This window comes from Methylobacterium oryzae, from assembly GCF_036441375.1.
Lineage (GTDB): Bacteria > Pseudomonadota > Alphaproteobacteria > Rhizobiales > Beijerinckiaceae > Methylobacterium > Methylobacterium oryzae_A.
Genome location: NZ_MLCA01000014.1, coordinates 344,457 through 401,607 on the forward strand (window position 1 = coordinate 344,457; position 57,151 = coordinate 401,607).

Annotated in this window: 41 protein-coding genes and 9 pseudogenes (2 of these 50 only partly in view); 23 read left to right on the plus strand and 27 right to left on the minus strand. The window is 72.2% G+C overall.

What is annotated here, in order from left to right; genetic code table 11:
- Together MOTC310_RS25290 and MOTC310_RS25295 are read right to left on the minus strand one after the other, a co-directional pair.
- On the minus strand, positions 1–213 hold the 5' portion of the coding sequence (locus tag MOTC310_RS25290) for an FAD-dependent oxidoreductase (protein ID WP_331303750.1). Its footprint begins 1,362 nt before the window's first position; 213 of the gene's 1,575 nt are visible here — the first part of the coding sequence; its start codon is at positions 211–213; its stop codon lies beyond the left edge, outside the window.
- A gap of 112 nt (positions 214–325) precedes the next feature.
- Positions 326–1,234: a DMT family transporter gene (locus MOTC310_RS25295; protein ID WP_331289227.1), complete on the minus strand. Its 909-nt coding sequence runs from the start codon at positions 1,232–1,234 to the stop codon at positions 326–328.
- A 218-nt stretch (positions 1,235–1,452) separates the two neighbouring features.
- On the opposite strand from MOTC310_RS25295, the gene MOTC310_RS25300 reads away from it, so the two are divergent.
- Complete coding sequence (locus tag MOTC310_RS25300; RefSeq protein ID WP_331289228.1) at positions 1,453–2,355, plus strand: YihY/virulence factor BrkB family protein; 903 nt, start codon at positions 1,453–1,455, stop codon at positions 2,353–2,355.
- Between the two features lie 45 nt (positions 2,356–2,400).
- Here the strand turns inward: MOTC310_RS25300 and MOTC310_RS25305 are convergent, their stop codons facing one another.
- Both MOTC310_RS25305 and MOTC310_RS25310 read right to left on the minus strand, forming a co-directional pair.
- Positions 2,401–4,176 (minus strand): glucan ABC transporter ATP-binding protein/ permease, encoded by a 1,776-nt coding sequence (locus tag MOTC310_RS25305; RefSeq protein ID WP_331289229.1) that lies wholly within the window; start codon positions 4,174–4,176, stop codon positions 2,401–2,403.
- 648 nt (positions 4,177–4,824) lie between these two features.
- On the minus strand, positions 4,825–5,304 hold the full coding sequence (locus MOTC310_RS25310; RefSeq protein WP_331289230.1) for a CAP domain-containing protein: 480 nt from the start codon (positions 5,302–5,304) through the stop codon (positions 4,825–4,827).
- A 375-nt stretch (positions 5,305–5,679) separates the two neighbouring features.
- On the opposite strand from MOTC310_RS25310, the pseudogene MOTC310_RS25315 reads away from it, so the two are divergent.
- A pseudogene (locus tag MOTC310_RS25315) lies at positions 5,680–6,165 on the plus strand (GGDEF domain-containing protein); the annotation flags it as partial.
- Positions 6,166–6,288: 123 nt separating this feature from the next.
- Here MOTC310_RS25315 and MOTC310_RS32990 read toward each other — a convergent pair.
- Both MOTC310_RS32990 and MOTC310_RS25320 read right to left on the minus strand, forming a co-directional pair.
- The gene (locus MOTC310_RS32990) at positions 6,289–6,615 is read right to left on the minus strand and encodes a Clp protease N-terminal domain-containing protein (RefSeq protein WP_473753951.1); all 327 of its coding nucleotides are present in this window, start codon (positions 6,613–6,615) and stop codon (positions 6,289–6,291) included.
- A 96-nt stretch (positions 6,616–6,711) separates the two neighbouring features.
- Positions 6,712–9,390: pseudogene (locus MOTC310_RS25320) on the minus strand (DUF3772 domain-containing protein); the annotation flags it as partial.
- A 508-nt stretch (positions 9,391–9,898) separates the two neighbouring features.
- Here MOTC310_RS25320 and MOTC310_RS25325 point away from each other — a divergent pair.
- Positions 9,899–10,447: an HNH endonuclease gene (locus tag MOTC310_RS25325; protein ID WP_091782538.1), complete on the plus strand. Its 549-nt coding sequence runs from the start codon at positions 9,899–9,901 to the stop codon at positions 10,445–10,447.
- Between the two features lie 16 nt (positions 10,448–10,463).
- Here the strand turns inward: MOTC310_RS25325 and MOTC310_RS25330 are convergent, their stop codons facing one another.
- The 3 genes from MOTC310_RS25330 to MOTC310_RS25340 all read right to left on the minus strand — a co-directional run bounded on the left by MOTC310_RS25330 (position 10,464) and on the right by MOTC310_RS25340 (position 12,951).
- Complete coding sequence (locus MOTC310_RS25330) at positions 10,464–10,706, minus strand: hypothetical protein (RefSeq protein WP_331303752.1); 243 nt, start codon at positions 10,704–10,706, stop codon at positions 10,464–10,466.
- Between the two features lie 31 nt (positions 10,707–10,737).
- Complete coding sequence (locus tag MOTC310_RS25335) at positions 10,738–11,682, minus strand: outer membrane protein (protein WP_331303753.1); 945 nt, start codon at positions 11,680–11,682, stop codon at positions 10,738–10,740.
- 276 nt (positions 11,683–11,958) lie between these two features.
- Positions 11,959–12,951 (minus strand): outer membrane protein, encoded by a 993-nt coding sequence (locus MOTC310_RS25340; protein ID WP_331289234.1) that lies wholly within the window; start codon positions 12,949–12,951, stop codon positions 11,959–11,961.
- Positions 12,952–13,227: 276 nt separating this feature from the next.
- On the opposite strand from MOTC310_RS25340, the gene MOTC310_RS25345 reads away from it, so the two are divergent.
- Positions 13,228–13,569 carry an MmcQ/YjbR family DNA-binding protein gene (locus tag MOTC310_RS25345; RefSeq protein ID WP_331289235.1) on the plus strand — a complete coding sequence of 114 codons (342 nt, stop codon included), beginning with the start codon at positions 13,228–13,230 and terminating at the stop codon, positions 13,567–13,569.
- A gap of 88 nt (positions 13,570–13,657) precedes the next feature.
- On the opposite strand, the gene glmM is transcribed toward MOTC310_RS25345, so the two are convergent.
- The 6 genes and pseudogenes from glmM to pal form a co-directional block, all read right to left on the minus strand.
- Positions 13,658–14,998: a phosphoglucosamine mutase gene (gene glmM / locus MOTC310_RS25350; RefSeq protein WP_331289540.1), complete on the minus strand. Its 1,341-nt coding sequence runs from the start codon at positions 14,996–14,998 to the stop codon at positions 13,658–13,660.
- Positions 14,999–15,066: 68 nt separating this feature from the next.
- Positions 15,067–15,879, minus strand: a complete 813-nt coding sequence (locus tag MOTC310_RS25355) for a sulfite exporter TauE/SafE family protein (RefSeq protein ID WP_331303754.1) — start codon at positions 15,877–15,879, stop codon at positions 15,067–15,069.
- 387 nt (positions 15,880–16,266) lie between these two features.
- Complete coding sequence (gene ftsH, locus MOTC310_RS25360; protein ID WP_331289237.1) at positions 16,267–18,189, minus strand: ATP-dependent zinc metalloprotease FtsH; 1,923 nt, start codon at positions 18,187–18,189, stop codon at positions 16,267–16,269.
- Positions 18,190–18,192: 3 nt separating this feature from the next.
- A pseudogene (gene tilS / locus MOTC310_RS25365) lies at positions 18,193–19,141 on the minus strand (tRNA lysidine(34) synthetase TilS).
- Positions 19,142–19,212: 71 nt separating this feature from the next.
- A complete protein-coding gene (ybgF, locus tag MOTC310_RS25370; RefSeq protein WP_331303755.1) occupies positions 19,213–20,202 on the minus strand; it encodes a tol-pal system protein YbgF in 990 nt (329 codons plus the stop codon).
- Between the two features lie 145 nt (positions 20,203–20,347).
- Positions 20,348–20,842, minus strand: a complete 495-nt coding sequence (pal, locus tag MOTC310_RS25375) for a peptidoglycan-associated lipoprotein Pal (protein ID WP_043346359.1) — start codon at positions 20,840–20,842, stop codon at positions 20,348–20,350.
- A 349-nt stretch (positions 20,843–21,191) separates the two neighbouring features.
- On the opposite strand from pal, the gene MOTC310_RS25380 reads away from it, so the two are divergent.
- Positions 21,192–21,596, plus strand: a complete 405-nt coding sequence (locus tag MOTC310_RS25380; RefSeq protein WP_331303756.1) for a response regulator — start codon at positions 21,192–21,194, stop codon at positions 21,594–21,596.
- A 16-nt stretch (positions 21,597–21,612) separates the two neighbouring features.
- Here the strand turns inward: MOTC310_RS25380 and MOTC310_RS25385 are convergent, their stop codons facing one another.
- On the minus strand, positions 21,613–22,662 hold the full coding sequence (locus MOTC310_RS25385) for a WcbI family polysaccharide biosynthesis putative acetyltransferase (protein WP_331303757.1): 1,050 nt from the start codon (positions 22,660–22,662) through the stop codon (positions 21,613–21,615).
- 74 nt (positions 22,663–22,736) lie between these two features.
- Here MOTC310_RS25385 and MOTC310_RS25390 point away from each other — a divergent pair, with 74 nt between their 5' ends.
- The 3 genes from MOTC310_RS25390 (at position 22,737) to MOTC310_RS25400 (ending at position 25,434) form a co-directional block, all read left to right on the plus strand.
- Positions 22,737–23,804 (plus strand): GSCFA domain-containing protein, encoded by a 1,068-nt coding sequence (locus tag MOTC310_RS25390; RefSeq protein WP_331303758.1) that lies wholly within the window; start codon positions 22,737–22,739, stop codon positions 23,802–23,804.
- Between the two features lie 80 nt (positions 23,805–23,884).
- Positions 23,885–24,484 (plus strand): nitroreductase family protein, encoded by a 600-nt coding sequence (locus tag MOTC310_RS25395; RefSeq protein ID WP_331303759.1) that lies wholly within the window; start codon positions 23,885–23,887, stop codon positions 24,482–24,484.
- Between the two features lie 155 nt (positions 24,485–24,639).
- Positions 24,640–25,434, plus strand: coding sequence for an SHOCT domain-containing protein (locus MOTC310_RS25400; RefSeq protein ID WP_331303760.1), 795 nt, complete (start codon positions 24,640–24,642; stop codon positions 25,432–25,434).
- A 112-nt stretch (positions 25,435–25,546) separates the two neighbouring features.
- On the opposite strand, the gene MOTC310_RS25405 is transcribed toward MOTC310_RS25400, so the two are convergent.
- Positions 25,547–26,572 (minus strand): KpsF/GutQ family sugar-phosphate isomerase, encoded by a 1,026-nt coding sequence (locus tag MOTC310_RS25405; protein ID WP_331289244.1) that lies wholly within the window; start codon positions 26,570–26,572, stop codon positions 25,547–25,549.
- A 218-nt stretch (positions 26,573–26,790) separates the two neighbouring features.
- Here MOTC310_RS25405 and MOTC310_RS25410 point away from each other — a divergent pair, with 218 nt between their 5' ends.
- Positions 26,791–28,224 (plus strand): FAD-linked oxidase C-terminal domain-containing protein, encoded by a 1,434-nt coding sequence (locus MOTC310_RS25410; protein ID WP_331289245.1) that lies wholly within the window; start codon positions 26,791–26,793, stop codon positions 28,222–28,224.
- A 77-nt stretch (positions 28,225–28,301) separates the two neighbouring features.
- Here the strand turns inward: MOTC310_RS25410 and MOTC310_RS25415 are convergent.
- The 4 genes and pseudogenes from MOTC310_RS25415 to MOTC310_RS25430 all read right to left on the minus strand — a co-directional run.
- Positions 28,302–28,811: pseudogene (locus MOTC310_RS25415) on the minus strand (Ros/MucR family transcriptional regulator); the annotation flags it as partial.
- A 393-nt stretch (positions 28,812–29,204) separates the two neighbouring features.
- Complete coding sequence (locus MOTC310_RS25420) at positions 29,205–30,377, minus strand: ABC transporter permease (protein WP_331304111.1); 1,173 nt, start codon at positions 30,375–30,377, stop codon at positions 29,205–29,207.
- Between the two features lie 101 nt (positions 30,378–30,478).
- The gene (locus MOTC310_RS25425; protein ID WP_331289246.1) at positions 30,479–30,973 is read right to left on the minus strand and encodes a DUF4112 domain-containing protein; all 495 of its coding nucleotides are present in this window, start codon (positions 30,971–30,973) and stop codon (positions 30,479–30,481) included.
- Positions 30,974–31,126: 153 nt separating this feature from the next.
- The gene (locus MOTC310_RS25430) at positions 31,127–32,296 is read right to left on the minus strand and encodes an aminotransferase (protein WP_331304112.1); all 1,170 of its coding nucleotides are present in this window, start codon (positions 32,294–32,296) and stop codon (positions 31,127–31,129) included.
- Between the two features lie 353 nt (positions 32,297–32,649).
- Between MOTC310_RS25430 and MOTC310_RS25435 the strand changes: the two genes are divergently transcribed.
- The 5 genes and pseudogenes from MOTC310_RS25435 to MOTC310_RS25460 all read left to right on the plus strand — a co-directional run bounded on the left by MOTC310_RS25435 (position 32,650) and on the right by MOTC310_RS25460 (position 43,117).
- Entirely contained in the window at positions 32,650–32,826 is a 177-nt protein-coding gene (locus MOTC310_RS25435; protein ID WP_331303761.1) for a hypothetical protein, read from the plus strand.
- A gap of 287 nt (positions 32,827–33,113) precedes the next feature.
- Positions 33,114–34,511, plus strand: a complete 1,398-nt coding sequence (locus tag MOTC310_RS25440; RefSeq protein ID WP_331303762.1) for an MdtA/MuxA family multidrug efflux RND transporter periplasmic adaptor subunit — start codon at positions 33,114–33,116, stop codon at positions 34,509–34,511.
- A gap of 298 nt (positions 34,512–34,809) precedes the next feature.
- Positions 34,810–37,935 (plus strand): MdtB/MuxB family multidrug efflux RND transporter permease subunit, encoded by a 3,126-nt coding sequence (locus tag MOTC310_RS25445; RefSeq protein ID WP_331303763.1) that lies wholly within the window; start codon positions 34,810–34,812, stop codon positions 37,933–37,935.
- Positions 37,932–41,414: pseudogene (locus MOTC310_RS25450) on the plus strand (efflux RND transporter permease subunit). The gene MOTC310_RS25445 and the pseudogene MOTC310_RS25450 overlap by 4 nt, the downstream one beginning before the upstream one ends.
- A gap of 167 nt (positions 41,415–41,581) precedes the next feature.
- Positions 41,582–43,117, plus strand: a complete 1,536-nt coding sequence (locus tag MOTC310_RS25460; protein WP_331303765.1) for an efflux transporter outer membrane subunit — start codon at positions 41,582–41,584, stop codon at positions 43,115–43,117.
- A 232-nt stretch (positions 43,118–43,349) separates the two neighbouring features.
- On the opposite strand, the gene dmeF is transcribed toward MOTC310_RS25460, so the two are convergent.
- Positions 43,350–44,303, minus strand: a complete 954-nt coding sequence (dmeF, locus tag MOTC310_RS25465; protein WP_331303766.1) for a CDF family Co(II)/Ni(II) efflux transporter DmeF — start codon at positions 44,301–44,303, stop codon at positions 43,350–43,352.
- 116 nt (positions 44,304–44,419) lie between these two features.
- Here dmeF and zwf point away from each other — a divergent pair, with 116 nt between their 5' ends.
- Positions 44,420–45,946 carry a glucose-6-phosphate dehydrogenase gene (zwf, locus tag MOTC310_RS25470; protein ID WP_331303767.1) on the plus strand — a complete coding sequence of 509 codons (1,527 nt, stop codon included), beginning with the start codon at positions 44,420–44,422 and terminating at the stop codon, positions 45,944–45,946.
- Positions 45,947–46,392: 446 nt separating this feature from the next.
- Here zwf and MOTC310_RS25475 read toward each other — a convergent pair whose 3' ends face one another.
- The 3 genes from MOTC310_RS25475 to MOTC310_RS25485 all read right to left on the minus strand — a co-directional run bounded on the left by MOTC310_RS25475 (position 46,393) and on the right by MOTC310_RS25485 (position 49,474).
- Complete coding sequence (locus tag MOTC310_RS25475; protein ID WP_331289253.1) at positions 46,393–47,358, minus strand: homoserine kinase; 966 nt, start codon at positions 47,356–47,358, stop codon at positions 46,393–46,395.
- 117 nt (positions 47,359–47,475) lie between these two features.
- Entirely contained in the window at positions 47,476–48,477 is a 1,002-nt protein-coding gene (gene ispH / locus MOTC310_RS25480; RefSeq protein ID WP_020094032.1) for a 4-hydroxy-3-methylbut-2-enyl diphosphate reductase, read from the minus strand.
- A 136-nt stretch (positions 48,478–48,613) separates the two neighbouring features.
- Complete coding sequence (locus MOTC310_RS25485; protein WP_331303768.1) at positions 48,614–49,474, minus strand: C40 family peptidase; 861 nt, start codon at positions 49,472–49,474, stop codon at positions 48,614–48,616.
- Positions 49,475–49,767: 293 nt separating this feature from the next.
- On the opposite strand from MOTC310_RS25485, the gene MOTC310_RS25490 reads away from it, so the two are divergent.
- Entirely contained in the window at positions 49,768–50,100 is a 333-nt protein-coding gene (locus tag MOTC310_RS25490) for a hypothetical protein (protein WP_331303769.1), read from the plus strand.
- Positions 50,101–50,193: 93 nt separating this feature from the next.
- On the opposite strand, the gene MOTC310_RS25495 is transcribed toward MOTC310_RS25490, so the two are convergent.
- Positions 50,194–50,904 (minus strand): MgtC/SapB family protein, encoded by a 711-nt coding sequence (locus MOTC310_RS25495; protein ID WP_331289255.1) that lies wholly within the window; start codon positions 50,902–50,904, stop codon positions 50,194–50,196.
- Between the two features lie 233 nt (positions 50,905–51,137).
- Between MOTC310_RS25495 and MOTC310_RS25500 the strand changes: the two genes are divergently transcribed.
- The 6 genes and pseudogenes from MOTC310_RS25500 to MOTC310_RS25525 all read left to right on the plus strand — a co-directional run.
- The gene (locus tag MOTC310_RS25500) at positions 51,138–52,163 is read left to right on the plus strand and encodes an AAA family ATPase (RefSeq protein ID WP_331289256.1); all 1,026 of its coding nucleotides are present in this window, start codon (positions 51,138–51,140) and stop codon (positions 52,161–52,163) included.
- A 146-nt stretch (positions 52,164–52,309) separates the two neighbouring features.
- Positions 52,310–52,708, plus strand: a pseudogene (locus tag MOTC310_RS25505) (DUF58 domain-containing protein); the annotation flags it as partial.
- A pseudogene (locus MOTC310_RS25510) lies at positions 52,600–53,535 on the plus strand (VWA domain-containing protein); the annotation flags it as partial. The pseudogenes MOTC310_RS25505 and MOTC310_RS25510, both read left to right, overlap by 109 nt.
- Before the next feature lie 100 nt (positions 53,536–53,635).
- Positions 53,636–54,547 (plus strand): VWA domain-containing protein, encoded by a 912-nt coding sequence (locus MOTC310_RS25515; RefSeq protein WP_331303771.1) that lies wholly within the window; start codon positions 53,636–53,638, stop codon positions 54,545–54,547.
- 13 nt (positions 54,548–54,560) lie between these two features.
- Positions 54,561–55,481 (plus strand): tetratricopeptide repeat protein, encoded by a 921-nt coding sequence (locus MOTC310_RS25520; protein ID WP_331303772.1) that lies wholly within the window; start codon positions 54,561–54,563, stop codon positions 55,479–55,481.
- 299 nt (positions 55,482–55,780) lie between these two features.
- A pseudogene (locus MOTC310_RS25525) lies at positions 55,781–56,722 on the plus strand (hypothetical protein); the annotation flags it as partial.
- 4 nt (positions 56,723–56,726) lie between these two features.
- Here MOTC310_RS25525 and MOTC310_RS32995 read toward each other — a convergent pair.
- Positions 56,727–56,873, minus strand: a pseudogene (locus MOTC310_RS32995) (flagellin); the annotation flags it as partial.
- A 51-nt stretch (positions 56,874–56,924) separates the two neighbouring features.
- Here MOTC310_RS32995 and MOTC310_RS25530 point away from each other — a divergent pair.
- Positions 56,925–57,151, plus strand: partial view of an EF-hand domain-containing protein gene (locus MOTC310_RS25530; RefSeq protein ID WP_331289257.1) — the 5' portion only. Its footprint extends 211 nt past the window's final position; 227 of the gene's 438 nt are visible here — the first part of the coding sequence; the start codon lies at positions 56,925–56,927; the stop codon falls past the right edge of the window.

Sequence of the window (57,151 nt, forward strand, 5' to 3'; positions counted from 1 at the left end):
CCGGCCGCCGCAGATCTCGCCCTTGGCGAGCGGCGCCCCGAGATGCGGGCACTTCGCCTGGAAGGCGCGCACGCCGTCGGCGTCGCGCACGAACAGCACCGCGTCGTCGCCCGCGGCCCCCTCGCCCTTGCCCTCGCCCTTGCCCTCGGCCTTGCCGCCGAGGGGGATCGCGTCGAGGGCGAGGCGGATCTCGCGGGGCCTGTCGTTGTTCATCTCGCCTCGCACGGTGCCGGAACGGGCCGATCCGGCCCGCGCGCACCAAACCGCGAGGGCGGCAAGGGTTTCCGCGCCTTCCGTCGCAGGGGCCTCGGCCTCAGCCGCGGCCTCAGCCGCGGCTCGCCACCGCCACGCCGAGGGCGGCGAGCGCCATGCCGGCGCCCTGCACCGGGGTCAGCACCTCGCCGAACAGCAGGTAGCCGAGCACGGCCGCGACCGGCGGCACGAGGAAGAACAGGGCGGCGACGCCCGCCACCGCCCCCCGGCGGATCAGCGCCAGCAGCAGCAGGATCCCCGCGACCGAGTTGACCAGGATCGCCCAGCCGAGGCCGAGCCACAGGGCCGGCGCCGGGTCGAAGGCGGCGCTGCCGAAGGCGAGCGCCAGCGGGATGGCGCAGGCCATGCCGCCGACGAACTGGAGGGTGGCGCCGGCCAGGAGATCGACCCGGCCGCCGGTGCGCTTCTGCCAGAGCGTGCCGAGGGTCAGCGCCAGCACCGCCAGGAGGCTGACGGCCAGCGCCGGCGGCGGGATCCCGGACGGGTCCGTGGCGCCGAGCTTCGGGGCGAGCACGAGGCCGGTGCCGGCGAAGCCCATGAGGATCCCGAGCGCCCGCCGGCCGCTGACGCGCTCGCCCAGCAGGGGCCGCGCCAGGAGCGCGGTCAGCAGCGGCTGGAGGCTGCCGACGAGGGCCGCGATGCCGGCCGGCAGCCCGTGGCTCACCGCCCAGAAGACGCCCGACAGGTAGACCCCCTGCATCAGGAAGCCCGCGATGACCGGGTCGCGCCACCCCGCCCGGTCCCCCGGCCAGCGCACCCGGGAGGCCGCGGCGATCAGGGCGAGCACCAGGGCGACGGCGGTGAAGCGGACGGCCGTGAAGGCCAGCGGGTCGACGTGCGGCACCACCGCGCGGGCGGAGATGAACCCCGTGGCCCAGATCGGGATGAACAGCGCCGGAAGGGCGCCGGAGGCGAGCGTCGACGGGCGTGACAGCGTGGGCATGGCCGCCGGACGGAGCATGTCGGCGCGGCCGGCGCAACGGTGATCTCACCCTCCGGACCGGGCGTGGCGCGGACGCGTCACCGGCCGCCGATCGGGACCGGAGCGGGCCGGCGGCGTTGACGCGCGGGTGCCGGCGCCGTTCATCGGCGGGCCTCTCCCCGAGAGGATCGGCCGGGGACCGCGAGATCGAGGATGGTTGGACACCCGTGAAACCTCTCCGCAGCGGATTACAGGTGATGGGCGTCGCCGCGCAGCGCTTCGTCTCCCATGACGGCTGGGCGATCGCGAGCCACATCGCGCTCTCGAGCCTGACCTCGCTGTTCCCGTTCCTGATCCTGCTGGCGGCTCTGGCCGGCCTGTTCGGCACGCAGTCGCTCGCCGACGAGGCCGGGGTGCTGATCTTCGACGCGTGGCCGCGGGAGATCGCCAAGCCGATCGTCGGCGAGGTGCACCGGGTGCTCACCGAGCAGCGCAGCGGCGTGCTGACGCTCGGCGCGCTGTTCGCCCTGTACTTCTCCTCCTCGGGCGTCGAGAGCCTGCGGGTCGGGCTGAACCGGGCCTACGGCCTGCGCGAGAGCCGGCCCTGGTGGCTGACCCGCCTCGAATCGATCGGCTACGTGATCTGCGGCGCCTTCGCGATGCTGGCCTTCGCGCTGCTCGTGGTGCTGGGGCCGCTGATCTGGCGCAACATCGTCCTGGTGGCGCCGGGTCTGGAACCGCTGGGCCTCACGGTGGCGATCGGCCGGATCGCCGTCACGGCCCTGCTGCTCGCCGTCGTGCTGGTCATCGCCCACAAGTTCGTCGCGGCCGGGCGGCGCTCGATCCTGTCGGTGCTGCCGGGGATCGGGGTGACGCTGCTCCTGTGGTTCTTCGCCGGCCTCGGCTTCGGCTACTATCTCGACCGGTTCTCCAACGCCTACGCGTCGACCTACGGGGGGCTGGCCACCGCGATGGTGTTCCTGGTCTTCCTCTACTGGCTCGCCGCCATGTTCCTGTTCGGCGGCGAGATCAACGGCACGGTGATCGCCGCCCGCCGCAGCCGCCTGCAGGCGAAGATGCTGGCGCGGCGCGCCGAGCTGGAGGGCAGACGGACGGGGGCGAGCGCCTCAGGACCGAGCCCCTCGGGATCCAGGCCCTGAGGCGGGCGCTTCAGGACCTCCGGAGTGGCGCGCGGCGGCGCGTCCTCACGCCGCCAGGGCCAGCCCCTCGTCCTCCTCGGCCTCGGCCGCCATGAACTGCGCCCGGGCGAGCTCGGCGAAGCGGCCGCCCTCGGCCACCAGCTGGTCGAAGGTCCCGGCCTCGACGATCCGGCCCTCGTGGAACACCAGGATCCGGTCGGCGTCGCGGATCGTCGCGAGGCGGTGGGCGATCACGAAGGTGGTCCGCCCCGCCATCACGGTCTCCAGCGCGCCCTGGAGCTTGCGCTCGGTGGCGGCGTCCAGCGCCGAGGTCGCCTCGTCGAGGATCAGGATCGGCGGGTTCTTCAGGAGCGCCCGGGCGATCGAGAGCCGCTGGCGCTCGCCGCCCGAGAGCGACCGGCCGCGCTCGCCGATCACCGTGTCGAGCCCGTCGGCCTGGCGCGCCATGAAGGCGCTGGCCTGGGCCCGCTCCAGGGCGTCGAGCATCTCGGCGTCGGTCGCGTCCGGGCAGCCGACCTGCAGGTTCTCGCGGATCGAGCGGGCGAACAGCATCGGCTCTTGGAACACCACACCGATGTTGTGGCGCAGCGAGGCGAGGCCGACGTCGCGGATGTCCATCCCGTCGATCCGGATCGCGCCGGAGGCCGGGTCGAAGCTGCGGTGCAGGAGGCCGAGCGTCGTCGACTTGCCCGAGCCGGTGGTGCCGACCAGCGCGATCGTCTCGCCGGGCTTGGCGGTGAACGAGACGCCGTCGAGCGCCTGGCGCCTTCCGTCGTACGAGAAGGCGACGTCGTCGAAGGTGACCGCGCCCTCGAAGCGGGCGACCTGCCGGGCGTGCGGCCGGTCGGCCACCGCCGGGACGGTGTCGTAGATCTCGAAGAACTCGGCGATCTTCGGCGCCTGCTGGAACAGGCCGTTGACGAAGCCGACCACGTGGTCGAGCCGGGCCACGAAGGCGGTGGCGAGGCTCATGAAGGCCACGACCTCGCCCACCGTGGTGGTGCCGGCCTGGTAGAGCCAGATGCCGGTGACGAAGATCGCCGTCATGGTGATGGTCGCGGAGGCGCGTGTCGCCACGTTGGCGAGCGCCCACCAGGACAGGACCGGGATCTGCGCGGCGAGCAGGTTGGTGATGATGCCGCGCATCGCCTCCTTCTCGGCCTTGGCGCGGGTGAAGGACTGGATCACCGCGACGTTGCCGAGCGCGTCCGAGGCGTGGGCCGCGAGCCCCGAATTGAACGCCTCGACCTGGCCCTGGAGGGTCTCGGTCCGGCGCATCACGAAGGTGGTGAGCGCCGTGAAGGCGAGCACCAGCACCACCAGGATCGAGCCGAGCTGCCAGTTGATGAACAGGGTCATCGGCAGGAGCACGCCCAGCGAGACCAGGGCGACGAGGTGGTCGCGGAAGAAGCCGAGCCACAGCCACGCCATGCCGTTCGTGCCCTCCAGCATCGCCTTCAGGACGCGGCCGGAATGGTTGGCCGAGTGGAAGGCGAGCGGCAGGTCGAGGACGTGCTCGAAGTAGCTCGCCATCGACGACAGGCGGTTGCGGTGGGCGAGCCGGTCGGCGTGCAGCGCGATGAACACGCCCGCCGCGATGGTGAAGAAGCCGAACGCCACCCAGGCGGCGAGCAGGGGCAGCATCGTGCCCATGGCGTCGCCGCCGCGCTTGAGATGGGTCAGCTGGTCGATGATCCGGCCCATCAGCAGGGGCTCGGCGAAGGCCGCGATCGCCAGGACGACGTTGGTCGCGGCCAGGCCTATAGCCAGCCGCCGCTCCGCCTTCAGGAAACCCAGGACCCGCCCGTACAGACGAACCATCGTACCGCTCCGCCACCCCTGGCGCGGCCCGTGTGACCCGGGTCTCACGCCATCTCTCAAGGGATTGGCCCGGCCGGCGACCTCGCCGTTCTCGCCGTCAAACCCCTCGTACGACACGGGTATGCCGAGGCCTGCCTGAACGAGCGATGACGGACCGATACAGGCGAGCAACACGCGTCCCTACGGTGCGTTGGGCATGATTTCCCAATCCCGTGGGCGGCCCGGCCGTTACCCGCTCCGGGATCCGGCCCTCCTCGACGTATCGGCCTCGGGCCCCGCCACGCGGATCTCGCGACCGCACGCGACCTGCTCCCGGGCCCCGGCGTCGTGGTCGGGCCGATCGTGCCCGATTGCGGGCACCTCGGCGCCGACGCGCCGGACCACGCGACGGCGGTGTTCGGCGGCGCGACCGCCGCGACGATGATCCGCTTCCCCTTCTCGGTGATCCTGCACGGCCGCCCATGGGCCGGCCGACCGTCACGCTCGCGAGGCGCGTGACGGTGACGCTCCTCGAGGAGGCGCCCCCGATCCCGCGCGCGAAGGGGCTGCCCCGAGCGCGCCGCGGGGCCGGGACGGGTCTTGGCTGACGGCGAGGCCCGACGGCGCGCGGATCCCCTCCCCGCGCGATCGTCGGACCCGGAAGCGCCGCTACTTCGCCGTGAGCAGCGCCCAGTAGACCTTGTACTTCGAGCCCGGCGCGTAGGCGGTGGCGATCCCCATCCGGGTCGCCCCGGGTGCCAGCATGGTGGCGTCGTGGGGCGGGCTCTCGCGCCAGCCCGAGAAGGCCTCGGCCAGGGTGTGGTAGCCCGCCGAGAGGTTGGCGTTGACGTTCGCGTAGCCGAGCCGCTCGACGGCGGCCTTGACGGTCTGGGCCCGGCTCGGCCGGTCGGCGAGCGCCATGGCGGCCGCCTCGGCCTCGGCGAGGCGCTGCAACTCGGGATCGACCGTCAGCGGCGGCGCGCCGCGGTTGCGGCGATAGGACGAGATCATGTCGCGGGCCGCCTCGACGTCGATATGCGCGCTGTTGCTGGCGAGCGGCAGGTAGATGCTCGGCAGCGCCGCGCTGCTCGGGGGCTGGGCGGCACAGCCGCCGAGCAGCGCCGCCGCCAGCGTGGCCGGGCCGATCATCCGGGTCCCGGTCCTGATCCGGCCGAGCCCGCGCCCCGCATGTCGACCGTCCCGATCGCGTCTCGTCACGACTTACCCATCCCTGCGACGGCCCTGCCGCCCGGGCGGCATATAGGCGCTGCCGGGCGGCCGTGCATCGGACGATTAGGGCTTCCTCAAAGACCGTGCGTCTAAAACTCGACACCGATGACGACCGAGCGTTCCTTGGCCCTGGTGGACTCGTCCCGCGACCGACCCGTCGGCGGGCGCCCCGACCCGTCGGCCGCGGCCGAGGCGGCCGCCGAGGCCGCGGCCGCCTGCGCCCTGCAGCGGGCGATCATCCGTCAGCAGGCCGCCCAGCTGGCCCGGCAGGCGCGCGTCCTGGCGGGCGCCGGGATGGGCCTGTGGTCCTGCCGCCTGCACGACGGCGCCCTCGACTGGTCCGGGGGCGTCCACGACCTGTTCGGCGTGCCCCGGGGCGCGACCCTGCACCGGCCCCGGATCCTGGACCTCTACGAGCCGGCCTCGCGGCGCCTGCTGGAGACGGTCCGGCACCGGGCGATCGCCCGGAGCGGCGCCTTCGTGCTCGACGCCGAGGTGCAGGCCGGAGGCCGGCAACGCTGGATCCGGATCCGCGCCTCGGTCGAGTCCGAGGACGGGCGCCCGACCCGCCTGATCGGAACCAAGCAGGACGTCACCGAGGAGATCGCCCGGCTGGCCGAGCTGAGCCGGCGCGCCGAGTGCGACCCGCTGACCGGGCTGGCGAACCGCCGCGGCTTCGACGCGCAGTTCGCGGCGCAGTTCGACGCGCAGTTCCGGACCCGGACGGCCGGCTCCGGTCCGGATCCCCTCGGCGCCCTGCTGCTGATCGACCTCGACGGGTTCAAGCCGGTCAACGACATCCACGGCCACGCGGCCGGCGACCTGTGCCTCCGGCGAAGTAGCGGCGCTTCCGGGTCCGACGATCGCGCGGGGAGGGGATCCGCGCGCCGTCGGGCCTCGCCGTCAGCCAAGACCCGTCCCGGCCCCGCGGCGCGCTCGGGGCAGCCCCTTCGCGCGCGGGATCGGGGGCGCCTCCTCGAGGAGCGTCACCGTCACGTAGGCATCGCCGGCCTTCTCGGCGGCCTTCTCGGCGGTGTCGAACAGGCGCATCAGCTCGCGCGTCGCCTGCGGCGCGGCGGCGTTGCCGGACACCTTCGGCTGCTTGGCGAGCCACTGCTNCACGGCGCCGAAGCTGTGCGCCGCGATGCGGGCGACCGCCCCGGCAAGCGGCTCCGCGGCGACCGCCATGTGGTGGCCGTTGGCGTGGATCAGCGTCTCGGGATCGGCCATCAGCCCGACATGGCCGCGCCAGAAGACGAGGTCGCCCCGGCGCAGGCCCGCGACCTCCGGGCGCGCGGGGTCGAACGTCAGCGCCCGCCCGAGGGCGCCCTCGGGGGGCGCGGCCGGCTGGATGAAGCGGCTGGCGATCTCGCCCATGGCGCTCTGCATCGTGTCGAGGCCCTGCACGGTGACGATGCTGGAGCCGGGCCCGAGCGGCGGGATGAACCCCGCCCCCGAGAGGGTCGCGAACACCGAGAAGTTCAGGTCGGTCACCACCTTCTGGCCGAGGCTCACGTCGACGATCCAGACCAGCAGCTCGAATTCCAGGAACGGGTCGCCGATCTTCTTGAACACCACCCGGGGCGGGGGCTCCTTCAGGATGTCGGAGTGATTCTGCGCGCAGGCCGTGATCATCTCGGCGGCGCGCACCGGGTCCTGGTTGCGCAGGACGCTGACCGTGATGCTGACGCGCCCGGTCCGGTCGCCCCGCACCCGGTTCTTCACCACCCCGGAGATCAGGTTCGAGTTCGGCACGATCACGGCCGAGCGGTCGAAGGTCTGGATCTCGGTGGAGCGGACCGAGATCCGCTTCACGATGCCCTCGGAATCGCCGATCACCACCTGGTCGCCGACCCGGATCGGGCGCTCCCACAGGAGCAGCAGGCCGGAGACGAAGTTGTTGACGATCGACTGGAGGCCGAAACCGATACCCACCGACAGGGCGCCGGCCACGATGGTGAGCTTCTCCAGGCTCAGGCCGAGATACGAGAAGGCGAGCGCCAGCGCGATCAGGAAGCCGCAATAGCCCGCCACCGTGGTGATCGAGTTGCGCAGGCCCGCGTCGAGGTCGGTGGCCGGCAGGTAGGTGTTCTCCAGCCAGCGCTGCACCCCGCGGGTGATGAACACGCCGACCACCAGGATGCCGATCCCGAAGGCGATGCTCGACAGCGAGATCGTGACGTCCCCGACCTTGAAGCCGAAGAAGGCCTGCCGGACCGACGAGACGATGTCGGTGGAGTCGAGGCCCCAGGGCGCCAGGACCAGGACCGCGGCCGCCAGGAACAGGACGACCCGGGCGGCGCCCGTCGCCAGGACCGAGATCTGGTTGAGCGAGCGCTTGCGCAGGCCGGTATTGGCCTGGAGCGTGGTGGCGAGCCGCGTCTCGTCGCTGAGCGCGCGGCCGACGAAGATGTCGACGCTCTGGACCAGCAGGTAGAGCAGCACGAGGACGGCCGCGTCCCAGATCAGCTGGTCGATCAGGAAGGCCGCGAAGGCGACGTAGCCCACCAGCGCGCCGAGCCCGATCAGGGCCACCGCGGCCCAGCCCAGGAGCCGGGCCGGGCCGCCGATGCCCGTGGTGGTCTTGGTCGGCACGTAGGGGCCGAAACAGGCCTCCTCCTCCTGCTCGGTGTCGGCGAACCGGTGGAGGCCGACCGCCAGGATCAGCGCGGTGGCGACGGCCCCGATGCCCCGCGTGGCGATGGAGATCGGCAGGGCCGCCGAGATCCCGGAATTCAGCGCCTCGACGGACTTCACCACGGTGATCACCGTGGCGATGCCGACGGCGAGCCGGGTCAGGCGCGTGGCCGCCGCGTCGCTCACCGGGGCCGGGCGCCAGGCCGGCTTCTCGGGGCTGAGCAGCCCGTCGCACAGGGCCTCCACGAAGGCGATGAAGGCGAGGCCGCCGAGGATGGCGGCCGCCACCGGCAGCAGCCGCGACGGCAGCAGGTTGGTGGCGTCGAGGGCGTAGTAGACCGCGTAGGACCCGGCCACGGCCGGCACGGTGCCGAGCAGGATCACCCGCCAGGCGGCGAGCATCACGGCGCGCCGCGACGGGTCGGCCTTGGCGGCGTCCCGGCGGGCGCCCTTGGGGGCGATGTTGCGCCGGCCGAAATACAGCGCCACCGAGATCCCGAAGGCGAGGCCCAGGACCAGCAGGTTGGCGAGGCTGCCGTTGCGGGAGAACAGCAGCCCGATATCCGACACGGCGCTCTGCAGGGCGCGCGTGTCCCGGGGGACGTCGCCCATCACCTTGGTCCAGAGACCGGGGCCGACCAGCGGCTGGGAGCGCTGGAGCAGGTCGCGGGTGAAGGATTCGCGGCGGCGGTTCGAGACCCGGTCGACGATCTGGTCGCCCTGCACCACCAGGGAGCGGGCCAGCCGCTGGGTCTCGTCGATGCGGGTGACGGCGGCCTCGCGCTCGGCGCGCTCGGCGGCGACGTCGGCGCTCTCCTGGGTGTCCTTCGGCTTCGGCCCGAGCTGGGCCAGGCGCTCGCGCGCGGCCTCCAGCGGCGCGTCGAGCCGGGTGACCAGGGTGCGGATCTCGTCGGTGACCGTGACGGCGCTGTCGCGGATGGCGGTGAGGTCGGCCACCGTCAGCTCCGTGTGGCCGAGCTGCTTCTCGCGGGCGTCGAGCTCGGCCTTGGCGGCGTCGAGCTTGGCCCGGACCTTCTTGAACTGCTCGGGAACCTCGGCCTTGGCGGCCGGCGGGGGCGCGGGCTTCGTGTCGGGTGCCTTCGTGTCGGGTGCCTTGCCGTCCGCGGGCTTGGCCTCGGGCGCGGCCTTCTCGGGCGCGGGCTTCTCGGGCGCGGCCTTGGCGTCCGCGGGCTTGTGATCCGCGGGCTTCTGATCGGGAGACTTGGCGGCGGGCGCCGGATCCTGGGCGAAGGCCGGCAGGGTCAGGGCCGCCGGGGTTGCGAACACCAGCGCGGCGAGCAGGGCGAGTGCGCGGGAGGGGCGCGGGGCGCCCTCCGGCTTCCGGGTCCGCGCTGGGATACGATGCATGAGCAACCTCTCGTCGGGCGCGCGGCGGCCGGCCGGGGTCCGGCATCGGCGAATCGGCGGCGATCGGGGACCGGGCGGGCCTCCTGGCGGCCGGGCGCTCTGGGCGAGCAATAGGGCGAAACCGTGCCCCTGCCCACCCCGGGCGGATCCCGCTTCCTCGCGCCCGCTGTGGGTGCGTCCCCGGGACTCATCCGGAAAAGCTTCACAAGGGTGTCACGCTGGGATTAGATGAACACCTGATGGACAGGGCCTTTTCGTTGCTACGCGAAAGGGCGCGGCCGGTGGCGATACCGGCCCGGCCCGGCCGCGTTCCGGATGCTACCGCATCGACCGGCGCCCCCGCGCGCCGGCCCGCCGCCCTGTTGTTCCCTCCGCCTCTCCCGTCAAGCCGTCGCTCCGCGCGCCGGCTCGTCCTGCATCGGCCCCGGGCCGGTTCGGACGGGCCGGCGGGGCGGCGGCATGGTCCCGCGCGTCCCACGCGCCAGAGCTAGTCCGAAGAGTCGCGCCGATGATGGATCTCCAAACCCTCGTCCTCAACGCGGATTATCGGCCGCTCTCGTACAATCCGCTCTCCCTCTGGTCGTGGAAGGACGCCTTCACGGCCCTGTTCCTCGACCGCGTCACCCTGGTGGCGAGCTACGACGTCGAGGCGCGCTCGCCCTCGCGGTCGCTGCGGGTGCCGAGCGTGGTGGCGCTGAAGAACTACGTGGCGCTGGCCCGGAGCCCGGCCTTCACCCGCTACAACATCTACCTGCGCGACGGTTTCAGCTGCCAGTATTGCGGCCTGCGGCTGCCCTCGGGCGGCCTGACCTTCGACCACGTGGTGCCGCGCTCCCGGGGCGGCCTGTCGAGCTGGGAGAACGTCGTGGCGGCCTGCTCGCCCTGCAACCTGCGCAAGGCCAACCGCACGCCGGACGAGGCGGACATGCCGCTGATGACCGAGCCCCGGCGGCCGACGCGCTACGAGCTGCACCACCGGCAGCCCGAATTCGACCACCGGCAGTACCACCACACCTGGCTCGACTACCTGTACTGGGACAGCGAGCTGGAGAGCTGAGAGCGGAGCGGAGGCGTCACCAGGCCGGCGCGACGCGGGGCGGCTCGTTGTACATCGGGAGATTGTGGTTGCGCGGCAGGTAATCCCGCACCAGCACGGGCGGGGGGATAGCGGGCACCGGGCGCACCCGCACGATCCGGCGCGTCGGGTGATGCGCCCCGCGGCGCTCCGCGAAGGCCGGCCCGTGGACGAGCACGAGACCGGCGAGCAGCGCGGCGCGCGACGTCAGGGGCCACAGCCTCAAGAGACGGTCAGTCATGGTCAGGATCCGGCCGGCGCGGGAGGAAGGGTCAGAACTTGACGGCCGCGCCACCCCGGACGGTGTTCAACTCGGCGTTGTGACCGTTGAAGTCCTGGAACCGCACGTACTGGTACTCGCCGCGCACCAGGATGTTGGGCGTGACGGCGTATTCGAGGCCGAAGCCGAGGGCGACGCCGCCGATGGTCTTGGTCCGGGCATTCGCCGTCAGCGTCGTCGGCCCGAGCGGGACGGTCTGTGCGCCCTGTCCCGCCGGCGTCGAGTTGTTGAGCGGGAAGTTCGGATTGAAGCTGGCGTAGCCGTGTTGGTAGACGGCCGCGGGCTGCCCGGTGGTCAGGGCCTGGTTCGCCGCGTAGGTGGTGGCGCTGTAGCCGTAATTCTGCACCGCCACGGTGTCGTTGATCGTGACGCGGCCGATCGCGGCACCGGCGGTGACGTAGGGGAGCAGGTTGCCGAACGCGTAGCCGGCCCGGCCCCGGATGGTGCCGTAATCCTCGATCCGCGTGTTCGAGGTCCCGGACAGATTCACGTCCTCGGAGTTACCGCCGGCGGTCGTCATGATGCGGCCGATACGGTTGGTCGACCAGCTGTTCTGATCCGTGTGCGTGTAGTCGGCCTCGATACCGAGGACGATGTCGTCGAACTGAACATTGTACCCGGCGAAGGCACCGAAGCTCGCCCCGTGCGTCCGCGTGCCGGGGAGCGACAGCAATTTCGAGACGGTGAATTCGCTCTCGATGTCGCGGTTGCTGAAGTAACTCGCCAGCGTGGACTGCATCGCGTTGCGCTGCGACAGGCCGCCCGACGTGAGGCCGCCGTGGCCGCCGACATACACGCCGCTCCAGTCGACCACCGGAGCCGGGACCGGGTCGTAATCGGCGCCGCGCAGGTAATCGTAGTCCAGATCGGCGGCGCGCGCGGTGTTCACGCCGCAGAGACCGAGAACCGCCAGCAGCGGGAAGGTGACGGTACGCATCGGGATCGTCCTGGGACGGAAAGAGACGGACGGCGGATCGAGCCTCGACACGGTGATATGCCGGTAACCTTAATTCTCCGTTGCTCGACCGGGACAGGCCCGTCCCGATCCGGGGATGTCAGTCCCGGCGCTTCGTGACGGATACTGGCTCGGGCAAGAACTGCCCGAGAACTGGCCAAAAATCGGCCCCGTCGCAGCCGGGCGCCGGAACGCGAAACGGCGCGGAGAACCTCCGCGCCGCCGTCGTCCGTCAGGGGGATCGCAGTCGAGGCGCGATCAGTACTTGCGCACCAGAGGGCCGGGGATCGGCTCCGGCATCAGCGGCGGCAGCGGGGCCGCCACGAAGCCGCCGAGGTAGTAGCGCAGGCCGATCTTCACGTCGTGCGCCTCGATGTCCTTCACTTTGATCGCCTGCAGGCTGCCGGTGCAGCAGGGCTCAAAGCCCGCGCCGGTCTGCGCCTTGCCGAGGTTCAGGTAGCGGTAGGCCAATTCGATCTTCAGCGCGTCGGTCACGTTGTAGGCCAGACCGGCGTGGAGCGCCCAGGCGAAGCTGCCGCTGGTCTTGTCCTTGTAGAACTTGCTGCCGCTGTTGGTGTTGTACACCGCGTTGCCGTTCGCGTCGTAGACCGGCGCGTAGTTGTAGGAGGGTTGTCCGCAGCCGCAGCCGTAGATCGGGTTCCCGTAATCGTAGCCGTAGGTCGGGCTGGTGAACTGCTGGTTGGTCGAGTAGCTCGAGACGTGGTTGAACGCGTAGCCGACGCCGCCGCCGATGAACGGCGTGATGCCGTACCACGTGCCGAGGTCGAAATAGGCGTTGGCGAGCACCACCGCCGAGTCGAGGTTGCCGCTCGACTTGTTCACGCCGTACGAGCCGAGTCCGTTATCGAAATCCGGACCTTTGTAGTACTCGCTGCCGCGCAGGCCGGTGGAGTAGCGGTACTCACCGGTGATGTCGCCGCGCAGGAACGGGGTGAACTGGTAGCCGACGCCGACGCCCGCGAAGCCGCCGCCGCCGACCGCGTTGCCGAAGGCGCGGTTGGACTCGGCGTAGCCGGTATAGTCGTAGGCGTCGCTGTAGCGCGGGCGGGTGTAGATGCTGGCGCCGACGTCGCCGCGCAGGTACCAGCCGCCGCCGACCTCGATCGGCGGGGGCGGCGGGGGCGGAGGCGGCGGGAGCATCAGATCCGCGGCCGCGGCGAGGCAGGGCGCGCCGACGCTCGCCGCGAGCGTCAGGCTACGCACCAAAGCGTTCAGCTTGGAGCGGGCCATGGAGATTCCTTCACTGGACTCGTGAGCCGGACGCGCGGCGCGCGGTCCCGGGGTACGAGGCGAGGATGGAAGCAACGTCTTAAATCCGGCTTAACGTTAAATGTTAGCCTTGCGCATCCGTTGCCGAGCTGTCGAAACGGTCCTCCGGGTGAGACTTGCTTGTTTCCGCTGCGTCGCGTCGCCGGGTTGGCGCAGTTCATCTGTCGGGGAAGGGTCGCATGAGCGGCCCGATTATCGTCGTCCGGTCGCCCGGGCCGCGCGGGGGCTGACGCCAGCATGGGTCCCGAGGACGTGCGCATCCTGGCGCTGATGCTGCCGGAGACGGTGGCGGGCGCCCACAGCGGCAACCCGGATTTCCGGGTCGGCGGCCGGGTCTTCGCGACCCTCTGGGTCGAGGAGGCGCGGGTGGTGCTGCGCCTCGCGCCCGCCGATCAGGCCGCCCTGTGCGAGGCCGAGCCGGACCTGTTCGCGCCGCTCGACGGCGCCTGGGGGCGTCGGGGCTGGACCAATCTCGACCTCGACCTCTGCGCGGAGGAGACCCTGCGCGCGGCGCTGCTGGGGGCGTGGCGGATGACCGCCCCCGCCGAGCTGCGCGCCGCCTACGCTGACCTGGGCTGACCTGGGCTGACCCTGCGGCACGGCGCGGCTCGCCCGGTCCCTGGCGGTCGGGCGAGCCGGGTATGCGGGCCGCTCCGAGGCTCCGGCCTCAGGCCGCCGCGCGGGTGACGGCGTCCACCACCTCGTCGACCACCGCGTTGACGAGGCCGCGGTCGTCGCCCTCGGCCATGACGCGGATCACCGGCTCGGTGCCCGACGGGCGGATCACGAGGCGGCCGGCATTGCCGAGCCGCTCGCGGGCGTGCTCGATGGCGCTGACCACGCTGTCCTCGCGCAGGGGCTCGCCGCTCCGGTAACGGACGTTCTTGAGGATCTGCGGCAGCGGGTCGAAGCAGTGGCAGACCTCGCTCACGGGCCGGTTCTGCCGCTGCACCACGCTCAGCAGCTGCAGGGCCGCCACGAGGCCGTCGCCGGTGGTCGTGTAGTCCGACATGATGATGTGGCCGGACTGCTCGCCGCCGAGATTGTAGCCGTGCGCCCGCATGTGCTCGAGGACGTAGCGGTCGCCCACCGCCGTGCGGGCCAGGGTCAGGCCGAGGCCGCCGAGAAAGCGCTCCAGGCCGAGATTCGACATGATCGTCGCCACCACGCCCGGCTGCGTCAGGCGCTCGTCCTCCTTCCAGGAGCGCGCCACGACGGCCATGAGCTGGTCGCCGTCGACCACCTGGCCCTTCTCGTCCACGATCAGCACCCGGTCGGCGTCGCCGTCCAGCGCGATACCGATATCGGCCCTGCGCTCGCGCACCATGTCGATCAGGGCCGCGGGCGCGGTCGAGCCGACATCCCGGTTGATGTTGAACCCGTCCGGCTCGGTGCCGATGGCGATGACCTCGGCGCCGAGCTCCCACAGGGTCTCGGGCGCGACCCGGTAGGCCGCGCCGTTGGCGCAGTCGACCACGACCCGCAACCCGTCGAGGGTCACCTGCCGCGGCAGGGTGCGCTTGGCGAACTCGATGTAGCGGGCGTGCACGCTCTCGATGCGCTTGGCCCGGCCGAGGTCGTTCGAGCCGGACAGGCGCTTGTGCATGTCGGCGTCGATCAGCCCCTCGATCTCCTGCTCGATCGCGTCGTTGAGCTTGAACCCGTCGGGTCCGAACAGCTTGATGCCGTTGTCCTCGAACGGGTTGTGCGAGGCCGAGATCATCACGCCGAGATCGGCCCGCATCGAGCGGGTCAGCATCGCCACGGCGGGCGTCGGCACCGGCCCGAGCAGCAGCACGTCCATGCCCACCGAGGTGAAGCCGGCCACGAGCGCGGTCTCGATCATGTAGCCGGAGAGGCGGGTGTCCTTGCCGATCACCACCCGGTGGCGGTGGTCACCGCGCTGGAACACGAGGCCGGCGGCCTGACCGACCTTGAGGGCGAGCTCCGGCGTGATCACGCCGTTGGCCCGGCCCCGGATGCCGTCGGTTCCGAAATACTTGCGCACCATCACGTCTCCGGCGCCCGGTCTCGCGGACGGGCGCAGCTTAGCAGATTCTCGCGCCCGCCGGCGGCTCACCGCGCGGCAGAGTCAACCGGGTGCTCCCCGACAAAGGCGGTCGAAATGGGGCGCCCGGCGCGCTGCAGGAGCCGCGGCACCGAGGCCGAGACCAGCGCGAGGCCCGAGACGGTCAGGAGGCCGAGCACGAGCCGGCGGAAGGCGACCTCGCCGATGCCGAGATAGATCCGGGTGCCGAGCAGCGTCGGGACCAGCATGGCCGGCAGGATCACCGCCAGCATCGGCAGCGTGTCCCGGGTGACGAGCCCCGAGGCGAGATAGGTCGCCAGGGTCACGCTGAGCATCGCGAGGTTGAAGGTCTGGATCACCGCGCGCTGCGCGTCGCGCTCGTAGCGGCGCAGGGTGCACCAGAGCGTCGGCAGCACGCCCGTGAAGCCGCCGAGCCCGCCCATGATCCCGCCGCCGAGGCCCACCGCGGCGTCGGCGAGCCGGCCGCCGGCCGTGATCCGCGGCAGGTTCCGGGACAGCAGCATCGCCGGGCACCAGACCGTCAGCAGGAGGCCGAGGAGCATCTTGAACCAGTCGGCGTCGAGGCGCGGCAGCAGGTAGACGCCGAGCGGGATGCCGGCGAGGCCGCCGAGGATGAAGGGCGCGAGGCGCGCCGGGTCGAACCCGCGCCGGACCGAGACCACGGCGATGACCTGGCCCGTGAATGCGCCGGAGACGGCCAGCACGGCGGCGAGCTGCGGGTCGATCACCCAGGCCCAGAACGACAGGGCCGTGAGCCCGAAGGCGAAGCCCGACAGGCCCTGCACGAAGCCGGCGACGACGGCGCCGAGGGCGACGACGAGATAGGTCGAGACCGGCATCGGGATCCAACTGCGGCCCGTGGAACGGCTTCTGTGTTTCCGATTCGGCGAACGGCGCCGAGCCTCCGGCCAAGCTGACGACATCGATCCGCCGACAGGGGAACCGGTTTGTCATGGATGCGAGGGGCCGCTCCCTCCGTCGCGATGCGCCGATGATCGCGCATCGCTGGCGCAGACCGACGCGTATCGGGGAGCACAGCGCGCCCCCTCTCCCGTGCGGGAGAGGGGACCCGCGCCCGGGCCTGACAGCGCAATGCCGACGCAGGCATCGAAGCGGCACGTGGGTCGGAGAAGGCTGCGAGGCCCTGACGGCGAGGCCTCCGGTCGCCACACGGCACGAAAAAGGGCGCCTCGCGGCGCCCTCTTCGCTCGTCGGATCCTGCGGCCTCAGGCCTGCGGCTGCGGCTCCAGGCCGCCGTCGCTCTCCTTCGGCCGGCCGCGGCCCGCCGAGGGGACCGAGGAGCCCCGGGCCGGGGTCGGCGGCACGTCGCCGCCGTCGCGGATCGGGGGCTGGCCCTTGAGCAGGTTGCGGATCTCCTCGCCCGAGAGGGTCTCGTACTCGAGGAGCCCCTGCGCCAGGGCCTCCAGGTCGTCCTTGTGCTCGGCCAGGATGCGGCGCGCCTCCTCCAGCCCGGTCTCGACGAGGCGGCGGACCTCGGCGTCGATCTTCTGGGCGGTCGACTCGGAGACCGATTGCTGCCGGCCCATCGACATGCCGAGGAAGACCTCGTCGTTGTTGTCGCCGTACGCGACGGTGCCGAGCTCGGGCGAGAAGCCCCAGCGGGTCACCATCATCTTGGCGAGCCGCGTCGCCTGCTCGATGTCCGACTGCGCGCCCGAGGTCACCTTCTCGCGCCCGAAGATCATCTCCTCGGCGATGCGGCCGCCCATCATGATCGCCAGCCGCGAGGTCATCTGCTCGAAGCTCATGGAGAGCTTGTCGCGCTCGGGCAGCTGCATGACCATGCCGAGGGCCCGGCCGCGGGGGATGATGGTCGCCTTGTGGACCGGGTCGGTCGCCGGGACGTTCAGCGCCACGATGGCGTGGCCGCCCTCGTGGTAGGCGGTGAGCCGCTTCTCGTCCTCGGTCATGACCAGGGTGCGCCGCTCGGCGCCCATCATGACCTTGTCCTTGGCGTCCTCGAACTCGTGCATCGTGACGATGCGCTTGCCGCGGCGGGCCGCCAGCAGGGCCGATTCGTTGACGAGGTTCATCAGGTCGGCGCCCGAGAAGCCCGGGGTGCCGCGCGCGATGGTCTTCAGGTCGACGTCGGGGGCCAGCGGCACCTTGCGGACGTGGACGCGCAGGATGCGCTCGCGGCCGGTGACGTCCGGGTTCGGCACCATGATCTGGCGGTCGAAGCGGCCGGGCCGCAGCAGGGCCGGGTCGAGCACGTCAGGGCGGTTGGTCGCCGCGATGATGATCACGCCCTCGTTGGCCTCGAACCCGTCCATCTCCACGAGGAGCTGGTTGAGGGTCTGCTCGCGCTCGTCGTTGCCGCCGCCGAGGCCGGCGCCGCGGTGGCGGCCGACGGCGTCGATCTCGTCGATGAAGATGATGCAGGGCGCGTTCTTCTTGGCCTGCTCGAACATGTCGCGCACGCGGCTGGCGCCGACGCCCACGAACATCTCGACGAAGTCGGAGCCCGAGATGGTGAAGAACGGCACGTTGGCCTCGCCGGCGACCGCCCGGGCGATCAGGGTCTTACCGGTGCCGGGCGGGCCGACGAGCAGCACGCCGCGCGGGATCCGGCCGCCGAGTCGCTGGAACTTCTGCGGGTCGCGCAGGAATTCCACGATCTCCTGGAGATCCTCCTTCGCCTCCTCGACGCCGGCGACGTCGTCGAAGCTGACGCGGCCGTGGGCCTCGTTCAGGAGCTTCGCCTTCGACTTGCCGAAGCCCATGGCGCGGCCGGCGCCCGACTGCATCTGGCGCGACAGGAAGATCCAGGCGCCGATGAAGACGAGGATCGGCAGCCAGCTCACCAGCAGCTGGATGAACCAGGGGGTGTTGTCGGAGGGCGGGCGGGCGGTGATCGTCACGCCCTTGCCCTGGAGCTTGGAGACCAGGCTCGGGTCGTTCGGGGCGTAGCTCGTGAAGTTGCCGCCGCCGACATAGGTGCCGGACACGTCCTGCCCGGAGATCACCACCGACTGGATCTTGCCGGAATCGGCGTCGTTCAGGAGCTGGCTGTAGGCGATCTCGCTGCCGCCGCCCCGGTGACCCGGGTTCTGGAACAGGGTGACCAGGGCCAGCACCAGCAGGAAGATGACGACCCACAAGGCAAAGTTGCGAAAATTCGGGTTCATCGATCAATCCTTGGCGCGTGCGACCCCCAGGACGGACATGCCACGCGGCTCTTCCGGTCCATCCGTGCACACCTCGCCAATGTAGGCGGGGGGCTCTCCCTTGCCAAGTAATTCAGGGCCCCCTGCGGCGAGGGCAGCACCGGCCGGCCCGTGTCGGCGCGGCGGGGCCGGGGCGAGGCTCACGGTTCCGCCCGCGTCGGCGGAGACCAGAAACCCCGCCAGGGTGCGGCGGACCGGCTCCCGACGGCGCAGGGCCGGCAGGAGCGATTCGAGGACGAGGGTCTCCAGGCGTTCGAGGCGGCGGGGCGCCGCGCCGGCACGGGTCAGGGCGCGGTCGAGGCAGCGCAGCGCCACGGCGTCCGGCAGGTCCGCCAGCGCGGGTCAGGCCCTCGCGTTCCAGGACCTGCCAGGCCGCGCGCAGGCGGCCGCGGGCGAAGCGCGGGTCGCCGTTGGCGGGATCGCGCAGATACGGGAGGCCCCGGGCCTCGCACCACGCCACCAGGGCGGATTTCGGCAGGTGCAGGAAGGGCCGTCCGAGGGTCAGGCCCGGGGCGAGGTCCCGCTCGGCGCGCATGCCGGCGAGCCCGGCGGGGCCGCTGCCGGCCGCGAGCCGGATCAGCACCGTCTCGGCCTGGTCATCCCGCGTGTGGCCGGTCAGAACGAGGCCCGCGCCGACCGCCTCGGCCTGGGCGGCGAGGAGTGCGTAGCGGGCCGTGCGGGCCGCGTCCTGCAGGCCGGTGCCGGGCTTCGCGCCCGCCCAGGTCAGGATCGCGTGGGGCAGGCCCAGCGCCCGGGCGGCGCGGCCGACGCCCTCGGCCTCCGCGCCGGAATCCGGCCGCAGGCCGTGATCCACGGTGGCGACCCGCAGGGACGCGCCGGTCGCGTCGCGAAGGTGCGCGGCGGCGTGCATCAGGGCGCTCGAATCGGGACCGCCCGAGACGGCGAGGAGCACGGCCCGCCCGCCGCGCGCGGCCGGGTCGAGCCAGGGACGGAGGGCGCCGAGGACCGGGTCGCCCGGGTCGCTCAGGCGCCGCAGCGGGCGCGCTTCTGCTCGCGGGCGACGCCCTGGCGGACGCCGCTGCCGGCATTCGGGAACTTGCGGTCGAGCTCGGCCAGAGTCGCGCAGGCCTGCTCCCGGGCGCCGAGCGCGTTGAGCGTGACGCCGAGCTTCAGCATGGCGTCGGGCGCCTGGGCGGAGCGGGCGTAGTCGGTCGAGACCTTCAGGAACTGCTCGGCGGCCTCGCGGTTGCGGCCGCGGGCGAGGTAGCTCTCGCCGAGCCAGTAGGTCGCGCCGGCGACGCGGTTGTCGCGCGGGTGCGACTGGATGAACTGGCGCAGGCCCATCTCGGCCTGCTCGTACTGCTTGGCGCGGTACAGCTCGACCGCGGCGTCGTAATCGGCGGCGGGATCGCCCGTCCGGGTCGCCGCCACGCTCTCGGAGGGCCGAACCGGGATCGCCCCGGTCCGGGCCGGCGGCCGCAGGTCGACCGGATCGTCGTAGCCGGAAGTCCCGGCCTCCGCGTCCTCCTCGCCGGACTCGTTGATCGCGCCCTGGGGCAGGCGCTGCGGCCGGGGCGTCGCCTCCGCGGCCTCCTCGGCCGCGCGGGGCGGCAGCGGCGCGGAGGGCTGCGTGCTGCCGAGCTGCATCGGGGTGCCCGGGGCCCCGGGGGATTGCGACGGGTCGAAGGCGTCGCCGCGCTTGCCGGGGCGGCCGGCGCCCGGATTGCCGCCGTTGACGGGTCCCGACGGCGCCGGGGCCGCCGAGGGCTTGCCGCCCTTGCCCTCGTTCAGGCGGAACTCGACGTCCTCCTGGAACTTGCGCAGCTGCTCCTTGAGCTGGCGGTTCTCGTACTGGAGGGTCTCGATCTGTCCGGCCATGAGCCGGGACTGGTTCTCGATGCGGCCGAGGCGCACCACCAGCTCGGAGGCGTCCTGCGCGGCGGCCGGGTGGCCGAGGAGCACGGCACCGAGGGCGGTGGCGAGGGCGAGGCGGGTGCGAAGGCGGGCGGGCATGGTTCGGCTGCGGTCCGGTGTCGGCGCGAGGCCCTAGCAGATGCGCCGCACCGCGGCAAAACTGCGGCGCGGGTCGAAGGCAGTGATCGAAAGCATCGATCGGAGGCGGCCGGAAGCCGCCTCCGGAGAAGGGTGACGCGGCGGCTTACGCGCCGGCGCCGCGGTCGAGGACGATCACCGCGCGGCGGTTCTGCGACCAGCAGGAAATGTCGTTGCACACCGCCACCGGCCGCTCCTTGCCGTACGACACCGTCCGCATGCGGTTGCCCGCGATGCCCCGGGTGGCGAGGTAGTCGTTCACCGCCTGGGCCCGGCGAGCGCCGAGGGAGAAGTTGTACTCGCGGGTGCCGCGCTCGTCGGCGTGGCCCTCGATGATGAAGGTGTAGCGCGGGTAGCGCTGCAGCCACGCGGCCTGCTTGTCGAGGGTCGCGGTCGCGGTTGGCGTCAGGTCGGTGGAATCCGACTCGAAGAAGACCCGGTCGCCGATATTGACGACGAAGTCCTGCGCGCTGCCCGGGGTCGCGGCGCCCGCCCCGAAGGCGGAGGCGTCGGCGAGGTCCTTGTCGTTGCTGCAGGCGCCCAGGCCGAGGGCGGCGACGAGCGCGAGGCCGAGGGCGGCGGCGCGGAAACGCTGGGGCATGGTCTGAAAAACTCCTCGAGCGGTGCCGAAGGCCGGCTGCTGGTCTTCGAGGCGGGTCCGCGTATTCCTGGCGCCGTTGGTAGGCGGGGTTGGTTAAGCGACGGTTCCGCCGGGCGGCGCCGGGGCGTGGTGACGGCCCGCACTGATCGACGGCGTGCGCTGACGCACCCGGGACGCGCCCCGAATGCGGCGGCGGCGGGGCGGCGGGCCGCGACGCGCCATTTCGGCCGTCCCGGTTGCGGCGCGGCAACAGGCGCCGGGCCTCGCCGCTACGGGTCCGGGCGGGCCTTTAAGAGATCCTCAACCCTATCGCCCCCTTAATCGGCGGGCCGAACACCGGACCTCCCGCATGCGCCCCGCCCAGAGCGTCCTCATCGTCGAGGACAGCTACCTGCTCCTCGAGATCGTCGCGAGCCTGTGCGAGACACACGGCATCCGGGTGATCGAGGCCTCCACGGGCGAGGCCGCGCTGACCGTCCTGCGCGACCGCGGCGCGGCGGTCGACTGGCTGTTCACCGACATCCACCTGCCCGGGCTGATCGACGGCTGGACGGTGGCCCACGCGTTCCGGGCGATCCACCCGGACCGGCCGGTGGTCTACACCTCGACCGACACGGACGGCCGCAGCGGCGTGCCGGGCAGCCTGTTCCTGCGCAAGCCCTTCCAGATGCAGGAGGTCAACCGGCTGGTCCGGATGATGGTCGAGGGCCTCGGCGCGGCCGGCGCCGACGGCCAGCTCTGCGCGGCGGGCTGAGCTCCGGGGGCCGGCCTCAGCCGCCCCGGAACAGCGCGACGATCTCCGGCGCGGCGAGCCACGCCTCGACCCGCGGGCAGGCGAGATCCCCGGGAGGCATCGCGTCGTAGAGGGCGAAGCTCGCCGCGACGAAGCCCGGCAGGTCGTAGAGCACCGGGAAGTCGTCGCCCCGCGGCTTGGTCTTGAACAGGTACGCGCCGGTCAGGCCGAAATGCTCGGCGATGGGCGGGTAGATCGGCCAGACCACGTCCTGGGCGAGCTCGTCGCCGAGGTAATCCTCGATCTCCACGGGCTCGGGCGCGAGCCCGCTCTCCTGCAGCAGCCGCCGGGCGATGTCGCCGAGGACGTGGACCTTGGGATGGTTCATCAGGTGCATGAAGGCGCCGCGGCGCGCCCAGCGGGTCACCTCGCGCTCCAGCCCGAAACCCAGGGCGTCGGCCGCGCCGACGAGCTCGCGCACGGCCGGGTCCCAGTGGTCGAGGTAGCCCAGGCGGGCGAACACGTCCTCGCGGAACAGGCCGGCGGTGCGGCCGGAATCGAGGCCGAGCCGGTGGGCGGTCAGCACGATCGCCGAGTGGTACTGGCCGAGCGGCGACGGCGTCAGCTTCAGCGCGGCGAGGTCCGAGGCCTGGCCGACATAGACCATGTCCGGGTGGAAGGCCGAGAACACGATCGACGGGAACAGCTTGAGCCGCGGGTCGGCCGCGCGCACAGTGGCGACGTCGCCGCCCGGGATCAGCCCGGCCGGGAAGGCCTGCGAGAAGACGTGGTCGTGGGCGCGCAGGGTCCGGATCAGGCCGTCGACATGGCCGTGGTCGCGCCTCAGCGAGCCCATGGGCAGGTAGCGGACCGGGCTCTTCGGCGCGAGCAGGCGCATGGCCCGGGCGATGCCCCGGGCCTGGCAATTGCCCAGCACCGCGATGCTCGGCCCGTCACGGGTCGTGGCGGCGCGGGCGCGGTTCCGCCATGGTGTCGCCCAGGTGGGGGCCCAACGGGTAGGCGCCCAATCGGGCGCCGAGCGGGTGAACGCGCTGCGGGCGCGCCGGGGCAGGTCGTTCAGGGCCACGTCGCGTGCCGGTGTCACCGGACGGGACAGCGCCCCCGAGGGCCTGTCGCCGTCGTGAAGAAGAGGGTTCGAAGATGGCGTTGAATCCGTATACGGGTCTACCGGCCGAGCGATTCTGGCGCAAGGTCGTCACCAACGTGCCGCCCTTCGCGGTCAATCCGCACCCGAAGGACACCTTCGTGATCGGGCCGACCGACAAGGTCGCCACCGGCGGCTCGTGCTTCGCGCAGCGGGTGGCCGAGGCGGTGCGCGGCGCCGGCTTCAACTATTACCTGACCGAGCCGCCGACCCCCGGCATGAGCGCCGAGGAGGCCAATGCCCGCCAGTTCGGCACGTTCTCGGCGCGCTACGGCAACCTCTACTACACGCGCCAGTTCGTGCAGCTGTTCGACCGGGCCTACGGGAGGTTCGAGCCGGAGCTGAAGGCGTGGCTGCGCGACGATGGCCGCTACGTCGACCCGTTCCGCCCCACGGTCGAGCCCGCGGGCTTCGCCAGCGAGGCCGAGGTGGTCGCGGCGCGCGACGCGCACCTCGCCGAGGTGCGCCGCCTGTTCGAGACGCTCGACGTGTTCGTGCTGACGCTCGGCCTCACGGAAGGCTGGCGCTGGCGGGCCGACGGCGCGGCGCTGCCGCTCGCCCCGGGCGTCGCGGGCGGCACCTTCGACCCCGAGCTCTACGAGTGCGTGAACGCGGGCGCGGGCGAGGTCCTCGGCGACCTCAACGGCTTCCTCGACCGGCTCTGGAGCGTGAACCCGAAGGCACGGGTGATCTTCACGGTCTCGCCGGTGCCGATGATCGCCACCTACATGGACCGGCACGTGATGGAGTCGAACAGCTACTCCAAGTCGGTGCTGCGGGTGGCGGCCGGCGAGGTGGTCGGCCGCGGCGACCCGCGGGCGGTCTACTTCCCCGCCTACGACATCGTCACGAGCAACGTGAATGCCGGGCGCTACTACAACGAGGACCAGCGCACCATCAACGACGCGGGCGTGCGCCACGTCATGCGCCTGTTCCTGGCGACCTTCGCGCGCGACCGGGTCTCGCCGGCGCCGACCCACGCCCCCGTCGACCTCGCGGCCGAGTTCGAGGGCAATGCCGGCGTGATCTGCGACGAGGAGGAGATCGAGCGCAGCGTGGCGTAAGGCACCGGGTTTGCCTCCGGGCGGGCGTTTCGGGCAAGCTCGGCCGGCCCGGGCGCCCCGCCCTTCCGGAGACGAACCCCTTGAGCCTGCCCCCGCCCCGCCAAGCCGACCACGCCATCGATCCGGTCTTCGTGAAGCGGCACTCGCCCCGCGCCTTCACGGGCGAGGCCGTGCCCGAATCCGAGCTGATGCGGATGATCGAGGCGGCGCGCTGGTCGCCCTCCGCCTACAACTCGCAGCCCTGGCGCTTCCTCTACGCGCTCCGGGGGGACGCCCACTGGGACACGTTCTTCGACCTCCTGGTGCCGGGCAATCAGAAATGGGTGTCCGGCACCGGCGCGATCCTGTTCCTGGTCTCGAACGGGCTCATGAAGGTCGGCGACGAGCTGAAGCCCTCCTACAGCCACTCCTTCGACGCCGGCACCGCCTCGCTGGCCTTCCAGCTCCAGGCGATCCACCAGGGCTGGCACGCCCACGGCATGGTCGGGTTCGACCATGTCCGCGCCCCCGCGGTGCTGCGCCTGCCCGAGAACCACCGGATCGAGGCCGCCTTCGCGGTCGGCCGCAAGACGCCCGAGGCGGAGCTCACCGAGGAGCAGCGGCCCCGCGAGACCCCGAACGGCCGCCGGCCGATCACCGACTTCACCATCGCGGGCCCGTTCCCGCCGGCCGCCGGCTGAGACGGGCCGGAACCCGCTTGCGCGACCGGGGATTGGCTCCGCATCGCGACGTCGTCGCAGGCCCGTGGGCGCCCGCCCTCGGGCTCGACCCGGGCCGGCAGGAAGCCGCCGCCGCGCGCCTCCTGTCGGCCCTCCGACGCTTCGGGAGCTGGCTCATGGATCCGTCCGACACCGCCGCGTCCGACCCGTTCCGGGATGACGGGCCGTTCGATCCCGTCCCCGGGCTGCAGGCCGTCGCCGAGCGCCACGGGGTCAGCCTGGACGCGGTGCGCCACCTGATCCGGGCCCTGGAGCGTGGCCACGGCACGATGGCGCAGTTCGACCATCCCGATCTCGGCGGGATGGGGCAGTGGTTCTCCGGCGGGATGGTGATGGTCGGCCGGATGTTCGACGACGCGCTGAAGGCGCGGGTCGACGCGCTCTGCACCGAGCTGGCCGGGGCGCTCCCGGCGGGCGGCTTCTCGGAGGCCGCGCCCGCCGCGCGCCGGGGCGGCGGCGAGTGGTGGCCGGCCGGCCTCGGGGATCCGGCGAGCACCGGCGCGCAGGACGGTCTGCGCTACGCCTATTTCCCGGACAGAAGGCGGCTCGCCGTCGACGCGGGGTCCGGTGTCGCGCTCTACGACACCGGCGAGCACCGGATCACCGGCGTGTCGCAGGCGAACGGCAGCCTCGGCTTCACGGGACCGGCCGGGGCCGTCGCCCTGGACCGCCTGCGCCGGATCGAGGCGGAGGTCGCCGCGCCGCGCCAAGTGGATCCCAGCCAAGTGGATCCCAGCCGCGTGGATCCCAGCCGAGCGGATACGGCGCAGAGGCCGGCGCCCGCGCCGGACCGCTTTCCCGCGGACGCGGTGCTCACGACCATCGAGCGGCTGGCCGACCTGCACGCGCGCGGCGTGCTCACCGACGCGGAATTCGCGACCAAGAAGGCGGAGCTGCTGGCGCGGCTGTGACCGGCGCCCGACCCGCCGCCGTCGCCCCCTCCGTCCTCGTCCTGGGCGCCGGAGCGCGGCGGAGGCCTCGCAGGATGCGGGCGCGGATCGGACTGGCCGACCCCGGAGCGCCTCAGACGATGCCGACGCGCAGCAGGTCGTGGACGTGCACGATGCCGACCGGCCGACCGTCCGTGACCGCGAAGATCGCCGTGATCAGCCGGCGGTTCATCAGTTCCAGAGCCGCCTGGGCCAGCTTGTGGGGCTCCACGGTCACCGGGTCCCGGGTCATGACCGTCGAGACCGGCGTGTCGAGGAGCGCCGGGCCCATGTGGCGGCGCAGGTCGCCGTCCGTCACGATGCCGACCAAGCGGCCGGCCGCGTCGGTGACGCCGACGCAGCCGTAGCGCCGCGCCGCGATCTCGATCAGCACCTCGGACATCAGCGCGGTCTCGTGGACCAGCGGCATGTCCTGGGGCCCGTGCATCACCTGCTGCACGGTCCTGAGGCGGGCTGCCAGCGTCCCGCCGGGATGCAGGGTGTGGAAGCGCGCCGAGGTGAAGCCGCGCCGCTCCAGGAGCGCCACCGCCAGGGCGTCGCCCAGCGCCAGCTGGATCAGGCTGGAGGAGGTCGGCGCGAGGTCGTGCGGGCAGGATTCCCGCACGCGGGGCAGCTCCAGCAGCACGTCGGCGGCCTTGCCCAGGGTGCTCTCGCCGTTGCGGGTGATGGCGACCAGGGGAATCGAGAACCGGCGGCTGAAGCCGACGAGGTCGGACAGCTCCGCGGTCTCGCCCGACCACGACAGCGCGATGATCACGTCGTCCCGGGCGATCATCCCGAGATCGCCGTGGCTCGCCTCGGTGGGATGGACGAAGAAGGCGTGCGTGCCGGTGGAGGCCAGCGTCGCGGCGATCTTGCGGCCGACATGGCCGCTCTTGCCGATCCCGCTGACGATGACGCGGCCCTTGCTCTGCAGGATCGTCTGCACCGCCTCCTCGAAGGCCGCGCCGAGCCGGCCCTGGAAGGCCGCGCTCGCCTCCTGCAGGGCCGCGATGCCGAGCTGGAGGCTGCGGATCCCGAGGTCGCGGGTGGTGGCGAGATGCGCCGACGGCGCGTCGTAGCGGTCGTCGCGCAGGGCGCTGGAGGCGGGAGCGTTCATCGTTTCCGTTCTGGACCCGTCCGACCGGATCCGGCGCCGAGGGCCGGCATCGGGGATCGGCGCAGCGAGGCGTCTCCGGCGACGCTAGGCAGCCGTCGTGGTTGAAATGTGACGCGGGGACGACGCAGCGCCGCACTCCGGTTGAAGGCGCGCCCGCCGAGGTCCATGCTGCCGGCACGCCGTCCCGCGCCGCGGGCCCCGAGGAGGGCACGAGCCCCATGACCATCCGCTTCCCCGACCCCGATCCCGCGATCCTCGCCCGCCGCGAGGCGATCCTGGCCGGCCTCGCGCCCCTGGTCGCGCCGGAGGCGCTGGTGGTGAGCGAGGACGAGCGCCGAGCCTTCGAGACCGACGGCCTGACCGCATACCGGCAGATGCCGCTGGCCGTGGTCCTGCCCTCCACCACCGCCGAGGTCGCCGCCGTGATGGCCTATTGCCACGCCAACGGCGTGCGGGTCGTGCCCCGCGGCGCCGGCACGTCGCTCGCGGGCGGCGCCATCGCGCAGGCCGACGCGATCATCCTGGGCGTCGGCAAGATGACCCGGGTCCTCGACATGGACTTCGCCAACCGCACCGCCCGGGTGCAGAGCGGCATCACCAACCTGGCGATCTCCGGGGCGGTCAGCCACGAGGGCTTCTTCTACGCTCCAGACCCGTCGAGCCAGCTCGCCTGCACGATCGCCGGCAACATCGCGATGAATTCCGGCGGCGCGCACTGCCTCAAGTACGGCGTGACCACCAACAACCTCCTCGGCGTCACCCTGGTGCTCAACGACGGCACCGTGGTGGAGATCGGCGGCCAGCACCTCGACAGCGGCGGCTACGACCTGCTCGGCCTCGTCTGCGGCTCGGAGGGTCAGCTCGGCATCGTCACCGAGGCGACCGTGCGGATCCTGCGGGCGGCGGAAGGGGCGCGGCCGGTGCTGGTCGGCTTCTCGAAGGTGGAGGATGCGGGCGACTGCGTCGCGGCGATCATCGCGGCCGGGATCATCCCGGTGGCGATCGAGTACATGGACCGCGAGGCGATCCTGATCACAGAGGATTTCGCCCAGGCCGGCTATCCCCGCGACGCCGAGGCGATGCTGATCATCGAGGTCGAGGGCTCGGACGCCGAGTGCGACGCGATGCTGGCGCGGATCGAGACGATCGCCCAGGATTTCCGCCCGACCAGCGTGCGGGTCTCGCGCTCGGAGGCGGAATCGGCCGCGATCTGGAAGGGCCGCAAATCGGCCTTCGGGGCGACCGGCCGGATCTCCGACTACATCTGCATGGACGGCACGATCCCCACCGGCCAGCTCGGGCCGGTGCTGGAGCGGATCGGGGCGATCTGCGCCGAGAAGGGCCTGCGGGTCGCCAACGTGTTCCACGCGGGCGACGGCAACCTGCACCCGCTGATCCTGTTCGACATCAACCGGCCCGGCGAGTTGCAGAAGGCCGAGGCCGCGGGCGACGAGATCCTGAAGCTCTGCGTCGAGGTCGGCGGCTGCCTCACCGGCGAGCACGGGGTCGGCATCGAGAAGCGCGAGCTGATGCGCTTCCAGTACGATCAGGTCGATCTCGAGCAGCAGATGCGGGTCAAGGCGGTGTTCGATCCGGACTGGATGCTGAACCCCGCCAAGGTGTTCCCGCTGGACGGGCGCCTCGCGGCCTGAACCGGGCCGCGCGCCGTTCGCGCCGGACCGCCCGCGGGGTCCGGCCGGGGACGTCCGGCCCGGGGAGGCCGGGTCGAGGCGGTCGCGGCCTTGCGGCGGCCGGAGGTGGCGGCGGAGGTGGCGGCGGCGGGCGCCTCCTCGGCGGGGGCCACCGCCTTGTCGGCCGACGGGGACCGGCCCGGCTGGCCGAGGCCGAGGCTCTTGGCGAGCGCCGAGCGCTGCGCCGAGTAGTTGGCCGAGGTGGTCGGGTAATCGGCCGGCAGGCCGTAGCGCTCGCGGTAGGTCTGCGGATCCAGCCCGTGCTTGGTCAGGTGGCGCTTCAGCGTCTTGTACGACTTGCCGTCGATGAAGCTGACCAGCCCGTCGGGACGGATCGACTTGCGGATCTGGGCGGGCGACGGCCGCTCGACACTCTCGGTCACCGGAGCGGCCGGGCCGGCCCCGATCGTGTTCAGCGCCTCGTGGATGCTCGCGATCAGGGCCGGCAATTCGGCCGAGGGCAGGGAGTTGTTGGAAACGTAGGCCGCGACAACGTCCACGGTCCGCTCGATGAAGTCCAATTGCGATGTCGGCGCAGCTTCTGACATTCTCTCATTCCTCGGCATAAAAGCCTGATGGGCTACCCACTGTTCGCGAGTTAAGACAGCGTCTGAAAAATGCAAGGCGATTCATACAATTATCTGTGATGAGACCGAAGTCTAACTCTGCATCACACGGCGAGCCTTACAGGGTATGGTTGCATTGGCGGCACTTAAGGGACACTTCTGAGGGGCTTTATCGGTGTCCGATCGGCGAATTCTAGTCGCTTCCTCGAAGCGGGTTTTCGCAGCCGGCAGAGACCTTTACGCCCAGGTCCAAGGCCCGACCTAGACGATCGTATACGGTTGCCGCCCGGTCCTGCGGGCACAATGCGCAATCTTCGTACAGTTGTGCGAGCGCGGGGCGGGGCCCTGCGTCATTTTCGCCGCCCGGTCGCGAGCTCAGGCGAAAGTCTTGCGCGGATCGAAGGCGTCCCGCACCGCCTCGCCGGCGAAGACGAGCAGGCTCAACATCACGGCAATGACCAGGAAGCCGGTCAATCCGAGCCACGGCGCCGTCAGATTGTCCTTGCCCTGCGCGAGAAGCTCTCCGAGGGACGGCGAGCCCGGCGGCAGGCCGAAGCCGAGGAAGTCCAGCGAGGTCAGGGTGGTGATCGAGCCGTTCAGGATGAACGGCAGGAAGGTCAGCGTCGCCACCATGGCATTCGGCAGCAGGTGGACCGTCATGATGCGGATGTTCGACAGGCCCAGCGCCCGGGCGGCCCGGACATACTCGAAGTTCCGCGCCCGCAGGAACTCGGCGCGCACCACGCTCACCAACGCGACCCACGAGAACAGCAGCATGATCCCGAGCAGGACGAAGAAGCCCGGGGCGATGAAGGCCGAGATGATGATGATCAGGTAGAGGGTCGGGATGCCGCCCCAGACTTCGATGAAGCGCTGGAAGGTCAGATCGACCCAGCCGCCGAAATAACCCTGCACGGCCCCCGCGACGACGCCGATCACCGAGGAGACCGCGGCCAGGATCAGGCCGAACAGGACCGAGATGCGGAAGCCGTAGATCACCCGCGCCAGCACGTCCCGCGTGGTGTTGTCGGTGCCGAGCCAGTGCCAGGGGATGTCCGCGCAGGTGCTGCCGCCGAGCTTCTCGGCGACCGGCTTGCACTGCGCGTCCGTGAGCATCCAGGTGGGCGGCGACGGCGACGGCGTCGGCAGGTCCTCGTTGATCGTGTCGTACGAGAACGGGATCGGCGGCCACAGCGCCCAGCCGTTCGCCGCGATCTCCTTGCGGATCTCGGGGGAGCGGTAATCGGTCGTGGCGAGGAAGCCGCCGAACTTCTCCTCCGGATAGTCGACCAGGACCGGGACCAGCCACTCGCCCTTGTAGGACAGCACGATCGGGCGGTCGTTGGCGATGAATTCCGCGAACAGGCTGAGCACGAACAGGACCGCGAAGATCACGAACGATCCGTAGCCGAGCCGGTTGCGGCGGAAATTGTCGAGGCGGCGCCGGTTGAGCGGCGACAGCCGGGCGCGCCGGCCCGCGGTCTCGGGCAGGACCGGAGGCGGCGCGCCCGCGTCCGGCCGCAGGACCAGCGGCTGGGCGCCGGGCATCGGCGCGGGCACGAKCTCGCTCTCGCCGGGACGCGTGACNGCCGCGCCGGGACGCGGGCGGCCCCGCGACCGGCCGGCCGCGGGGCGGAGGCCGGGGACGCTCAGCCGTCGAGCCGGGTCGCGGTGCCCTCGATCTCGGTGGGCCGCAGGTTGCCGCTGCGCTCCATCCAGTGGCGCAGCAGGCGGACGTTGCGGCGGTTGGCCTTGAAGGCGGCGTCGAACAGGTCGCCCGCCACCGGCACCGCGCCGATCAGCCCGTCGAAGGCCACGTTCAAGCCCATCCGGGCCAGCAGCCAGCGCGGCGCGCCGAGGCGCTTCGCCTCGTAGACGATGAAGGACGAGATCACCATGCCGGCCACGTCGCCGATCACCGGCACGAGGCCGATCAGCGCGTCGAACCCGACCCGCCGGTTGATGCCCGGGATGATGAAGGCCGTGTCCATCAGGTGGGCCAGCGTCTCCAGCCGGGCGAGGCTCGCCTCCCGACCGAGATCCGCCGACAGGAAGGGGGGCCGGGTCCCGGAGCGGGTCGCGCCCCCGGGGAAGGTCTCGGCACGGGCGAAACGCCCGGCCCGGGCAGCCTGGGTGAAGTCCATGGTCGGGATCCGTCGGGAAGCCATCGTCCCCAACGATGTGGCCCCGCGTCCGGATCCCCGCAAGGACGGCACCCGCACGGCGCGCGCCGCCCGTCGCGACCTCCGTCATGCTGCCCCGCACGCCGCCCCGCACGCCGCTTCTCATGCCACCCCTCATGCCGCCGCCCCGGGGAGCCCGCGCATGCGCTCGAGCGCCGCATCCAGGGTTGCGTCGTCCTTGGCGAAGCAGAGCCGGACGAGGCCGCGCACGGAGGCGTCCGGGTAGAAGGCGCTCACCGGAATGGCCGCGACGCCGTGGCGGGTGACGAGCGCCTCGCAGAACGCCGCGTCGTCGGCGTGGCCCAGGGCGGCGATGTCGACGTTGAGGAACCACGTGGCCTGGGCCGGCAGCACGGTGAAGCCGAGGGCGCGCAGGCCGTCCGCCAGCCGGTCGCGGGACCGGGCGTAGCCGGCCCGCATCGCCGCGAACCACGGCGCCGGCTTGGCCAGCCCGTAGGCCACCGCCTCCTGGAGGTTCGGGGGCGTGGTGAAGGTCAGGAACTGGTGCGCCTTGGCGAGCCCGCGCATCAGCCGGGCATCGGCCATCACGAAGCCGACCTTCCAGCCGGTGAGCGAGAAGATCTTGCCGGCCGAGCCGATCTTGACGGTCCGCTCCCGCATGCCGGGCAGCGCCATCAGCGGCCGGTGGCGCGCGCCGTCGAACACCACGTGCTCCCAGACCTCGTCGCAGAGCGCGGTCACGTCGAAACGCTGGCAGTAGCGGGCGAGCAGGTCGAGGTCGTCCGGCGCGAACAGGGTGGCGCTCGGGTTGAGCGGGTTGTTCAGCACCACGACCCGGGTGCGCTCACCGAAGGCCGCCGCGAGGGCGGCCTCGTCGAGGCGGAAGGCCGGGGGCTGCAGCGGCACGATCCGCGGCACGCCGCCGGCCCGCCGGACCAGGGGCAGGTAGGCGTCGTACATGGGCGCGAACAGCACGACCTCGTCGCCGGGCTCGATCAGCGCCAGGAGCGCCCCGGCCAGCGCCTCGGTCGCCCCGGAGGTGACCATCACCTCGGTCTCCGGGTCAAGGTCGAGGCCCTGGTGGTGCGCGTAATGGGCGGCGACCGCCTCGCGCAGGGCCGGCAGGCCCATCATCGGCGGGTACTGGTTCCAGCCGTCCCGGAGCGCCCGCGCGCCGCGCTCGCGCACGTCCTCCGGGCCGGGATCGTCCGGGAAACCCTGGCCGAGATTGATCGCGCCGTGGACCCGCGCGAGCCGCGACATGGTCTCGAACACCGTCGTGGGCAGCGCGTCGAAGACGGGGTTGATGACGGCGGGCTTCATGCGGCGCGGCGGGAGGTACGGCACGCGGCGCCGGGCATCGAAGGTGTCGGCATGGCGGGTCTCGGCATCGCCGGGCTGTAGCATGGGCGTCGCGCGTTGCGGAATGTGCGCAGTCGCACAGACCCGGTCTCCGGCGCGCAACCGCCGGCTGACGAATGTTGACATTCATCAGCCGTCTCGTAGGTTCGGGTCACGGCCGGAGCGGCGCACTCGCCGACGGGGCTTCGCCCCCTCGCCCCGTCAGCGGGGTGCCGCTCCGGTCCCCAGAAGGGCCATCGACTTGCGGGTCGGTGGCCCTTTCTTCATGTCCGGCGGTGACCGCCCGATCACCGGGCCGGCCTCCGGATTCGACGATGCGGCCCTCCACACGCGCGTTCCTCGGCTGCCTAGTCCTGGCGCTGCTGATCGGCGGCCTCGGGCTCGGCCTGCGCCGCACCGTGGCCGTCACCCCGGTCGATCCCGCCTTCCGGGCCGTGCTGCGCGCTTATGCGGCACCGGACGCGCCCGGCGGTCTCCAGCAACACGAGTGAAACGTCGCCGCCCTAGTGACGGCGCATTGGCCGGGCACCGGTGGCGCGTACCGGGCGGTGACCCCACGGGTGACCATGTCGCCGCGGTAAGGAGCCGTTCGGGGTCCGGACAGCTTTATGGGCTTACGCTCCCGCACACGGGATCGGAGCCGCCGGTTCCCGCGGGATCGGGCGGCTTCAGGACGGGCTTCCGGGACGCGGCGTTCCGGGGGCGGCATGGGGGCTTCGACAGCGAGGGATAGGGTGCCGCCGGTCGCGCAGACGACCGTCCTGTGCTCTAGTCAGGCATGAACGAGAGTTCCCCGATCCGGACCGACACGGCCCGGGCCTACCAGCCCGGTGAGGCGCCCGCGCGCGAGGTCCGGACGCGGCGGTTCCGGCCGATCCGCTGGCTGGTGATCCTGGTGCTGCTCGCCGGCGCCGGGGCGATCGGCCATCGCTGGTACGAGGCGCGCACCGACAAGGGCGCGGAGCCCGCGACGGCGCACCGGACCGGCGGCCGCGGCGGCCGGCACGGCGGGTCCGACATGCCGCAGGCGGTGGGCATCGCCGCCGTCACGACCGGCGACATGCCGGTGGTGCTGCAGGGCCTCGGCACCGTGACGCCCCTCGCCACCGTGACGGTGAAGTCGCAGATCAGCGGCTACCTTACCCAGGTGCAGTTCCGGGAAGGCCAGATGGTCAAATCGGGCGACGAGCTCGCCCGGATCGATTCCCGGCCCTACGAGGCCCTGCTCGCCCAGTACCAGGGCCAGCTCGCCCGCGATCAGGCGCTCCTGCAGAACTCGAAGCTCGACCTGCAGCGCTACCAGACGCTGAACCGGCAGGACTCGATCTCGAAGCAGAACGTCGACACGCAGGCCGCCCTGGTGAAGCAGAACGAGGGCACGGTCGCGGCCGACCAGGCGCTCGTCGACCAGCAGAAGCTCAACATCGCCTACACGCATATCACGTCGCCGGTGGACGGGCGGGTCGGCCTGCGCCAGGTCGACCAGGGCAACTACATCTCGGCCGCCTCGACGGCGATCGTGGTGGTGACCCAGCTCCACCCGATCTCGGTCGTGTTCACTCTGCCGGAGGACGACGTCGCGCGGGTGATGCGGCAGGTGCGGGCCGGCGCGAAGCTCACCGTGCGGGCCTACGACCGCGGCGACGCCCACGAGATCGCCAGCGGCCGGCTCGACACGGTCGACAACCAGATCGACACGACCACCGGCACGGTGAAGCTGCGCGCGCTGTTCGACAATTCCGACGAGGAGCTGTTCCCGAACCAGTTCGTCAACGCCAAGCTGACCGTCGACACGGTGCGGGGCGCGACGCTGGTGCCGAATTCCAGCCTGCTCCAGGGCACGCCCGGCACCTACGTCTACCTGATGGACGGGGACAGCAAGGTCACGGTCCGGCCGATCAAGACCGGCGAGACCGACGGGACCCACACCGTGGTGGCCTCCGGCCTGAAGCCGGGCGACCGCGTCGTCACGGACGGCACCGACCGGCTGAAGGACGGCGCGCCGGTCCGGATCACCGAGGGCGCGCAGACGGCCGCGGGCGACGGCAAGGCCGCGGCGGCGAAGCCGGACGGTCAGGGTGAGGTGAAGCCCGGCGCGCCGGCAGATGCCGCGGCGACCGAGCCCCAGGGCACAGCGGAGGGCGGTCGTCGGCACCGGCGCCGTCAGGCGCAGTGAGGGCGGCCCCGGCGCGTGGGACCCGCGGCCTCCCCTCCCCCCTGCGCGGATCTGGGACGATTCCGGAAGGTCAATCCCGATTCCATCCTCGTCCTGAGGTGACCGCGCCAGCGGGCCTCGCAGGCGGACTCCGGGGATCGCGCGGCCGGCCGGAGGGCTTTGAGGCCTCCGCCGCGCTCCGGCACCTCAGGATGCGGGCGCGGATGGGATATCCGTTCCTCTCGATCCAAGCCTCCACCCGAGCCTCTCGCCAAGTCTCCGCGCAGCGCGTGCTCTCCGGCGCGGACGGGTCGCGCCCATGAACCCGTCCCGCCTGTTCATCCTGCGGCCGGTGGCCACGACGCTGCTGATGCTGGCGATCCTGATCGTCGGCGGCGTGTCGTACCTGAACCTGCCGGTCTCGGCGCTGCCGGCGGTCGACTACCCGACCATCCAGGTCCAGACCTTCTATCCCGGCGCCAGCCCCGAGGTGATGACCTCCTCGGTGACGGCGCCGCTGGAGCGGCAGTTCGGCCAGCTCGCCAACCTCAACCAGATGACCTCGCAATCCTCCGCGGGCGCCTCGGTCATCACCCTGCAGTTCAGCCTGGACCTGTCCCTCGACATCGCCGAGCAGCAGGTCCAGGCGGCGATCAACGCCGCCGGCAACCTCCTGCCCTCGGACCTGCCGGCACCGCCGATCTACGCCAAGGTCAACCCGGCCGACGCGCCGGTCCTGACGCTCGCCCTGACCTCCAAGACGCTGCCGCTCACCCAGGTGCGCGACCTCGCGGAGTCGCGCCTCGCCCAGAAGATCAGCCAGGTGGCGGGCGTCGGCCTCGTGAGCATCTCGGGCGGGCAGCGCCCGGCCGTGCGGGTGCGGTTCAACGCCCGGGCGCTCGCCGCCTACGGGCTCAACATCGACGACCTGCGCACCACCATCACCAACCTCAACGTCAACACGCCCAAGGGCACGATCGACGGGCCGAAGCAGTCCTACGCGATCAACGCCAACGACCAGATCCGTGACCCGAAGGCGTACAATTCGGCGATCATCGCCTACCGCAACGGCGCCCCGGTGATGCTCTCGGAGGTCGCCGACGTGGTCGAGGGGCCGGAGAACACCAAGCTCGGCGCCTGGGCCGACGCGACCCCGGCGGTGATCCTCAACATCCAGCGCCAGCCCGGCGCCAACGTCATCGCGACCGTCGACAAGATCAAGTCGCTGCTGCCGCAGCTCCAGGCGAGCCTGCCGGCCGCCGTGGCGGTGGCGCCGCTGACCGACCGGACCACCACGATCCGCGCCTCCGTGGAGGACGTGCAGTTCGAGCTCGGCCTCGCGATCGCGCTGGTGGTGCTGGTGATCTTCCTGTTCCTGCGCAGCCTGTCGGCGACCCTGATCCCGAGCCTGTCGGTGCCGCTGTCGCTGATCGGCGCCCTCTCGGTGATGGACCTCTACGGCTTCTCCCTCGACAACCTGTCGCTGATGGCGCTGACCATCGCCACCGGCTTCGTGGTCGACGACGCCATCGTGGTGATCGAGAACATCGCCCGCCACGTCGAGGCCGGCGACTCGCCCCTGGAGGCGGCGCTGAAAGGGTCCCGCGAGATCGGCTTCACCATCATCTCGCTCACCGTCTCGCTGATAGCCGTGCTGATCCCGCTCCTGTTCATGGGCGACGTGGTCGGGCGGCTGTTCCACGAATTCGCCATCACGCTGGCGGCCACGATCGTCATCTCGGCGGTGGTGTCGCTGACGCTGGTGCCGATGCTGTGCGCGCGGCTCCTGAAGCACGTCCCCGAGGCCGCGCCCCGCCGCCGGGAGGGCGCGATCGCCCGTCTCGGCCGCCGCGCCATCGACGGCACCATCGAATCCTACGGCCGCTCGCTCCGGGTGGTGCTGAACCACCAGGGCCTGACGCTGCTGGTGGCTTTGGGCACGCTCGCGCTCACCGTCTACCTGTTCGCGGTGATCCCCAAGGGCTTCTTCCCCGTGCAGGACACGGGCGTGATCCAGGGGATCACCCAGGCCGACCAGTCGGTCTCATACGGCGCCATGGCCGAGCGGCAGCAGCGGATGGCCGAGATCGTCCTCAAGGATCCGGACGTGGCGAGCCTGTCGTCGTTCATCGGCGTCGACGGCCAGAACGTCACGCTCAATTCCGGCCGGATGCTGATCAACCTGAAGCCCCGCGAGCAGCGGACCGGGACGGCCAGCGCGATCATCCGGCGGATCTCGGCGGCGGCCGCCAACCAGCCCGGCATGCGGCTCTACATGCAGCCGGTCCAGGACCTGACCATCGACACCGCGGTCTCGGCGACCCAGTACCAGGTGATCCTGGAGAGCCCGAACATCGACGATTTCGAGACCTGGGTGCCGCGCTTCACCGAGGCGCTGGCGAAGTCGCCCGTGGTCACGGACGTGGCCAGCGACCACCAGGGCCAGGGGCTCGCCGCCTACGTGACCATCGACCGGCCCACCGCCGGCCGCTACGGCATCACCCCGGCGACCATCGACAACGCCCTCTACGACGCCTTCGGGCAGCGGATCATCTCGACGATCTTCACCCAGTCGAACCAGTACCGGGTGATCCTGGAGGCGGATCCGAAGCTGCACACGACCCTGCGCAGCCTCGACGCGATCTACCTGCCCTCCTCCACGGCGGCGAACGGGCAGGTGCCGCTCTCCGCGGTGGCGCGGATCAGCGAGCGGCGGGCGCCGCTCTTGATCTCGCATCTCGGCCAGTTCCCGGCCACCACCGTGTCGTTCAACCTCGCGCCCGGCGCGGCCCTCGGGCAGGGGGTCGAGGCGATCGACAAGGTGAAGGCCGAGATCGGCCTGCCGCCCTCGTTCCGGGTGGTGCCGCAGGGCTCGGTCTTCGCCTTCCAGTCGGCGCTCGGCAACGAGCTGTTCCTGGTCCTGGCGGCGATCGTGACCGTCTACATCGTGCTGGGCGTGCTCTACGAGAGCTTCATCCACCCGATCACGATCCTCTCGACCCTGCCCTCGGCGGGGATCGGGGCCCTGCTCGGCCTGATGCTGTTCGGCCTGTCCCTCGACATCATCGCGGTGATCGGCATCGTGCTGCTGATCGGCATCGTGAAGAAGAACGCGATCATGATGATCGACTTCGCGCTCCAGGCGGAGCGCGAGGACGGGCTCGATCCCCGGGAGGCGATCTTCCAGGCCTGCCTGCTGCGCTTCCGGCCGATCCTGATGACGACGCTGGCGGCGCTCTTCGCCGCGGTGCCGCTGATCCTCGGCACCGGCGTCGGCTCGGAGCTGCGCCAGCCGCTCGGCATCTGCATCGCGGGCGGCCTGATCGTCAGCCAGGTGCTGACGCTGTTCACGACGCCGGTGATCTACCTGGCCTTCGACAGGCTGGAGCGGCGGATTTCCGGGCGGCGGGGGCCGGATCTCGCGGGCGGCGAGGCGCTGCCGTGAACATCTCCGAGCCGTTCATCCGGCGGCCGGTCGCGACCACGCTGCTCACGATCGGCGTGCTGCTCGCCGGCCTGTTCGCCTTCCTGAAGCTGCCGGTGGCGCCGCTGCCGCAGATCGACTTCCCCGTCATCCTCGTCCAGGCGCAGATGGCCGGCGCCTCGCCCGACACCATGGCCACCACCGTGGCGGCGCCGCTCGAGCGGCGGCTCGGCGCCATCGCGGACGTCAACGAGATGACGTCCACGAACTCGCTCGGCTCGACCCGGATCGTGCTGCTGTTCGGCCTGAACCGCGACATCGACGGCGCGGCCCGCGACGTCCAGGCCGCCATCAACGCGGCGCGCGCCGACCTCCCCGCCTCGCTCCGGCAGAACCCGACCTACCGCAAGTTCAACCCCGCCGACACGCCGATCATCATTCTCGGCATGACCTCGCAGACGCTGACCCGCGGCCAGGTCTACGATTCCGCCGCCACCGTCGTGCAGCAGAAGCTGTCGCAGCTACCGGGCGTCGGCAACGTCGATATCGGCGGCTCGTCCCTGCCGGCGGTGCGGGTCGAGCTCGATCCCACGGCCCTGTTCAACTACGGCATCGGCCTCGAGGGCATTCGCGCCGCCTTGGCTTCGGCGAACGCCAACTCGCCCAAGGGCGAGATCGACGTCGGGGACCGCCGCTACCAGCTCTACGCCAACGACCAGGGCCGCAAGGCCGCCGATTACCGCGACATCATCGTGGCCTACCGCAACGCCGCCGCGGTGAAGCTCACCGATGTCGGCCAAGTGCTCGACGGCGTCGAGGACAAGCGCAACCTCGGCATCGTCAACGGCGAGCCGGGCGTGCTGCTGTTCGTCTACAAACAGCCCGGCGCCAACGTGGTCGAGACCATCAACGCCGTGAAGGAGGCCCTGCCGCAGATCACCGCGGCCCTGCCCGGCGGCATCGACATCAAGCTCACCGGCGACCGCAGCGCCACGATCCGCGCCTCGCTCTCGGCCACCGAGGAGACGCTGCTGGTGGCGGTCGGCCTCGTGATCCTGGTGGTGTACGGCTTCCTGCGCTCCTGGCGGGCCACGCTGATCCCGGCGGTCGCCGTGCCGATCTCGATCATCGGCACCTTCTCGGCGATGTACCTGCTCGGCTACTCGCTCAACATCCTGTCGCTCACCGCGCTGATCATCGGCACCGGCTTCGTGGTCGACGACGCCATCGTGGTGCTGGAGAACGTCCAGCGGCACATCGAGGAGGGCAAGCCCCGGCTCCAGGCGGCCCTGATCGGCGCCCGGGAGGTCGGGTTCACGGTGATCTCGATGAGCCTGTCGCTCATCGCGGTGTTCCTGCCGATCCTGCTGATGGGCGGCCTCGTCGGCCGCATCTTCCAGGAATTCTCCGTCACCCTGTCGCTGTCGATCCTGATCTCCCTGGTGCTGTCGCTCACGACGACGCCGATGATGTGCGCCCGGCTGCTGCGGGCCGAGGGCCACGGTCCGGACGGGGCACCCGCATCGGGACGCCGGCCGAACTGGCTGATCCGGATCCTGGAGGGCGGTTTCTCCGGGCTGCTCAACGCCTACGCGCGCACCCTCGCGGTGGCCCTCGCGCATCCGCGCCTCGTCCTGCTGAGCCTGCTCGCCACGGTGGGGCTCAACGTCTACCTCTACATCATCGTCCCGAAGGGCTTCTTCCCCGAGCAGGATACCGGGCAGATGATGGGCGGCATCCAGGCCGACCAGCGCATCTCTTTCCAGTCGATGGAGCACAAGCTCAAGCAGGCGACCGCGATCGTCGGCGCCGATCCGGCGGTGGAGAGCGTCGTCGGCTTCACGGGCGGCCGCGGCACCAACTCGGCCAACGTCTTCGTCGGCCTCAAGCCGCTCAACGCGCGGGCGCCGATCTCGGCCGTGATGGCGCGGCTGCGGCCGAAGCTGGCGCAGGTCGCCGGCGCGCGGCTCTACGTCTTCCCCCGCCAGGATCTGCAGATGGGCGGCCGCCAGAGCTTCGCCCAGTATCAGTACACTCTCCAGGGCGACACCGCCGAGGAGCTGTTCGCCGCCGCCCCGAAGCTGGTGGCCGCCCTGCAGAAGGACCCGACCTTCGCGGACGTGACCTCGGACCAGCAGGAGGGCGGGCTGGAGAGCCGGGTCGTGATCGACCGCAACACGGCCTTCCGCTACGGCATCACCCCGAACAAGATCGACAACACCCTCTACGACGCCTTCGGCCAGCGCCAGGTCTCGACGATCTACAACCCGCTGAACCAGTACCACGTCGTGATGGAGATCGCGCCGCGCTACCTGGAGACGCCGGAGACGCTCAAGCAGATCTACGTCTCGACCTCGGGCGGCAACGCGGCCGGCTCGGCCACCACCAACGCGGTGGCCGGCACCGTCGCGGCGGGCGGCAGCGTCAACACCAACGCGGCGACCGGCACGAGCAGCCCGGGCGGCGCGTCGTCGGCCGCCACCGCGAGCGCCGCCACNACGGCGTGCTGGAGCTGCTCCAGCGGGACGGCAACGGCCTGCTGTTCCGGGCCCTCGACCAGGGCGTGATGCTCGACCTCGACGGCATCGGCCCGGAGAACGCCGCGATGCTGGCCCGGCTGAAGGAGCTCGGGATCCGGCAACGCGTCGTCCAACGCGATCGCGGCGAGCAAGGGCGGCGCCTCGTCGAGCGCCCCGGTCTCGGCCGCCAAGGAGACGATGGTGCCGCTCTCGGCCTTCGCGCGGATCGAGCCCGGCAGCGCCCCCGTGCAGGTGAGCCACCAGGGCCTGTTCGTGGCGACCACGATCTCGTTCAACCTCGCCCCGGGCAAGAGCCTGTCGGACGCCACCGACGCCATCGACCGGGCCATGGCGTCCCTGCAGCTGCCGGCCACGATCCACGGCGAGTATGCCGGCGCGGCCAAGAACTACGTGGCCTCGGCCTCGCGCCAGCCTTTGCTGATCCTGGCGGCGATCCTGGCGGTCTACGCGGTGCTGGGGATCCTGTACGAGAGCTTCGTGCACCCGCTGACGATCCTCTCCACCCTCCCCTCGGCCGGCGTCGGGGCGGTGCTGGCCCTGCTGGTGACCGGCACCGACTTCACCATCATCGCGCTGATCGCGGTGTTCCTGCTCATCGGCATCGTGAAGAAGAACGCGATCATGATGATCGACGTGGCGATCGACGCCGAGCGGAGCCGGGGCGCGAATCCCGTGGACGCGATCCGCGAGGCCTGCCTCCTGCGCTTCCGGCCGATCATGATGACGACCCTGGCGGCCATGCTCGGCGCCGTGCCGCTGATCCTGGCCAACGGCGAGGGCGCGGAGCTGCGCCGGCCGCTCGGCATCGCCATCGTGGGCGGCCTGATTGTGAGCCAGATCCTGACCCTCTACACCACCCCCGTCGTCTACCTCACCCTCGATCGCCTCCGGCACAGGGTGCTCAACCGGCGCCGGCGCGCCGGACGGGGCGGAGAAGCGGCGCTGCCGGCCGGAGAGTGATGGTTAAGGTTTCACGTGAAACAGCGGCCGCGATTGCGCGCGGGGGTTCCTCCAACCCACCTCCTCATCCTGAGGTGCTGCGCAGCAGCCTCGCAGGAGGGCTCCAGCCAGGCGCGCGATTCCTGGAGGGCTCCTTCGAGGCCTCCGCTACGCTCCGGCACCTCAGGATGAGGTTCAGGGTGGGAGGTGCGCTTTTTACCCATCAACGGCGCCGCACCCTCGCATCCCTGCTCGTCGCCGCCCCGCTCCTCGCCGGCTGCGTCGTCGGCCCCGACTACACCCGGCCCTCCGTGGAGACGCCGCTCGCCTACAAGCAGGGCGGGGTCCGGGAGGACAGCCCGGCCTATGTCGCGGCGCGGAAGAAGGGTTGGCGCGAGGCCCGGCCGAGCGACGCCGTGGAGCGCGGCGACTGGTGGCGGGTGTTCCGCGATCCGACGCTCGACCGGCTGATCCGCCTGGTCGACGTCGACAACCAGTCCCTCCGGCAGGCGGTGGCGAATTACCGGCAGGCGCGGGCGCTGGTCGCCTCCGCCCAGGCCGCCCTGTACCCGACGGTGATCGGCGCCCCGAGCATCACCCGGACCGGCAGCGGCACCACCGCGCGGACCAACGTGGCGCTGATCGGTCAGGCGAGCTGGGAACTCGACCTGTTCGGCGGCACCCGCCGCAACATCGAGAGCGAGGCGGCCCTGGCGCAATCCGACGCCGCCACGATCGCGCTGACCCGCCTGTCCATCCAGGCCGAGATCGCGGCCGATTACCTGACGGTGCGCTACGCCGACGCGCTTCAGAGGGTGCTCGACGAGAACGTCGAGAACTTCAAGAAGACCCTGGCGATCACCGAGAACCAGTACGCCGCCGGTGTGGCCGCGCGCTCCGACGTGATCACCGCGCAGACCCAGGTCCAGACCATCCAGGCCCAGGCCATCGCGGTGCGCCTGACCCGGGTGCAGTACGTCAACGCCATCGCCACCCTGATCGGGCGGCCGCCCTCCGAGGTGTCGATCCCGGTGGCCGGCCTCTCGCGCAGCCCCCCCGGTGTGCCGGTTGGGATCCCGGGCGATCTTCTGGAGCGGCGGCCGGACGTGGCCCAGGCCGAGCGGCTCGTCCAGGCGCAGAGCGAGCGCATCGGCGTGGCGGTGGCGGCCTTCTTCCCGACCGTGACGATCTCGGCCCAGGGCGGCATCTCGGGGGCGACCCGCAACGGCCTGCTCTCGGCGGCCAATCAGGTCTGGTCGGTGGCGGCCTCCGGCAGCGAGGTGCTGTTCGACGGCGGCGCCCGCACGGCGGCGCTGCGCTCGGCCGAGGCCGGCTACGACGCGGCGGTGGCCAATTACCGGCAGGTGGTGCTGGCCGCCTTCGCGGAGGTCGAGAACCAGATGGCGGCTTTGCGCATCCTCGGCCAACAGCAGGGCGCGCAGGACACCGCCGTCGACCTGTCGCGCAAGGCCGTGGAGATCACGCTCAACGAGTACCGGGCCGGCACCCAGAACTTCACCACCGTGGTGACCGCGCAGAACCTGCTGGTGACCAACGAGGTCAACGCCCTCCAGGTGCGGCTGAGCCGCTTCACCGCGGCCGTGACGCTGATCCGGGCGCTCGGCGGCGGCTGGGACGCGCGGTCCCTGCCGAGCGATTCCGAGCTGAAGGGGCCGAGCCTGCCGATCGACCGGGGTGGCCAGGCGGTCCGCCCGGACGAGTAGCGGCCGGCGGGCGATCTCGAAGCCTGTCCGACTCGGACGTTCCCAGCCTGCGCCCTCATCCCGAGGTGCGGCGAAGCCGCCTCGAAGGAGGCCTCCGGGGACCGCGCGGCCGGCTGGAGCCCTCCTTCGGGGCCTCCGCTGCGCCCCGGCACCTCAGGATGTGGGAGGTGGGCTGGAAGACCACCTCGCGCGTCGCCGAGGCGGAGGACGCTCAAGACGACGCGGAGAGTTCTCAGGCCATCGCCGCATGCCCCGGGCAGGCCTGGACCTCCACGGTGACGTGGCTCAGTCCCCGCACCCCGGCGAGGCGCGCCTTGTAGTGGGCGGGCTGTTGCGGATCGTCGCTGACGAGGGCGATCACGGCGGCCCGGTGGCCCGGCCCGACCTGCCAGAGATGCAGGTCGCTGACCCGGTCTCCGCCGATCTCCAGGCGCTCGCGGATCTCTCGGGTGGCGGCGGGCGAGGGTCGCGCGTCGAGGAGCACGAGGCCGGACGTCCGCAGCAGGCTCCACGACCACGCCAGGATCACCACGGTGCCGACGAGGCCCATAGCCGGGTCGAGCCAGGCGAGGCCGAGATAGCGCCCGCTGAGCAGCGCCACGATCGCCAGGACCGAGGTCAGCGTGTCGGCCAGGACGTGGACGTAGGCGGCCCGGAAATTCGTGTCGTGGCCGCCATGGCCGCCATGCGCGTGACCGCCGTGATGGTGCCCGTGGGCGGCGTGGCCGTGGTCGTCGTGCAGCAGCCAGACGCTCGCGAGGTTCACGGCGAGTCCCAGCACGGCGATCGGGATCGCCTGACCGAAGCCGATCGCCACCGGGTGCAGCAGCCGGTCGAGGCTCTCGGCCCCGATCAGCAGGGCGATCAGGCCGAGCAGCAGGGCGCTCGCGAAGGCCGCGAGATCGCCGAACTTGCCGGTGCCGAAGCTGAAGCGGGGATCGGCCGCGTGGCGCCGGGCGAAATGGTAGGCGAGCGCCGCGATGCCCAGCGCCGCCGCGTGGGTCGACATGTGCCAGCCGTCGGCGACCAGGGCCATCGAGCCGAGCCACGTGCCGCCGACGATCTCCGCCACCATCGTGACGGCCGTGAGCGCGACCACCGCCCAGGTCCGGCGGGCGTGGCGATCGTGCCGGTCGCCCAGGAAGACGTGGCTGTGGGCCCAGGGCTCGAGGGAGTGGGTATGCATGCCGGGTTCCTTGATCCTAGTCTCGGCGCAGCATAGCCCAACCGGTACCGGAACGGGCCGCGCCGCGGCGGGTTGTCAGGCCGGTTTGCCGCACCGCAGCCACACGGGAGTCAGGGATGGCCGAGCCGACGACAGCCCTCAAGGACACGGCCGCCTGCGGCACGCAGCCGGCGCCGCCCTGCACGCTGGTGATCTTCGGGGCCGGCGGCGACCTGACCAAACGCCTGCTGATGCCCTCGCTCTACAACCTCGCGGGGGCGGGCCTGCTGTCCGAGGGCTTCTCGATCCTCGGCATCGATCACAATGACGGCACCGACGAGTCGCTCCGCGAGAATCTCACCCAGACCCTGGAGGCGTTCAGCAAGGACCCGACCTCGGAGTTCCACGCCGACCATATCGACCCGAAGAGCTGGGGCTTCATCCGGGACCGGCTCCACTACCTCAAGGGCGATTTCGAGAAGCCCGAGACCTACGCGGCCGTGAAGCAGCGGGTCACCGGCAGCGCGGTGTTCTACTGCGCGGTGGCGGCGCGCTTCTTCGGGACGATCGTGGAGGGGCTCGGCCAGGCCGGCCTGCTCAAGCAGGAGGGGGACAGCTTCCGCCGCGTCGTCATCGAGAAGCCGTTCGGCTCCGACCTCGAATCGGCCCGGGCGCTCAACGCCCGGATCCTCAAGCAGGGTGACGAGAGCCAGTTCTACCGCATCGACCACTTCCTGGGTAAGGAGACGGTGCAGTCGATCATGGCGTTCCGCTTCGCCAACGGCCTGCTGGAGCCGGTCTGGCGGCGGGAATACATCGACAGCATCCAGATCACGGCGGCCGAGACCGTCGGCGTCGAGGAGCGGGGCGGCTTCTACGAGCCGACCGGGGCGCTGCGCGACATGGTGCCGAACCACATGTTCCAGCTGCTCTGCATGGTCGCCATGGAGCCGCCGAACTCCTTCGACGCCGAGGCCGTGCGCACCGAGAAGGCCAAGCTCGCCGAGGCCGTGCGGCCGATCCCGCCCGAGGACGCGGTGCGCGGCCAGTACACGGCCGGGACCTCGGAGGGGCGCGACGTGCCCGCCTACCGGGACGAGCCGCACGTGGCGAAGGACTCGGTCACCGAGACCTACATCGCCCTGAAGCTCAACATCGAGAACTGGCGCTGGGCCGGCGTGCCGTTCTACGTCCGCACCGGCAAGCGCATGACCGGGCGGCGCACCGAGATCGCGGTGCTGTTCAAGCCGGCGCCGTTCAAGATGTTCGAGGACACGCCGACCGCCGATCTCGGGCCCACCGTGATGCGGATCCTGATCGACCCGGACCATGGGGTCAGCACCGAGTTCAACGTCAAGGTGCCGGGGCCGCAGATGAAGATCGGCCGGGTCCGGTCCGGCTTCCGCTACAAGGACTTCTTCGCCGACCGGCCGAATGTCGGCTACGAGACGCTGCTCTACGATTGCATGACCGGCGACGCGACCCTGTTCCAGCGCGCCGACAACATCGAGGCCGGCTGGGCGGCGGTGGACCCCCTGCTCCAGGGCTGGCCGCAGGCCGCGGTGACCTTCTACCCCGCGGGCAGCGCCGGCCCGAAGGAGGCCGACGCGCTGCTGGCCCGCGACGGCCGCCACTGGCTGGGACTGGACGGCGAGACCGACTGAGCCACTCGGCGATCTGATCGGAAGCGCGAGCGACCGGTTCGGTGACTCGCCCTCCCCCGGCGGGCGATGGGATGGGCACAGCCGGTTGTCATCTCCCGTTCGCGCAGATCGCCCGATCCTCGTCTCCGTCCGAGCGCGGCGCCGCCGCGTGCCCCGTCATTGCGGGCTCGCCCGCGGCGCCCCGGAATAAAGGAGCGGCTTACCGCTCGTCGCCGCCTCCGGCCTGACCGTCCTTGCGAGCGCAGCGACGCAAGCCAGGGCAGCGCCGCCGCGATGGCGGTCGCGCGACCCGGGGTCGCTCCGCTGCGCTCGTGATGACGGGGTCGGCCTTCATCGAACCAGTCGCGGCGGAGGGATCCGCGCTCACCGCCGCTCGAACGGCAGCATCGCCGGCACGGCCGGCGCGTCGACCCGGTTGTTCAGCGGATCGCCGGCTCATCGGCGGCTCAGCCGGCCCGCCCGTAATCCCGCGCGTCCCGCGCCTGCCGGTGGAAGGTGAGCCGGCGATCGAATTCCCGCGGGTCCTTCGGCCTCACCAGGGCGCCCGGGGGCACGTTCAGCCAGTCGACCAGCCGGGTGAGCATGAAGCGGAGCGCGGCGCCCCGGCACAGGATCGGCAGGGAAGCGACCTCGGCGGCCTCCAGGGGCCGCACGGCCTCGTAGCCGGCGATCAGCGCGGCGGCCATGTCCCGGTGGAAGGTGCCGTCGGGGTCGAAGCACCACGCGTTGAGGCAGACCGCGAGGTCGTACGCGAAGGCGTCCGTGCAGGCGAAGTAGAAGTCGATCAGGCCCGACAGGGCGTCGCCGATGAAGAAGACGTTGTCGGTGAACAGGTCCGCGTGGATGACGCCGCCCGGGAGGTTCCGGGGCCAGTGCGCCTCCAGGAAGGCGAGGTCGGACCGGGTGCGCGCCGCGAGGCCGGGCGCGACCGAATCGGCCTGGGCCTCTCCCTGCGCGAACAGCGGCCGCCACGCGGACACCGAGAGGTTGTTGTCCCGCACCATCGGGAAGTCGCGGCCGGCGGCGTGCAGCTCCGCGAGCGCCCGGCCGAGTTCCCGGCAATGCTCGACGCCCGGCGCCTTGACCGAGACGCCCTCCAGGAAGCTCACGATGGCGGCGGGCCGGCCGCAGAGCTGGCCGAGGGCCTGGCCGGCCCGGTCGCGCACGGGCTGCGGGCAGGCGAGGCCGCGGGCCGAGAGATGCTCCATCAGCCCGATGAAGAACGGCAGGTCCTGCGCCCGGACGCGCTTCTCGTAGAGCGTCAGGATGTAGGCGCCCTCGGTCGTGTGCAGGAAGAAGTTCGAGTTCTCGACCCCCTCCGCGATGCCCTTGAAGGAGAGCAGGCTGCCGATCGCGTAGGCGGACAGGAACTCGGCGAGCGCCGCGTCGGATACCTCGGTGTAGACGGCCACGTGTCTGCGCTCTGATGTCGGAAGTTCAACATGGCAAGGGGCGCCGAAGCGCCCCTGCATGAAGCCTGCCGCGCCCCGTATCCGAGGCGTCGGCCCGCGCTGCCGGACCGGGACCGCCTACTCGGCGGCCTCGCTGCGCAGCTCCCGCGGCAGCGGGAAGACCATGTCCTCGATCACCGTCGAGACCGTGTCGACCATCACGTCGTAGCGGGCCGCGAAGGCGTCGATGATCTCCTCGACCAGGACCTCGGGGGCCGAGGCGCCGGCCGTGAGGCCGAGCTTGCGGATCCCCTCGAAGGCCGGCCAGTCGATCTCCTCGGCGCGGAGCACGAGGCGGGTGATCGGGCAGCCGACGCGCTCGGCGACCTCGCGCAGGCGCTGCGAGTTCGAGGAGTTCGAGGAGCCCACCACGATCAGGGCGTCGACCAGCGGCGCCACCTGCTTCACCGCCTCCTGGCGGTTGGTGGTGGCGTAGCAGATGTCGTCCTTGTGCGGCCCGGTGATGTTCGGGAACTTCTTCTTCAGGGCCTCGACGATGTGCCGGGTGTCGTCCACCGACAGGGTCGTCTGGGTCACCCAGGCGAGGTTGTCGGGATTGTCCGGGGTCAGGGCGGCGATCTGCTCGAGATCCTCCACCAGGGTGATCGAGCCCTTGGGCAGCTGGCCCATCGTGCCCACCACCTCGGGATGGCCGGAATGGCCGACCAGCAGCACGTGGCGGCCGCGCTTGTGGTGGATCTCGGCCTCGCGGTGGACCTTGGTCACCAGCGGGCAGGTGGCGTCGATCGTGGTCAGCCCGCGCGAATCGGCGTTGGCCGGCACGGTCTTGGCCACGCCGTGGGCCGAGAAGATCACCGGGGCGCCGCCGTCCGGCACCTCGTCGAGCTCGCGGACGAACACGGCGCCCTTCCGCTTCAGGCTCTCCACGACGTACTTGTTGTGCACGATCTCGTGGCGGACGTAGACGGGTGGCCCGTAGATGGCGAGGGCCCGTTCCACGACGTCGATGGCCCGCACCACGCCGGCGCAGAAGCCGCGCGGGGCGCAGAGCAGGATCTCCAGCGGCGGCTTGCCGGCGGTGCCCGGGACGGGCTCGGGGGTCGCGATATCGGCGGTCATGCGGGGGATGTGGCGAGGGCGGGGCTGTCCTGTCAACAGGACTGGCCCAGGAACCGGGCGGGAAGAGGGAAGCGGAGCCGCTCCGTGGCCCATCTGTAGCACGATTGCCGCGGCAATGGGACCCGCGCCGGCTCCCTCAGAGGCGGCGGATCCCCGTCACGGCGCCGAAGCTGTGCGCCGCGATGCGGGCGACCGCCCCGGCAAGCGGCTCCGCGGCGACCGCCATGTGGTGGCCGTTGGCGTGGATCAGCGTCTCGGGATCGGCCATCAGCCCGACATGGCCGCGCCAGAAGACGAGGTCGCCCCGGCGCAGGCCCGCGACCTCCGGGCGCGCGGGGTCGAACGTCAGCGCCCGCCCGAGGGCCCGCTCCTGCATGTCGGCGTCGCGCGGGCAGGGCAGCCCGGCCGCGTCGAGGCAGAGCTGCACGAGGCCGGAGCAGTCCAGCCCGAGGCTGGTGCGGCCGCCCCAGAGATAGGGGGTCCCGGCGAGCCGCGCGGCGGTGGCCGCGTAGTCCGGCTCGCGCGCGTCGACGGGCGCGCAGTGGCGGGCGAACACGTAGCCGCCCGGCGTCTCCAGGTAGGCGCCGGCCTCCCCCGTCACCGCGAGGCGGGCGCCGAGGCTGAGATGGCCGAGGACCGGGCGCTTCAGGTCCGGCTCGGGATACAGGAAGGTGCGCAGGGCCGCGACGCGGTGCGTCGGCTCCGGATCGGCCGGACCGAGGCTGTCGGCCGGCAGGTAGCCGACATAGCCGTCGCGGGCGAGCTGCACGAAGGCGTAGCCGTCCGCCGCGTCGTAGAGGTCGACCGCGTCGCCGAGCAGCGCCTCGGTGTCGAGCCCCGCGTCGGCGGCAGGGGCGCGGCGGAGCGGGGCGGACGGGGCGGTCACGCGCCGCCGCGTGCCGGCGACGTAGCGCGCCGCCGCGACGCGGTCCCGCAGGCGGAGATCGGCGACGTGCGGCCGGGCCGGGGTCAGCCGGGGATCGAGGCTCTCGGTCATGCGCGGACCCTACCATGTCGGGCTGAAGCGCGGGTAAGCGCGGACCCGCCGGCCCGCGCCACTATGCCGCATCCTGAGACGACCGCGGGCCGGCGCGCCGGCGTCAGCCCTCCGGACTGCCCGGGAACCCGGCGGATCGGGCGCGGGATGCCCAAAGCTGCATCAGCCGCCATCACATCCGCGTCACCCGCCCGCGAGACATGTGCCGGAGGCGCCCGCCGCACGTCTTTGATGCACTGCACAACCTGCCCGAAAAGCGCTATGTCTGGCGCATGAAGACTGCGAGTCGCCCCGTGAAGAAGACGCAGAAGAGCTTCGCCGACCTGCCGCCGATTCGCGTGCGCCGCGAGCCGCCCACCGTGAGCGAGGCGGTCGCGGCCGCGCAGGATCTCGCGGACGACGTCGAGCAGCAGGTCGAGATCGCCGCGGGCCTGATGGGCCTGCCGGTCGACGAGGTCCGCCCCCACGTCCTGGCGGCCAAGAAGGTCAAGCCGGAGCGCGCGCCCGAGCGGATCCTCACTCACGCGAGCCCGAGCCGGGCGCCGCGCACCGTGGTGGTGGAGCGCCGGACGCGCCCGACCGTGGTGATCGAGCGCCGCAGCCGGCCCCTCGACCCGCGCCGCTGACGGCCCGGCCGCGGCCTGCCGCCCGGGGCGCGGCCCGGCTCACCCGCCGGAGGGCGCGCCCGGCGGACGGCCGCATCCGGCCCTCGGCCGCGATCAGTCGGCGGTCTGCACCGACCACGTGGCGTGGCGGATGCCGGGCATGCGGGCCAGCTCGTTGGTCACGGCGTCGAGTTCCTCCGCCTTGACGGCGCTGGCCGTGAGCGTCGCCACCACGTCGACCGCGTTCTCGCCCCGCTCCTCGATCTCGACGCTGCCGACCGGGTAGTTCGCCGCCTCCAGCCGCTCCACCAGCATGTCCTGGGCCGGACCGGCCTCGCCGGGCGCGGTGGTGACCTGGACCTCGTAGGTCGCCTCGGTGGCGGATTCGCGGATCGGCGCGCGGTTGATGGCGTTCACCAGCGGCCGGAGCGCCGTGTTGCAGGCGAGCACCGTCACCATCACGAACACGGCCTCCAGGGGCAGGTCCGCGCCGCAGAAGGCCCCGACCGCGGCCGAGCACCACAGGGTCGCGGCCGTGTTGAGGCCGCGGACATTCATCCCCTCCTTCATGATCACGCCGGCGCCGAGGAAGCCGATGCCGGAGATCACGTAGGCCACCGTGCGGACGCCGCCGTCCGGACCGGTCAGGCGCATGCCGAGATCCACGAAGGCGCTGGCCCCGACCGCGACCAGCACCGCCGTGCGCAGGCCCGCGGTGCGCTGCCGGTACTGCCGCTCGGCCCCGATCACGGTGCCGAGCACGAAGGCCACGAGCAGGCCGATCGCGGATTTCAGTTCTTCGGGGAGGGCGGCGTAGCTGGTCATCCACCGTCTCATGAAAGCGGGGAGGTGACGGAACCGTGACACCATGGCCGTGCCCGGACCGGAAAGCGTGTCCGAAGCGGGATTGACGGCCGCACCGGGCAGCGGGCACACCGGCAAGAGCCTGAGGATCCCTTAAGAATTCGGGACCCGGCCGAGGAGACGTGCAGGATGCAGCACACGGCCCAGGATAAGGCCCGACGGGCGGATACGGTCCGCACCGGAACGTTCTCCGCATGAGCGGCGCCACCAGCGGCGCCCTCGCCGAACGCCGGCCCGACACCGCGCCCAGCAGCGCTCCCGACGCCGCCCTGCACGGCCGCGTCATGGCGCTGCGCGAGGGGCTGGAGCGCGGCCTGATCGGCAGCGCCGGCCTCGTGGAGCGCCTGCTGATCGGGCTCCTGACCGGCGGTCACCTCCTGATCGAGGGCGCGCCGGGGCTGGCCAAGACCCGCGCGGTCAAGCGCCTCGCCGACGGCCTCGACGGCTCCTTCGCGCGCATCCAGTGCACGCCGGACCTGATGCCGGCCGACCTCACCGGCACCACGGTGTGGCGCCAGGACAGCGGCACCTTCGAGTTCCTGCCCGGCCCCCTGTTCCACGCCCTCGTGCTGGTGGACGAGGTCAACCGCGCGCCCCCGAAGGTGCAGTCGGCGCTGCTCGAATCCATGGCCGAGGGGCAGGTGACGGTCTCCGGGGCGACGCACCGGCTCTCCGACCCGTTCATGGTCGTGGCGACCCAGAACCCGATCGAGCATGCCGGCACCTTCCCGCTGCCGGAGGCGCAGCTCGACCGCTTCCTCCTCCACGTCGTGGTCGACATGCCCGACGAGACCACCGAGCGGGCGATCCTCGACCTCGTGGAGGGCGAGATCACCCACCACGTCGACGCGATGACCGTGCGGCTGTCGCTGGCGGACGTGCGCGCCGCCCGGGAGGCGGCGCTCGCCACCTACGTGTCGCCGGCGCTCAAGGACTACCTGGTCCGCCTCGTGGCGGCGACCCGCACCGACGCGGCCGCCCCGGACCTGCGCGCCATGATCGAGCACCCGGCCTCGCCGCGCGGCACCCTGGCGCTGATGATGGCCGGCAAGGCCCGGGCCTGGCTGCGCGGGCGCGACCACGTCACGCCCGAGGACGTCGCGGAGCTGGCCCGCGACGCCCTCTCGCACCGCATCGGCCTGACTTGGCGGGCGGCCGCCGAGGGCAAGACCGCGCGCGGCCTCGTCGGCGAGCTGGTGCAGCGGGTGCGGGCGCTCTGACGGTGTTCGGGTTCGGGCAGGCGCGCCGCAGATCCCCTCCCCCCGCCGCGGGGGCGGTTGGCCCGACCGCCGGGGGCCCCTTCCCTGCCCAGGAGGCGGGGCGGGACCGCGCCGAGCACGGCATCCACCTCTCGGGCGAGGCCCTGATGGGCCTGCGCCACCTCGCCCGGCGGGGCTCCGCGCCCGCCACCCGGACGCTCGCGGGCCTGCCCGGCGGCATCGTTACCCGGCGCCGGGGGCGCGGCTCGGAGCCGGAGGACGTGCGGCTCTGGTCCGAGGGCGACGACCGCCGCTTCATCGACCGCAACGCCACGGCCCGCACCGGGCAGCTGCACGTCCGCACCCACCACGACGAGCGCGACCGCGCGGTGGTGCTGCTCGCCGATTTCCGGCCCGCGATGCTGTTCGGCACCCGAAGGGCCCTGCGCTCGGTGGCCGCCGCCGAGGCCCTGGCGCTGCTCGGCTGGCGGGTCGCCGCCGATGGCGGCCGGGTCGGCCTCGCGGTNGGGCGCGCGCCGGCGCCGACCGCGCGGCCCGGGGGCGGCGCCGGGCCCTGCTCACCTGGACGCTCTGGATCGCCCTGGTGGCGGCCCTGTCGGGCCCGCGGCTGGTGATGCCGGCGGCCGCGCTCCCGGCCTCGGGCCGCGAGATCATGATCGCCATGGACCTGTCGGGCTCCATGGAGCGGCGCGACTTCGCCCTCGACGGCGAGACCGTGAACCGGCTCACCGCGGTGAAGCGCGTCGGCAGCGACTTCATCCGGCGCCGGGCCGGGGACCGGATCGGCCTCGTGATCTTCGCCGACCAGGCCTACGTGGCGGCGGCGCCGAGCTTCGACACCGCGGCGGTCGCCCGGGCGCTGGACGAGGCCACGATCGGCATCAGCGGCCGCTCCACCGGGATCGGCGACGGGCTCGGGCTCGCCCTGCGCCGCCTGGACCCGCGGGACGCGGGGGGCGACGCCGCCGGGGTCAGGCCGGGCGAGAAAGCCGCGAAGGCCGTGATCCTGCTGTCGGACGGCGCCAACAATGCCGGCCAGACCGCCCCCAAGGACGTGGCGGAGCTCGCCAAGGAGCTGGGCATCAAGGTCTACACGATCGCGCTGGGCCCCCGCGACATGGCCGACGCCGACGGCGAGCAGGACGTGGTCGACACCGAGACCCTGCACGACATGGCGCAGGCGAGCGGCGGCGAGGCCTTCCGGGTCCGCACCACCGAGGATCTGGTCCGGGTCGCCGACGCCATCGACCGGCTGGAGGGCGGCCGCGCCCTCGCCCCGCCCCTGCCCCTGCGCCGGGACCTCTGGCCCTGGCCGGCCGCCCTGGCGCTCCTGGCCGCCGCCGCGCTGCTCGCGAGCCGGAGGGCGGCGTGATGGTTCGATACCCCGCGCCCCCGACCCTCCCCCTCATCCCGAGGTGCCGGAGCGCGGCGCAGGCCTCGAAAGAGGAAATTCGGGTTGGAGGATCCACCCGATGAGCGCCCTCGACGCCTTCGCGCTCCTGCGCCCGTGGTGGTTCCTGGCGATCCCGGTCGTGGCCCTACTGGCCTTTCGCGCCGCGTGGCGCTCGGCGCCGCTGGGCGACTGGGCGCGGGCGGTGGACCCGGCGCTGATGGCCCATCTCGCCCGCACCGGCGCGGTGCTGGGCGGGCGGCGGCAGGCGAACCTCGCGGCCGCGCTGGCGGCCGGGCTGATCGCCCTCGCGCTCACCGGTCCGGCCGTGGAGCGGGCGGACGGGCGGACCTTCCGCAACCTCGACGAGACCGTGCTCGTCGTCGACCTGTCCCGCTCGGTCACCGAGGGCGGCAACCTCCAGGGCGTCCGGCAGGCCGCCGCGGCCGTGGCGGAGGCCGCCGGCACCCGGGCGGTCGCCCTCGTGGTCTACGCGGGCGACGCCTACCTCGCCGCCTCCCCCACCACCGACCGCGACAGCCTCGGCACCACCCTGTTCGCGCTCGACGCCGACACGGTGCCGGACCGCGGGTCCCACCCCGAGCGCGGGCTGGCGCTGGCCCGCCGCACCCTGGCCGAGGCCAACGTGGTCGCGGCCGACGTGGTGCTGATCAGCGACGGCGACGGCATCGGCGAGGCCGCCAGCCGCGAGGCCCGCGCCATCGCCGAGCACGGCTGGCGGCTCCAGGCCCTGTTCGTCCCGGCCGACAAGCCGCTGCCGCCGAACGCGCCGAAGCCCGACCGGGCCGCCCTCGACGCCCTGGCCCGGGCCGGCGGCGGCACGGCCGCCGACATCGCGACGCCGGGCCCGGTGCTCGACNCCCAGCACCTCGCGGCCGGCGGCTACGGCGTCCTGGCCTACGCGGATCTCGGGCGCTGGCTGCTGCTGCTGGCGGCGCTGCCGGCCCTGCTGCTGTTCCGCAGGAGCGCGTGATGCGGAGCGCCCGATGCGGCTGACCCTCCCCGAGACCGGCCTCGCCGCCCCGCTCCGGGCCGGCCTGCCGCCGCGCTGGCGGCGGCTCGCCCGGATCGCCGGCCTAGCGCTCGCCGGGATCGGCCTCCTGGCGCTGCTCGCGGTCTCGCAGCCGCGCACCGGCTTCGGCCGCCTGCTGATGGGCCTCGGCCTCCCGGGCCTCGCCGCGGATGTCTTCGCGGATCCGGCCTGGCGGGCCGCCGCCCTCTACGAGGCCGGCCGCTACGACGCGGCGAGCGCGCTGTTCCGCACCGGCGGCCGCCGGGCGAGCTACAATCTCGGCAACGCGCTCGCGCGGGCCGGCGACCTCGACGGCGCGCTCGCGGCCTACGACGAGGCCCTGCGCTTCAACCCCCGCGACGCCGACGCCCAGGCCAACCGCTCGCTCATCGCCCGGATGCGGGCCGAGGTGATCGACCGCGGCCCCGGCGGCGGCATCGCCAACGGCACGGCCCAGTACGGCGCCCGCTACAACAACACCGCCAATCAGGACCAGAACAACGACATCAACGCCGCCTCCAGCGGCGAGGGTCTGGCCGGCAACAAGGAGTCGAACGCCAGCGCGTCGCTGCCCGGCAACAGCAAGGTCGCCCGCCGCGGCAAGGCCGAGCAGCAGTCGATCGACGCCGGCAAGGGCCAGGCCCGGGGTTCGGCCGGCGACGCGGCCGGCCGCGGCCGGACCGGCGGCGGCGCCGCCATGGTGGCCGAGGCGCCCGAGCGCGAGGTCCGCCGGGTGACCAAGAGCTTCGAGGCCCACGAGATCCGCCCGGACCGGCTCTGGCTCCAGACCCTGCCGGACGATCCCGGCCGCTATCTCAAGCTGCGCCTGCGCGCCGAGCAGACCCGCCGGGTCGAGGCCGGCACCGCGATTCCCGCCGGGAGCAACCCGTGGTGAGTTTTTTCGGGGTGCCCGAGACGCGCGATCCCCCTCCCCCCTCTGCAGGACACCTGCCACGCGCAGCGCGGGCGTTGACGCGGCCCCAGAACGGAGCGCGGGTCCCCTCTCCCATGCGGGAGAGGGACAGGGTGAGGGATGGGAAGTTTCAGGACGAGGCACGCCCTGTCGGCGCTTCGAGGGTGCGCGCGATCCTGAGACGTCCCGTCCCTCACCCCAACCCGCTCCCGCACGGGAGAGGGGGCAGATCGCGCTCTGCCACCGGCGTCGCCCATAGCGTTTGGAGAGTCTGCATCACGTTGGCAGCTCTGGCCCTCGCTCCCCTCCCCGCCCGGGCCGAGATCGAGCCGGGCGACCTCACCCTGACGGTCACCGCGGAGCTGAACGGCAACAGTCCCCCCTTCCCCCGCGAGATGGTGCTGCTGAAGATCCACGGGGTCTACAAGCAGCCGATCCTGCTCGAGGAGGTGGTGCAGCCCTCCCTCGCCAACTTCTCCTGGACGCAGCTCGGCCGCGACCACTGGAGCCGGACCAAGCTCCCCGACGGCCAGAGCGCCATCGCGTTCGACCGCACCGTGGCGGTCTTCCCGCACCATGCGGGGCAGTTCACCATCGAGCCGTTCGTCCACAAGCTCACCGTCAACGATGTCGGCGAGCGGCGAGTGGTCGAGGTGCGCTCGCAGCCGATCCCGTTCCCGGTCGCGCCCTGGACCGCGCCCACCGGCGGCCCCGACGCCAAGGAGCCCTGGTGGCTGCCGGCCAAGGACGTGGCGATCACCGATTCCTGGAGCCCGGACCCCGAGACCATCAAGGTCGGCGAGACCGCTCGCCGGATCGTCACCCTGGAGGCCCAGGGCATGGTCGCGGAGGGCCTGCCGCCCCGGCCGGTGATGCGCACCCGCGGCATCATCACCTTCGCGGGGCCCGTCACCCGCGAGACCCTGCTGACGCCCACCGGCCCCGTGGCGCGGGCCACCTACCAGTGGGACGTGAAGCCCGGCGTGCCGGAGATCATCCCCCTCGACGCCATCGCGATCCCGTGGTTCGACACCAACACCCGCACGATGCGCGAGACCGAGATCCCGGCCCGGCAGATCGGCGGCGGCCTGCCCGACCGCGAGGCCGACCGGGCGCCCCCCGCGATCCCCTCGCCGCTGGTGGTGGCCGCCGCGGCGCTCGCCGCCTTCGGGCTGGGCCTCGCGCTGATCGGCTTCGGCCTCGGATGGCCGCGCCTGCGCCTCTNGAGATGCCCATCGACTGGCGGGTCGACAGCGCCTGCGAGTTGGCCGCTTCCTGGTTCAGGTCGGCGTTGGTCAGGTTGGCCGAACCCGTCTGCAGCACGTTGATCAGCTGCTTGGAGAAATCCTGACGGTTCTGCACCACCGACAGGTTCCCGCGAGCCGCGATTTGGGCTGCCGGCCCCGATCGCCACCGGAGATCCCCATGCCCGCGACCCCGCACAGACCCGCCCGCGCCGCGACGCTCGCCGCGACCGTCGTCACCGCCCTCGTCCTGCCGGCCGCCCTGCCGTCGGCGGCCTTCGCCCGGTCCGCCGGAACCGAGCGCACGCTGAAGATGGTCGACACCGACCACGACGGCACGATCGACCTGGCCGAGGCCCAGGCCGCCGCCGGCAAGGTCTTCGACGCCGCCGAGAAGGACGGAGACGG

Coding starts and splice junctions, on each gene's coding strand:
- MOTC310_RS25295 (WP_331289227.1), bottom strand. CDS start 1,234: ATGCTCCGTCCGGCGGCCATGCCCACGCTGTCACGCCCGTCGACGCTC.
- MOTC310_RS25300 (WP_331289228.1), top strand. CDS start 1,453: ATGGGCGTCGCCGCGCAGCGCTTCGTCTCCCATGACGGCTGGGCGATC.
- MOTC310_RS25305 (WP_331289229.1), bottom strand. CDS start 4,176: ATGGTTCGTCTGTACGGGCGGGTCCTGGGTTTCCTGAAGGCGGAGCGG.
- MOTC310_RS25310 (WP_331289230.1), bottom strand. CDS start 5,304: ATGATCGGCCCGGCCACGCTGGCGGCGGCGCTGCTCGGCGGCTGTGCC.
- MOTC310_RS25325 (WP_091782538.1), top strand. CDS start 9,899: ATGATGGATCTCCAAACCCTCGTCCTCAACGCGGATTATCGGCCGCTC.
- MOTC310_RS25330 (WP_331303752.1), bottom strand. CDS start 10,706: ATGACTGACCGTCTCTTGAGGCTGTGGCCCCTGACGTCGCGCGCCGCG.
- MOTC310_RS25335 (WP_331303753.1), bottom strand. CDS start 11,682: ATGCGTACCGTCACCTTCCCGCTGCTGGCGGTTCTCGGTCTCTGCGGC.
- MOTC310_RS25340 (WP_331289234.1), bottom strand. CDS start 12,951: ATGGCCCGCTCCAAGCTGAACGCTTTGGTGCGTAGCCTGACGCTCGCG.
- MOTC310_RS25345 (WP_331289235.1), top strand. CDS start 13,228: ATGGGTCCCGAGGACGTGCGCATCCTGGCGCTGATGCTGCCGGAGACG.
- MOTC310_RS25355 (WP_331303754.1), bottom strand. CDS start 15,879: ATGCCGGTCTCGACCTATCTCGTCGTCGCCCTCGGCGCCGTCGTCGCC.
- ftsH (WP_331289237.1), bottom strand. CDS start 18,189: ATGAACCCGAATTTTCGCAACTTTGCCTTGTGGGTCGTCATCTTCCTG.
- ybgF (WP_331303755.1), bottom strand. CDS start 20,202: ATGCCCGCCCGCCTTCGCACCCGCCTCGCCCTCGCCACCGCCCTCGGT.
- pal (WP_043346359.1), bottom strand. CDS start 20,842: ATGCCCCAGCGTTTCCGCGCCGCCGCCCTCGGCCTCGCGCTCGTCGCC.
- MOTC310_RS25380 (WP_331303756.1), top strand. CDS start 21,192: ATGCGCCCCGCCCAGAGCGTCCTCATCGTCGAGGACAGCTACCTGCTC.
- MOTC310_RS25390 (WP_331303758.1), top strand. CDS start 22,737: ATGGCGTTGAATCCGTATACGGGTCTACCGGCCGAGCGATTCTGGCGC.
- MOTC310_RS25400 (WP_331303760.1), top strand. CDS start 24,640: ATGGATCCGTCCGACACCGCCGCGTCCGACCCGTTCCGGGATGACGGG.
- MOTC310_RS25405 (WP_331289244.1), bottom strand. CDS start 26,572: ATGAACGCTCCCGCCTCCAGCGCCCTGCGCGACGACCGCTACGACGCG.
- MOTC310_RS25410 (WP_331289245.1), top strand. CDS start 26,791: ATGACCATCCGCTTCCCCGACCCCGATCCCGCGATCCTCGCCCGCCGC.
- MOTC310_RS25420 (WP_331304111.1), bottom strand. CDS start 30,377: ATGCCCGGCGCCCAGCCGCTGGTCCTGCGGCCGGACGCGGGCGCGCCG.
- MOTC310_RS25425 (WP_331289246.1), bottom strand. CDS start 30,973: ATGGACTTCACCCAGGCTGCCCGGGCCGGGCGTTTCGCCCGTGCCGAG.
- MOTC310_RS25430 (WP_331304112.1), bottom strand. CDS start 32,296: ATGAAGCCCGCCGTCATCAACCCCGTCTTCGACGCGCTGCCCACGACG.
- MOTC310_RS25435 (WP_331303761.1), top strand. CDS start 32,650: ATGCGGCCCTCCACACGCGCGTTCCTCGGCTGCCTAGTCCTGGCGCTG.
- MOTC310_RS25440 (WP_331303762.1), top strand. CDS start 33,114: ATGAACGAGAGTTCCCCGATCCGGACCGACACGGCCCGGGCCTACCAG.
- MOTC310_RS25445 (WP_331303763.1), top strand. CDS start 34,810: ATGAACCCGTCCCGCCTGTTCATCCTGCGGCCGGTGGCCACGACGCTG.
- MOTC310_RS25460 (WP_331303765.1), top strand. CDS start 41,582: ATGAGGTTCAGGGTGGGAGGTGCGCTTTTTACCCATCAACGGCGCCGC.
- dmeF (WP_331303766.1), bottom strand. CDS start 44,303: ATGCATACCCACTCCCTCGAGCCCTGGGCCCACAGCCACGTCTTCCTG.
- zwf (WP_331303767.1), top strand. CDS start 44,420: ATGGCCGAGCCGACGACAGCCCTCAAGGACACGGCCGCCTGCGGCACG.
- ispH (WP_020094032.1), bottom strand. CDS start 48,477: ATGACCGCCGATATCGCGACCCCCGAGCCCGTCCCGGGCACCGCCGGC.
- MOTC310_RS25485 (WP_331303768.1), bottom strand. CDS start 49,474: ATGACCGAGAGCCTCGATCCCCGGCTGACCCCGGCCCGGCCGCACGTC.
- MOTC310_RS25495 (WP_331289255.1), bottom strand. CDS start 50,904: ATGACCAGCTACGCCGCCCTCCCCGAAGAACTGAAATCCGCGATCGGC.
- MOTC310_RS25500 (WP_331289256.1), top strand. CDS start 51,138: ATGAGCGGCGCCACCAGCGGCGCCCTCGCCGAACGCCGGCCCGACACC.
- MOTC310_RS25520 (WP_331303772.1), top strand. CDS start 54,561: ATGCGGCTGACCCTCCCCGAGACCGGCCTCGCCGCCCCGCTCCGGGCC.